This is a genomic window from Bacillus sp. AFS002410 (genome assembly GCF_002556365.1).
Taxonomy (GTDB): Bacteria; Bacillota; Bacilli; order Bacillales; family Bacillaceae_G; genus Gottfriedia.
The window spans coordinates 1-57,671 of sequence record NZ_NUEU01000083.1; the positions used below are offsets into that span (position 1 = coordinate 1).

A 57,671-nucleotide genomic window follows, 5' to 3' on the forward strand; every position below is an offset into this window, starting at 1 on the left:
ACTCGACTAGTTGAATAAAACAAGAAAGAAATTTTAAAAATTATTGCATTCCATTTCCAAATTTAAAACAGATTCTCTTTGACTTAAAAAGAAGTAACTACAAGTTGGGGATGATCACAAATGGAAGAGGTCAATTTCAAGTGAAAAACATAAAGGCCCTAGGAGTTTCAGCTTTTTTTGAGCTTATTTTAATTTCGGAAATTAAAGGGATTAGTAAACCGAATCCAAAGATATTTCAAAAAGCATTAGATTACTTTCATGTCTCAGCGAACGAAGCAGTTTATATTGGAGTTCATCCAGATAATGATTATAAAACTGCAAGAAATTTAGGAATGTATGCAATTTGGAAATTTTGAAGCAGAGAATTTTGTTGAGGATCTTTCCGAGATACCAAAGATAATTGAAAAACTGAGTAGAAGACAATTGTAGAGATTAATGTTTATTTAGTGCTGTTTGAGAAGTGCAAATAAAAGTGGCAAAACTGCAATTAAATTTTAGAAAACTGCAATTAAAAAATGTAAAATTGCAAATAAATTTTGTATAGTGCAAAAAAAAAACTAAAACTGCAAATAAAAAAGTCAAAACCGCAATTAAAATCTTTGAAACTGCAATAAAGACCAAGAATCATGAATTTTTTAAATGAAATCATTAAATATTATAAGAAAAACAATAATATAGTCTAAGTGTTTCGATTAAATAAGGCTAAAATCAATTAAATTATAAATAAATTACTAAAAGAAGAAGAATCTGAGCCATTCTTCTTTTTTTTGATGTTTTTCCAAAAATGATAATCGAGATAAAAACTCTTTTTTACTCCAAAGAGTAATTATTTTACTTTTCAGAGTAAAATTCACTTGCATAATTCTGTAAATTCGAATAAATTATACTTAAAGGAGGAGAAAAATGGAAAATTTACGTTTGAACGTTTCGTTGTTACGCCGTAGAGTACCAAATTTAACTAGTTCAGCAAAATCTGTTGGACTTAGACCAGCAACAGTATCAAATTTATGTACTGGAAAAATTCCAATTGGCCGGTCAGAAGTAAGAACATTAGTTGCTTTAGCAACATTAGCAGAATGTACTTTGGATGAACTTATTATTAGAGGGGAGAAGATTGAGATGATTGAAACTGGGATTAAAACGCTTGATTTGTTTGCTCCATTAGTAAAAGGCGGTACAGTAGGATTGGTTGCAAGACCAGGCATGGGCCAACTAGTCGTTTTAGCGGAAATGTTTTATAAATTAAAAAAAGATTCATATTTTACGATTTTATTAAAGCCAGAAGGTGAGCATCCAGATTTAGACGCAATTAAAGCTGATATAAACTTGGTGTGTAATACAATTGATGAAGTGTATGACACGATTGCCAAAACAGGAAAAAATGTAGATATTGCTTTTGCAGCAGACCGTTCTAATGTCATTTCGGGTGAAATTAACCGTCTTCAACAAAGATTAGCTGATATTGGGATTGAAGATGTAACGACTTTTTTAGTTGACTTAAAGGGAGAAGCTGTAGATGAAGATTTCCCTTATGGACCACTCGAAACATTATGGCAGTTTGATGCGGACTTAGCTTTTAGACATAAATATCCTGCAATTAATCCTATTCAATCAACATCTACAGTATTGGAAGATCATCAACCAGAGCAAGCCCACAACCAAGTACAAAAAGCAGCGCAGAAATTACTCCGAAGATACCGTGAACTAAGATCATTAGTAACAATTCATGGAATCGACTCATTACCTGAACATGAAAAATTAACATATAAACGTGGTGAATTACTTGAAGCCTATTTAACACAACCATTATTTGTAGCCGAAGAATTCACTCGTATAAAAGGTGCATCTGTAAATTTGCAAAATACTCTACAAGATGTACGAAAACTACTAGATGGTGCATACGATGATCTAGAAGTAGAGAAGATGAATTTTATTGGAAGTTTGTAGTAAATTATAATCATTTATTAGTGTGGCGCAAATTGTATGCGTCACACTTTTTTGTACTTAAGCTTCGATTTATAATGTAAATGGTATATAATTTAAGAATTATTTAAGAATTTAATAATAAGTAATTAATTTCTCTGAAATATACTAATGTCATAATAAATATAGTGTGTAGTTTAATTACTCGTTCATCATTCTTTGAAAGTTGGAGTTTATTTTGTCGATTCGAAAAAGGTTAATCTTATCTAATATTGCAATGATTGTTATACCGATTATTTCTTTTATCTTGATCGAGATCTTGCTAGGTATATTTTATTATAGGGTGTTGGATCCAAAATTTAATGATCATCCTCCACATTCATTTTATTTCTTTCGTTTTGGTATCATTGTCCCTATTTTTGCACTTACAAATGGATTGCTTTCATATTTTGTTTCAAGAAGCATTTTGAGACCGGTAAAAAATCTAACAATTGCAGCGAAACATATTAGTGAAGGGAATTTAGAGGTTGAAGTGAAGCCATTAAACAAAGATGAACTTGGTCAATTAGCGGTTAGCTTTGAATTAATGAGACGAAATCTAAAGGAGTCAGCTGAAATTCAGAAGAAATATGAAGAGAATCGAAAAGAACTAATTGCAAATATATCACATGATCTGAAAACACCAATTACTTCAATAAAAGGGTATATTGAGGGGATTAAAGATGGCGTAGCGAATACACCAGAAAAAATGGAGCGATATATCGAAACAATCTATTTGAAAACTTTGGATATGGACCATTTGATTAATGAATTATTCCTTTATTCAAAGTTAGATTTAAAAAGAGTTCCATTTCATTTTGAAGAAGTAAATATATATGATTATTTAGTAGATAGTATTGAGGAGCTAAAATTTGATTTAGAACCGATCAATGTAAAAATTAGCTTCATTAGTAATGTGGATAGCAAAGAATGTATTATTCTTATGGACCGAGAGCAATTTAAACGTGTTATGACAAATATTATTCAAAATAGTTTGAAGTACATGGATAAAGATGAGAAACTAATTTCGATAAATTTAACAGAAAATCAAGAAATAATCACGATACAATTTCATGATAATGGTAAAGGAATTTCAAAAGAAGCCCTTCCGTTTATTTTTGATCGCTTTTACCGCGCTGATCCTTCAAGAAATTTAACAACAGGTGGTACTGGATTAGGGCTAGCCATTGCAAAAAGAATAATAGAAGAGCACGGTGGAGAAGTATGGGCAGAGAGTGAAATTGGTGAATATACAAATATATTCCTATCATTAAATAAGAAATCAATAGCAAAGGTGACAGAATGAAAAAGGTTTTAATCATTGAAGATGATCAAAGTATCGCATTATTACAAAGAGATTATTTAGAGATTAATGAATTTGAAGTTGAAATTGAATCTAATGGAAGAAGTGGGCTTCAAAAAGCTTTAACGAATGAATTTGATTTAGTTATTCTAGATTTAATGCTACCTGATATTAATGGCTTTGAAATATGCAAAAAAATACGAGAAAACAAAGATATTCCAATTCTAATTGTATCAGCCAAAACAGAGGATATCGATAAAATTAGGGGGTTTGGTTTAGGAGCGGATGATTTTATCGTGAAACCATTTAGCCCTAGTGAATTAATAGCTAGAGTCAAAGCTCACTTATCTAGGTATCAGCGATTAGCAAGTAAAGGCCAAATAAATGAAGATGAACTTCAAATCAGAGGACTTACGATTCAAAAGGATTCAAGAAAAGTTCTCGTAAATGGAGATGAAAAAATTTTCACGACGAAAGAGTTTAACTTACTTACTTTTCTTGCTTCAAATCCAAATAAAGTATTTAGCAAAGAATTATTATTTGATCGAATCTGGGGATTTGAAACAGTAGGAGATATATCGACAGTAACTGTTCATATTCGCAAAATACGTGAAAAAATAGAAGTGGACCCGTCTAATCCAAATTTTATTGAGACCATATGGGGGGCTGGGTATCGTTTTAAAGATTAGATTCAAAACTGTATTTTAAAGGGTTATCTCAATGTGTGGGATGACTCTTTTTTTGATTGGAATTGTTGTTCATAGAACTAGCCATTACAAATTTTCAAATGAAATTAAAGAATAGTAGAAGTAGAACAAATTTAAGTGGGCCAATCATTTTAAGTCCAAATGAAACAAAAAAAGAAGAAATTCCTATTGATCCATTTTTTGAAAATAAAGATTATGCAGTTAAAGTATTAAGACCAATTATTTATTTTGAAATCGAAAATACGACAAAGAAATTCATTCCCCAAAACATGGTATGGATTAGTAAGTGTGAATAAAGAACAAATAAATAAAGCGATAAGGTTTAGTAAAAATGCAGAAAAATAAAATTAAGAAACTCACAGATAACGAAAGATTTCTGTGAGTTTCTTTTACATAAGACATCAAATTCGTTTCAGCTATTATTTAAGAATTATTTAAGAAATCGATAATAGTAGTTTTATATCTTGCCACTATCATTAAAAGTATAAATCGATTAAAAACGGAGGTAAAAAATAGTGGCGAAAAAGAAAATGAATTTAACGAAAAAGAACATTCTAGTCAGCATACATGTTTTAGCAGTTTGTGCTTGGTTTGGTGGGACATTATGTCTAATCATCTTAGGTCTTTATTTGAAAAATGCTCAAAATTCAGAGCAACTTATTTATACATTATCAAGCATGCATATTATTGATGAAAATTTACTAAAATATCCGGCTTTAGCAACATTAATTACTGGTATTTTATTATCTAATTGGACGCAATGGGGTTTAGTAAAATATTATTGGGTGGTTATTAAACTAGCTTTAACTATTTTAGTTATTTTTCTTGGTATATTCTTTTTAAATGACTGGTTTTCTTACTTAGTTAAGGCTGCAGAACATATCGGGATTGCAGCTCTTAAAGAAAGTAAATTCGAATCAACGTGGCTTTCAATCATTATAACGGGATTATTTAACTTAAGTTGTTTAGCATTTATGACATTCATTACTTATTTTAAACCTTTTGGCAAAATTAAAAAAAATAAAATTGTCGCAGAAAGGTAAAAAAACATATATTTTGGGACTTTGTACGAGCGTGAAGTAATACTATTCGAGTATTACTTTTTTTTTATAAAAAAAATGTAATATAAAATGAAAAATTAACCATTCTAACTATTATGTTTTGGTAGAAATTTTATTGAAAGTAAACGGTTTATTCAATATGACATTTGTCATTAATTCTACATGACGCCTGCTACTACCACCCGGAAGATTAACTTATATAATTAGGATAATATAGTAAAGTTATTCACCAACATATGGAAGGAACTTCTAAATGTCACAAGAAAATCAAAAGAGTTTACGTAAACAAATTATGCCTTATGAAAAATCAAATTTAAAAGCTAGTATTTGGCAAATGATCAATACATTTATCCCATTTTTATTTTTATGGTTTATTGCTTTTAAAAGTATCTCTGTTTCAGTAGTATTAACGATCGTTATTGATGTTTTTGCAGCATTATTCTTAGTAAGGATTTTTATAATCTTTCATGATTGTTGTCATCAATCGTTCTTTAAGAATAAAACCGCAAATAAAGTTCTTGGGACGATTACAGGTGTTGTAACGCTATTTCCATTTAGTCAGTGGAAGCATAGTCATTCAATTCACCATGCAACAAGTGGTAATTTAGATAAGCGCGGGATTGGTGATATGTGGGTTTTAACAGTAGATGAATATGTTGCTGCTCCGTTCTGGACAAAATTGCAATACCGTTTATATCGTAATCCATTAATCATGTTTGGTTTAGGGCCGATTTATATCGTACTAATTTCAAATCGCTTTAATGCAAAAAATGCAAAATTAAAAGAAAGATTAAATACGTATTTAACGAATATTTTAATTGTTGGTATTTCTGCATTGTTTTGCTGGCAAATTGGTTGGGAAAATTATTTGTTAGTGGAAGGGCCGATCTTTTTCGTATCAGCAGTATTAGGAATTTGGCTTTTCTATGTGCAGCATCAATTTGAAGACTCTTATTTTGAAGAAGACGATAATTGGGAATATGTAAAAGCTGCAGTTGAAGGAAGCTCTTTTTATAAACTTCCAAAAATATTGCAGTGGCTAACTGGTAATATTGGATACCACCATGTTCATCATTTGAGCCCTAGAGTACCGAATTACAATTTAGAGGAAGTACACAATAATACACTTCCATTACACAATGTACCAACAATTACACTAAAAACAAGTTTAACTTCTTTAAAATTCCGACTTTGGGATGAAAATACAAAGCAGTTTGTAAGATATAAAGATCTTAAATCAATTTATAAAGTAAACCGCGAAAGTTCAGACACTGTCTGAACTTTCGATGTATTCAATTTGCATTTTAAAGATTAACTTTGTCCAATTGTGATAAGATTGTTAAAGAATCACATAATACGTCTGAATAAAGAGGTTAATCTATGTTTAAAAGATATTTAGGTTTCTTAAAAAGTACTGGAATTTCGCCATATATTTGGACAGTTCTAGGAATATCTCCATTTTATTTTATTTTTCTTTCGGCACATTCTACCTTAAGAATCGTAGTAGGAATTTTACTAACGATCTCATTTTTAATTATTTATCGATTGGCATACATATCAGAAGGTTGGTCAATCTATCTTTGGTCATCCATATTAATTGTCATTTCCTTCTCAATGAATATACTTTTTAGTTATGTATATTTTGCTTTTTTTATAGCCTACATGATTGGAAAAAAGAAAAGTCGAGTTACTTTTTTAACTTTATATATTCTTCATTTAGTCATAACAACTATTTCGATTAACATTACAATCATTCTTCAAGAAGAATTAATAATTAAGCAGTTACCATTTATCATCGTTACTTGGATCAGTGTAATATTGTTACCTTTTAGTCTATACAGCCGGAATGAACGAGGGCAATTAGAAGAAAAGCTAGTAGATGCTAATAAACGGATATCAGATCTTGTGAAATTAGAAGAGAGACAAAGAATCGCACGAGATTTACATGATACTCTAGGTCAAAAACTTTCCCTAATAGGCTTAAAAAGTGACTTAGCAAGAAAGTTAGTTACGAAAGATCCAGAACTGGCTCAAAATGAATTAAAAGATGTACAACAAACAGCTAGAACAGCCTTAAATGAAGTTCGAAAAATCGTTTCCCAAATGCGTGGAATTCGAATTAAGGATGAGCTAATAAGAATTAAACAATTTTTACTCGCAGCGGAAATTACTTTCGAGTGTAATGATACACTTCAACTAACAAATGTATCTTTACTGACAGAGAATATAGTCAGTATGTGCTTAAAGGAAGCTGTAACAAATGTTGTAAAGCATAGTAGTGCTACACTATGTAGAATTTCGATTAAACAAATGAAAAATGAAATTATCTTCTCTGTTATGGATAATGGGGTTGGATGCACTTCTATTGAAAAATTTACGACAGGCTATGGATTAATCGGTATGAAAGAACGACTCGAATTTGTGAATGGAACACTAGATGTTAACTGTGAAAATGGGATGACATTAATAATGAGAGTTCCAATAGATGTAAAACAAATTGAAGTGGAGGACTAGAATGATTAGGATTGTTATCGCCGAAGACCAACGAATGCTTTTAGGAGCGCTTGGTTCTTTACTTAACTTAGAAGATGATATGGAAGTAATAGGTCAAGCTTCAAACGGAGAAGAAGCAGTAAAACTTGTTAAGCAATTACAACCGGATATTTGCATTATGGATATCGAAATGCCAAGTAAAACGGGCCTTGAAGCAGCAGAAGAATTAAAATCATTCGATTGTAAAGTCATGATCCTCACAACTTTCGCAAGATCTGGTTATTTCCAAAGAGCATTAAAAGCAGGGGTAAAAGGATATTTACTAAAGGATAGCCCAAGTGAAGAGTTAGCAAGCTCAATTAGAAGCATCATTTCAGGTAAGAGAATTTATGCTCCTGAATTAATGGATGATGTTTATGCAGAAGAGAATCCGTTGACTGATCGTGAAAAAGAAGTTTTAGAACTTGTAGCTGATGGTAAAAATACACAAGAAATTGCTGATGAATTAAGCTTGAAAACTGGTACCGTAAGAAATTATATTTCTATGATTTTAGACAAATTAGAAGTGAAAAATAGAATTGAAGCTATTAAACAATCGAAAGAAAAAGGCTGGTTTAAATGAGGATAGAAGAGCAGGTATAGTAGGGAATTTTTATAACCTACTAAATCCTGCCCTCCTTGAACTGATTTAGTTTCCAGCTTTTTTTGTTGCTTTTTTTCTAGAATTTGTTTTCCTTTTTCCTGTTTTTCGTAGCTCTTTAAAGAATTCGTCTAGTTCTTGGTTGAACTTATCTGTTTCTTCTAAAAATAAGAGATGACTACTATTATAAAATGGAACGAATTTAGAACTTTTAATTCTTGATTGGATAAATTCACCAGCTTCTAAAGGGAAAAATCCATGACTGCCGAAGCAAATTAACGTTGGTATATCTACGTTACAAAGTGAATCACGATAATCTACTGCCGTTTGATTAAAGACTATTGTGCTTGCAATTGCTGCAGGTAACTTATTCATTTCCTTTAAAATCCATTTATGTTCCTTTGGATTAGGCTGATCCATAAACATACCATATATAAAATCGCTATTAAATTGGTTTTGATCTTCTTGAATCGATTGCATGACATTTTTTAAAATTGTAAAATCAAATGCTCCAAACTCCCAATCCGGCCAAATATAATCAGATGCAGATTGATCGACTACTGTTAAGGCTTTAATATTTTTAGTCCCAAATTGATTCACATAATCCCACAACACAAAAGCACCCATTGACCAACCTACTAATATTACATCCTTTAAATCTAATTTTTCGATAAAGCATTTTAAATCTTTAGCATACTGTGCTACTGTATGACCATATTGTACTTTTGAAGATTTTCCATGTGCTCTTAAATCTAATGTAATAACTCGATAATTTTTACTAAAATACGGTACTTGTTTATGAAAGAACTTACTACTCATCATAACTCCGTGAACAAATAGGACAGTTTGACCCTCTCCATGATCTTCATAATATAGCTTTGTATGTGAATCGAGTTCGACATATGCCAATTAAATCGCCCCCATTGGCTAATAGATTTGTTTCTTTCTTATATTATTTCTTTCAAGAAAAATTCATGACAAAGCTGACTTCTTTATATAAAGCTGTTTTGATAAAATATACAAACTCATTAAAAAAAGAGTAGTAGATATTTTAAAAATCTATTGCAAAGTTTGACGAATTAAATTTGGAAAAAATAGAAAATATGATAAAATTCAGATAAATAATAAATCGAAATACATAAAACTGTCTAGGATGCGAAAATATAGATCATGTATATTTTATTCTGTTGATCTGATCTTTTCGTTTCATGATAGATAGGCGTCTATGAAAAAACATCGAAATCTATTATTAATACTTAAAAAGGGGAGAAATAGATGACTGTAAAAGAAGGATTTATTGAAGTAACTGGTGGGAAAGTATGGTATCAGATTCATAACATGGATTCTAAAAATACACCTGTAATTGTTTTACATGGTGGGCCTGGCTCATCGCATTATTCAATGCAAGGTCTAGATATATTAGCAGAAGATCGCCCAATTATTTTTTATGACCAGTTAGGTTGTGGAAAATCTGAGCGTCCAACAGACACTTCATTATGGAATATAGATAGATTTGTGGAAGAATTAGGGCAAATCCGTGAAGGACTTTCGCTTGATGAGTTTCATATTCTCGGCCATTCATGGGGAACGACTTTAGCTGCAGCTTATTATTTATCGAGACCAGAGGGAGTCAAGAGCATAATCTTTTCAAGTCCATGTTTAAGTGCGCCATTATGGGCGGAGGATCAGGATCGTAATCGAAAGCTACTTCCACTTGAGGTACAAGAAACTTTAAAAAGCTGTGAAGAGAATGGAACAACAGAATCAGAAGAATACAAGGAAGCTACTTCCATTTTCAATAAGCATTTTGTTTGCAGATTAGACCCATATCCGGAATTTCTAAAAGAGGGAAGACAATACAGAAATTCAGAAGTTTACAATATAATGTGGGGGCCATCAGAGTTTCATGTAACTGGAAACTTAAAGAGTTTTGACTGTACTTCACAATTACAAAACATACATGTACCAACAATGTATACTTGTGGACGATTTGATGAAGCAACTCCTGAATCTACAAAATACTTCAGCACACTAACTCCAAATGCTAAGTTTCACGTATTTGAGAAAAGTGCACATATGCCATATGTTGAAGAGCAGGATGAATATGTTCAAGTAGTTAGTAGTTTTTTCAATAGAGTAGACTTAGAAAACTAATGAAATATAGATAAAACGCATGGATATTTCACCATGCGTTTTTATTATGGGTTCATATTTTTAAAATCGTTAAGTAATCTTGAAAATTGTGTATTATCGTAATTGTCAGAAATATCCAGTCGTAATTTGCCATATATTCATCATAGATTAAGAATGATAGTGAATTAACGAACGCGTTGTCGTCGGATCCATTGAGTAGCAACCCATTTTTCTCCGCTAATAACAGGGTTACCCGCATGTAGTGTTAGTTCATTAATCGTTTCATCCTGATAAAAATATTCAAAGTATAAAGCTGTGCCTTTTTTTGCTGTAACCGAATGGTTAAGAGAAGGAAAAATTGTTTCGCCACCTTCTTCTACATCATTTAAATAGAGAATGAGCGTACTAATCCTATTATTCTTCGTTCGTTGATTGGAAAAGTAATCGAAATGCGGCTTATACTGTTGTCCAGGTTCGTAATGAAGAATTTGTAAAGGTTCTGCATGTTCGATTGGAATATTCATAATCGTTTCGATTCGTTTTTCAACTCGTTTGATCAGTTCAGTTTCACTTTCATCGAAAAACATGCCACTGCTCGTTCGCATGTCATTTTCTTCGTGCGATAATCCAATTTTTGACCGTTTCATGCGAAATTTCGCATGGCTAATTAGCTCATCACATTCATCATCACTTAAAACATTCCCAAGTAAAACGATGAGCGGTTCTTCAAGTCGACTAACAATCTCGATATTTCGATCAATCGTTTGGATGAATGGACCTGAATGAGTAAAAATGGTTTGTTCGGTTTCCTTTAAATTTCCTACCTCTGACATTTGTCACATCTCCCTGATTTTCATTTGATACAAATACGATTCATAATTAAAGTGCATCATTGCCTAGAGCGAACTCTTCATAATTGGAAGAAAATGATATCCCCATAGCAGTCTTTCGTTAAGTAACTGGAATCAATGTTTTTGTAGAAAAAATATAATATTTCGACAAAATAATTGTTTTTAAAATAAATTCCCTACTGTACTACGTTTTTCCTGCTAACTATTGAGTCATTTTAAATAAGATTTTGATTAATGGGTTTAATTGATTTTTAATTATTGAAATCTTTATTTGCGGAAAATAACAGATTTTACTAATTATGAAAGATTATAGTTTAATGAATAAACTCAGAGTATGTGTATGTAGAAATTTGAAAGGCACAATAAAAAAGGTCAGATAAGAAAAATCTATCTTATCTAACCTGATTCAGTACTATTTCATGGGTTGTAAGGTTTTATAGCGATCTGCTGCTTTTTCATCTTCTGTTTTTGACGGTTTGTATTGATAAATTGCATCTTCCCAATCACCATACATTGGATTTGGAAGTTGTATATATTTAATTCCTAAATCTTTAGCGATTTTATCAACATTTTCTTTTCTAGTTTTTAAATCCGCTTTATAAAAAATATCAGATAAATCATTTGAATTATCTCCGATTAACATCACAATATCATGGGTTTTTGAAATTTCTGCCTGCCTTGGACCTTTTTGGGCAGTATCAGTTTTAAAGTACAAATGTTTATTATCGACGTTAGGTAAGTCATGTAATTTCATATTTCTAATTGTGTCATTGCGTGTTTTTTCAGGCCGATTTGTAAGATAAAAAATATCAACATTCATTTTTTGGGCAGATAATAAAAAGTCTTTTGCACCTGGTATTAACTCAGCTTTTGCTAGGCGGATCCACTCATCCCATCCTTGGGGATAAGAAGTATTATTTTTAATTGACCAGGCAGTATCAGGGGAGTTATCGAGTACAGTCTCATCAATGTCTAAAACGACAGCAGCCGGTTTAGCATTATTATTTAGTTTATCATTTGCTTTCTTTTTAACCATTGTCTCGGCAAGTTCTTCTTTTGCTTGATTATAAATTTGAATTTGCAATGCCTTATTTTCAGCAGAGGTCTGAAACCAATTAGTAGACATAACATTATGCTCTTGTGTGCTTCGTTCAAATTCAGCTTTACTAAAACTAATACCTGCCAAAGAGCCAATTACAAATGCAGATAGGATCGAAATGGTAATTAAACTTTTTTTCATTTTATATTATCCTTTCATATTTACTTAATAAATAAGGGTGACTTATTAAATTAGAAAAAGTACTTATCAAGGTTGGTATTACCAAAAGAAAGAATAATATGCGTTCTTCTTTTGGAAATTTCAATTACCGTAATAATTTATTTTTCTGAATATAATGAAAAAAATGATATGATATAAGGTGATGAGTTTTTACTAAAGAATTGAATTATTGTAGATATTCAAGGAGGCAAATAATGAATATACGTTTAGAAATCGTAACAAGAGAAAATTGGGAAAAAGCAATTAAACTTGGGGTTTCCAGAAACCAATTAAATTATGTCCCTTCAGTTGCTGTATCACTCGCAAAGATTTATATAAAACCTGATGGTGAAGATGTAGAATATATCCCATTTGCAATTTATGATGATGAAAAAATGGTTGGATTTATTATGCATGCCTTTGAAGAGAATACGACGAATAGTTTTTGGATCAATGGTTTTTTAATAGATAAAAAACATCAACGTAAAGGCTATGGAAAATTATCGTTTGCTGAAATGGTAAACTGGATTGAAAATAAACATCCTCAATGCAATGAAATTCGATTAACAGTTCATAAAGATAATAAATCAGCGATGAATTTATACAAACAGTACGGATTTAATCCTAACGGAGTCTTTTTTGGAGAAGAAGAAGTGTGGTATTACACCGTTAAAAGATAAGTGGATACTACGAAATTAAATTATTAGAACAGTAGAGGTAGTTTATATGGAGAAATGGGAACGAAAGCTTCTTAACACTAAAAGAGGGGTTTTTGAAGTATTTTGCAAAGGTGAAGGCGAACCATTATGTGTAACTCACCATTATTCTGAGTTTAATGATTCAGGAGATTATTTTGCAAATTCTTTTACGAAATTATTTAAAGTATATTTAATAAATTTACGAGAAACAGGTAATTCAGAAAAAGCACATTTTCCACATGAATTAAGTATGTTGGAAACAATTTTTGATTTAGAAGAAATTAGGGAATCACTAGGCTATACTTCCTGGAGTTTTGCTGGACATTCTACTGGTGGGATGCTTGGAATTATTTATGGAATTTATTTCTCAAACTCATTAACAACTAATATGATTGTTGGTGCTGCAGCAAGAGATTATGCAACGTTTTCAAAAGATTGTATTTATAACAAAGCTCATCCTAAGTATAGTAAAATGCAAGAGCTCATTGAAAAACTAAAAGGCAGTGACATATCTAATGAAGAAAGAGTAAATCTTTCGATTGAGCGGACAAAATTATCTTTACATAAACCAGAACGATACAATGAATATTTCAATATACCAATCTCTAAAAAAATGTCTTCAATTCGCCTAAATTACTTTAATAGGGAATATCAAATATATGATGTCACAAAAAAACTTTCACTAATCAGCTGTCCGACTCTAATCATTTGTGGAAAGTACGATGTACAATGTCCAATTGAATATTCGGAAGAAATGGCTGAAGGAATTAAAAATTCTAGATTCGTTCTATTTAATGAAAGTAATCATTATCCATTTTTAGAAGAGAAGGAAAAGTTTTTAAATGAGATTAAAGACTTTACTAAAAAAGTCTCCTCTTTAAATTAATGTGTAGAGCTGAAAATAGAAATGACAGATCAATGATAATTATCTTACATAGTTGATCTACTAAATAGATTGATTTTATTAACTAAATGACAGGATCGTATAAAAAGGAATTCATTTAACTTGAATTCCTTTTAAATTAGAGAGATCTTCAGGGGGATAAAGGATGGAGTATTTATTCATCGGATTGTTATTCATAATTTTTATGCTTAGTATTACCAATAGGTTAAACGCACTAGAAAAGCGATTGAAGTATATAAGCACAAAGTTAGACCTGGTCGCTGCTCAAGTTAAAGTACCTGAACACCCAATTAATGATGAATTGCGTAAACTTAAACAAGATGGTGAAATAATTAAAGCAGTTAGAGAAGCTAGAAATGTATTTGGACTGTCATTATTAGAAGCTAAACAGTATGTTGACAATTTATAAAAAAATTTTTTCCAATAATTTTTGCTTATGCAGCTAACTCATTGTATTAGTAGATTAATTTGAATTTATGGAAGAAGGTTATAAATTGCTTATGCCAATAATTACTAATGGTTTACATAATTTAATTGCAAGTATATTTTAGTGAATGAAGAGAAGAAAAACATACAAATAAATAAATTACTAAAATGAAGTTAGGAGTTTTAATTTGCTAACAATCTATTTAACAAGACATGGTGAAACAGAGTGGAATATTGAAAATCGACTCCAAGGCTCAAGGGACTCTAATCTTACTTCTAATGGGATTAGAGATGCAAAATTATTAGGTAAAGAGCTAACAGAAGTAAAGTTTAGTAAAATTTACACAAGTTCGAGCAAACGTGCAGTAACAACAGCAAATATTTTAACAAATGACCGATCCATCCAACTTATTCAAGAGGATGATTTGAAAGAAATTAATTTCGGTGATTGGGAAGGGAAAACGAAAATAGAAATAAATGAACAATTTAAAAATGAGTTTGAATCACTTTGGAGTTCTCCTCATTTGTACGACCATACTCCACATCGAGGTGAAAGTTTAGAAGACTTAAGAAACAGAGTGGGAGATGTTATTCAAAAGATAGTCAATTCAAATGAGGAAGGAAACATTTTAATCGTTACTCACGCTGTTGTATTAGCGACGATTGTAGCTTATTTAAAACAAACATCAACTGAAAAATTATGGGATATACCTTATGTACATGGAACAAGTTTAACAGTTATACATGTTAATAAAGATAATAATATAGAGTTCAAACTACTGTGTGACACAAGCCATTTAGAGAAAAATTAATATGAAAAATGTGAAGCCTACCTTTTTATTAAAGGTAGGCTTTGTTGTTTAAATAGATTGAACAGATTTTTCGTCTTCATTAACTTTACTTATTTCTTGATCAATCACTTTAATAAGTAAAATCGTGACTAAAACAAAAACAACATCTATAAAATAGATTAATATATTTAAATATGTTTCCTGAAGCATAATTCCAAGCATTGCTCCCATCATTCCACCCATTATACCTGCTGTTATACCTTCTAATACAGCCATTAAAGATAGTGGTTTTCCCGTTAAATATCCTATTAAAATTCCAACACATATTGAAATAATTGTAGGAATTGTTAAATCTGTATCACGGTATAAAATCCCACAAATCGTTCCAATTGTTACACTTGTCATCATTGAATTAGTCATACTAATCATCTTCCCAGCAGTACAAGAAAGTCTATTCTTTTTTCTATTTGCAATTATGATTACATATGATGAAAGTAGAGCAGTTAAAGCAATACTAGACCATTCTAACAACATGCAGTTTACTCCTCTCTAGGATGGTTTCTAAGATGATTTAGCTTAAACGTTCAATTATATGTTGAAAAAGGCTATTTGTATGAGTGAGTTTAATAGAAAATTATTTTTTAAAGTTTCATCAAATCATTTAGTAAGGGAAGCTAATAGAAATTTTTAAATAATAAGGAGTGCTTTTAATGAAGAGAATTTATTACATATTTATATTATTAATTTGTAGTGGATTAATTTTTTCTAGTTGTAGTAAAAACACAGAATTAAATTCAAATCCCTTTTTAGATAAAATTCAATTAACAATGAATGAAAAAAAATCAAATAACAACAAACAAATCCATGTTTATCAAGTAAATTTAGTGAATTCAGAAGGGAAAGAAATAGATGTGGATTCAGTTCATTTTAAAATGGAAATGAAAAGTATGAATCACCACGTTGAGGCTAGTATGAAGAAAATAACTAATGGTGTTTATGAGGTCAGTATAGAGCTACCAATGGAGGGGACTTGGAGTAAAGAAGTAACATTAATTAAAGGTAAAAATCAACGTGAAATAACGATTAAATAAAGTAAAAAGATAGTAAATTAGTTAAATAATTTACTATCTTTTTTTTTCCTAAAATTTGTCTTTAATTTAATCTACAACAATATAGCCAATCATTGGAGCTTCATCTTGAGAATGTGTATCACAAACTAAACGATAAGTACCTTCTTTTTTAAATAATAGCGGAATTTCAGTCGTTTTGCCTTTTGTTACTACGCCAGTAAGTTCTGTTCCTTCGATGTGAAAACTGTGTTCTTTTCCATTAATGCCATGAATTTTAAGATTTACCTTTTCATCTTTTTGAATCACAATTGTGCCAGGATCCCATCTATATGCTTCAATTTCTGTACCATCTTCTAGCTTAGTACTAAATTCGGCTGTAACCATATCTACGTTAATTGTTTTTACTTGCTTTGGCACTGCAGTAGTTTGAATTGCCTTTGGAGCTAGGTAATACCATCCACTTAATCCGATAACGACTAATAGAAAACATAGCAATAACCATTTTTTCTTGATAAATATAATATGCATAAGGTACCTCCTAAAATAGTTTCTTACTTTAAAATATGCTTATCCTATTCATAACTTGTCTAATTATTCTTTATTCTTTAGTTACATAATTTGTTCTTTTGCTCATACTGTTATAAAGGAGAACAAATCATATTTTAGAATTATTCAAGATTAGTTATCTACTATATAATGGAAATGTATTGATTTTTCTTTGGAGGGGATACGATGTTTAAAAAGGTACTAGCTAGACTTGGAATTGGAGCAGCTACAGTTAATACAATCATACATACAAGAGATTTATATCCGGGAAAAAATGTTGAAGGTATAATCGAAATTAATGGTGGTTCAGTTGCACAAGTGATTAATCATATAGCGCTTAAACTAAAAGCTTATGCAAATAAGAAAAGTGGAGACGATGAAGTATCGGTTAAACTTCAATTACATGAAGAGCGCATAATAGGTAATATGAAAATTGAAGCAAACGAAAGGAAAATATTACCCTTTTCATTTCAACTACCATATTACACACCAATAACAATTAGACACGGTCAAGTTTGGATTGAAACTGATTTAGACATAGACTTAAGTATAGATCCAACAGATACTGATTACTTGAAAGTACATGCACATGCTGAATTAGCTAATTTTATAGAAGCGTTTTCACTTATAGGATTCCGATTACGTCAAGTTGAAGTTGAAGCTCAACACGGTCATTTCTATCAAGAGTGGGAGTTTGTTCCAAATTCAAAAAGAGAATGGCGTTTTGACGAAATTGAATGCATGATTGAACCGAATCAAGATGGTCTATTTATGAGGGTTGCTGTTGATAAAGCTGGATCACACCGTGGACTAAAAGGTTTCCTACAAGAATCACTTGGATTTGATGAAAAGAATTCTGTACTAAGCTTTAAAAATGACCAGCTTAAGGATCCGCATGAAATTGCAAAAACGGTAAGGTCATTTTTACAACAATATAATTAATTAAAAGTAAGAGACAGTTTTTTTGTCTCTTACTTTTTTAATTTGAGCAATTTTTATCAGTTGTTAATTCATTATTTAGTCTCATTTTGTTGGGAATTTAAAATAATAGCTATTCGTACAAAAAAATTTAGAATACAATAAATTGGTAAATAGAAAAAATTAATATTTTAATGTTGAAGAGGAGTCGTTTATGAAATCTAACGTTAAAAATATGAAATGGATTTCAGGTGGTTTTGAAGCATTACTAGGAATTCCAGCAATAGGTGGTTCGATTGTGATCGGCTTTGGGTATACACCGTTGTTTATTGCTTTAATTCTCCATATCATTACACTTGTGTTAGCGTATAATCAAAATTAAAGTTCGTCTTCATTATTTTTATGAAAGTGTGGTTAAGTTGGTCTTTTTCTTATTAAGTGGTTTTTTTATTCTTCTTATTCTTGGAATTGTTTTTATAGTAAAGGGATTTTTAGTAAAAGGATTAATTAGTATTAGTGCAAGTATCGTTATTTTTATCATGACGATTATTTATTATGAGCGGAGAAGAAAGAAAAGTAGGGGAATCGACTGGTGTGATTGCGGTGATCTGATCTATTTACCAGACTGTGACCTTCCTGATTGTCACCATCATACGCCTGATTGTACACCGGATTGTGATTGCAGCCCAGATTGTCCAAGTTAATAGGGGGATTACTTTTGATTTTAAAATGGATTCCGTGTCATAGAAAACAAGAAAGGTCATTTCGCATAGGCTCATATACTTTTCCACTTTGTGCAAGATGTACTGCAATTTTAGTTGGTTATTTGCTTCTACCAATCCTATTTATGTTCTCACCCTTTCTATATTGGTGGTACATTCCGATCTTAATGATTCCATTACTAGTTGATGGGTATACACAGAAATGGAAGTGGAGGGAAAGTAATAACGTTTTACGTTTCATTACGGGATTGTTATTTGGAATTGCTCATACAATATTAATTGTATTGTCTGTTCAATTTTTGACAAAGATTCTTATATAAAGTTCCCACTTCAATCTATAAAGAAATTTTCAAATGAATTTTTTCTTGCTGGATTGGTTAAAGTACACTTAGATTCTTATCTAAGGAGGAATTAAAATGGAAGATACACATGAGTTTGTCGAAAATTTACATGAAAAGCAAAGAAAAGACCAAAAAAATAAAGAGCATCAAGGTAACGGTACACCAAATGAAAAGTTACCAACTAAACAACATGGTACTAATAAATAATAAATGTACTAACAGCCGTGGCATTTGTCATGGCTGTTTTATTTATGATTAAAAGAAAGGAAGACAACTTAATGTCTTCCCGCACCTTAATTATCTTACTTTACCATTTGTGTGCCTTAGCGTTGCTTTTTAAAATAATCGTGTTCTGTGACTCCATTGTATGTCCATTAACTTGCGATTTAGCACGTTTAGGTCTAGTCCAATTATGGTAAAACTTCTGAGAATGTGGATCTAAATGATTTTTGATTGTCATGTTGGATTCACCTCTAAGATAATTTGGGATTTCTTTGATATTCAAGTTGAATATCATAATTAGTATTTGAAAATTAGTTGAAATAATACAAGTTAAAACGATAAATTAATATTGGATTTATTTTTATCATGTGATTAATTTATTGAGGATAATAAAATTCTAATGAATGTAAATTTATTGAGCGTTTTAATTGATAAACAAATAGTTCGTTTATTATTATTTAAATAATACATAAAAATTTTTAAACTTCGAGAGTGACTCGAACTTTGCAATAAATTTAGAATGAATTAATTAGAAAGCAATTTTTAATCGAGGACAAAAATATATATTAATTAGAGAGATAGTAAACACTTTATTAAAAGGGGAAACCGAGATGGATATTCAAAATGAAGTATTACAATTTAAAATGGATATTGGTATAAAAAAGCCTGACAGCATAAAAAATAAAGAAGTAAAATGTCCATTTTGTGATCGTGAAAATTTAACTAATATTATTGATACTTATGGATCAATCATTTATTTAGATAATAAATTCCCGACTTTAGATGATACATATCAAACTGTCATTATTGAAAGTGATGACTGCAGTGGAGATCCATCGAAGTATTCTTTAACTCATTTAACTGACTTGTTAACATTTGCAATTGATAAATGGGATGAAATGGAAGCGACAGGCCAATACAAGTCAGTTATCCTATATAAAAATCATGGCCCATTATCAGGGGGAACATTAAGTCATCCACATATGCAAATCGTAGGACTAAAAAATATCGATTACAATAAAAAGATAACAGATGTATATTTTGAAGGAATAGTCATTTCAGCAGATAAAGGATTTGAATTAAATATTTCGACACATCCAATTATGGGTTTTAGAGAATTTAATATTCTAATTGATGATAAAAAGTTTATTCCTCAAATGGCTCTTTATTTACAAATAGTCACACATTACTTGCTTAACCATTTTTATAAAGGACTAGAAAGCTATAATTTATTCTTTTATAAATGGAATGGTAAAATAATTTGTAAAATTCTTCCTAGGTTTGTTGTTTCTCCATTATTTATTGGCTATTCAATTTCACAAGTATCAAGTCAATTAGAAGTGCATAAAGATCAAATACTTAGTATTTATAAAAAAGAACTGGAATCAATTTCTTCATAAGAAAAGAGCTTATCGTATTGATAAGCTTTTTTCATGTTTTAAAAAAGAACTGTCATTCAATCAACATTTCTCCAATATAAAGGAAGCAGTATGATATTGATTTCCACTACAGGATTCTAGCTTTCCGTGGGGCGAGATTCTTGAGCCTCCTCGGCAAGCCTGCGGGATCTCAGCCTTCCTGCATTTCCCAGAGGAGTCGAGAACCCCTCCTTTCCAATCAACTCATTCAAAAAAAATGCATTCAATAAAGAACCTTATTAATCGCTATAATTAAAGAAGAATAGAAATAAATACTCGGTTATTTTGCTAATATCGATAAATTGTCTACATATAAACAAATAATTGAATTTGTTCTTCAAACAATTAGCATTTCAATAATTTATATTCTTAAAAAGGAACCACTACTAAAAGTTTGTTGGTATTCTAAATAACATCACTAAAAGAAAAAAGAAATATACTTTTAAATATTTCGCATAGTGTACTATTTACTATTTTAAATTTCAACAATTGAAAGAGCTTATCGTATTGATAAGCTCTTTTTTAATTTTTCTAGGAAGTTGTTCCTGAATAAATTGAACTAATACAGAATCGTCCAAAACAAAAAATAAATGATAATCACAAAATTGATCAAACAAATATCACAGAAAAGATTTAATTAAAGTTCTTCTATTATTTCCCTTATTTGTGCAATATGACGCTTTTCATGTACACCAATAAAAGGAATCCATTGTTTTAGATTGATTTGTCCAAAAATCGGATGAGGCATTGCTTTATCTTCTAGATTATGGCCTTTAGTTAGTTCAACAAAGTCCAATAAGGATTTTCTTGATTGTTTCAATTTCTCCTTCATTTCATCCATCGTTATGTATTGATCTGTTGGTTCAAAATGCGGTGGAGCGGTTACTTGTTTAGCGCGATTAGTTGCAAGATGAATTGGTTTATCTGGTATGACTTCGCTTGGAGCCTCGTTAAATGTTCTAGTCATTAATTTAACTAATTTTGATTCCATTAAGTATAAATGCTCAAGAACTTGCATGATGGACCATTTTTCATTATTTACTCTTTTATTTAATTGATCATCAGTTAAATGATCAACACTTTCCAATAGTTCATTTCTAATTAGGATATTTTCGTTCAAAAGATATTCCCCATTTCTGATGATAATTGAGATTTACTACTAATTTTTAACATAGTTAAAGGCTGGATTCTATGAAACTTAAATTTGAGTAATGCAAATTTACATAAATATTATGAGCAAATTAATGAAATACTATCACTTAATTAATAGTTTAAAGTAGCTTGTAAGTTTTTACAAATAGGATGAATTTGATTGGTATTGGAAGTTTTCGATTGTTATTGAATGCTTTTGAAAGAAAATGATTGATTTTTTGTTTTTTGTGACATATACTTGGTTTTATGAAAGGATGAAAACTATGTTAACTCCCGAAAGACAACAATTGATATTAGATATGATAAAAAGAATGGGTATTGTGAAATTAAGGGATATCGTAGAAGCGACGAATACTTCTGAATCCACTATACGTAGGGATTTAGTTGAGCTTGAGTCTCTTAATCTCCTAAAACGCGTTCATGGTGGAGCAGCTTCAATTAATAGCAAAGCCACTGAATTAAGTATGACTGAAAAAACGTCCAAAAACGTTCATAATAAAAAATTAATCGCAGGTCTTGCAGTTACACAAATAAATGAAGGCGATTGTATTTATCTAGATGCTGGTAGTACAACATTTGAAATGATTCCTTTATTAAAGGGTTTAGATGTAACGGTTGTCACGAATGGCTTAATGCATGTCGAAGCTCTTTTCGAGAATGAAGTGTCTGCATACCTTATAGGTGGAAAAATGAAAGGGCATACAAAAGCGCTAATCGGTAATATGGCTTCAGAGAGCTTAAAGAATTTCCGATTTGATAAATGTTTTATTGGAGCGAATGGAATTCATTCTAAATTTGGCTATACTACGCCGGACCCTGAAGAGGCATTTGTTAAGAAAACAGCGATTTCAATTTCAGAGAAAGTATATATAGTAGCAGATTTTAGTAAATTTGGTGAAACAAGCTTTGCTAAGATTGGTGAGATAGAAGAAGCGATCATAATAACAGACGATATAGATGACGTACTAGCTAAACAATTTGAGCAAAAAACATCAGTGATAAAGGTAGTGAAATCATGATTTATACAGTAACACTTAATCCATCAATTGATTACATCGTTGAAGTTGACGATATTCAATTAGGAAAAATTAATCGAATGAAAAGGGAAAATAAATTTCCCGGTGGAAAAGGAATCAATGTTTCTAGAGTTTTAAATAGATTAGATGTCAAGAGTGTAGCTCTTGGATTCGTCGGAGGATTTACAGGTGATTTTATTAAATCTGTTTTAGAAAAAGAAAATGTATCATCTGACTTTGTTCAAGTGGAAGGCGATTCTAGAATTAACATAAAATTGAAATCTCAATTGGAAACAGAGATCAATGGTCAAGGACCTTCAATTTCCGAGGAAAAGCTTACTCAATTTTTTGATAAATTAAATCAAGTTGAAAAAGGTGATTATGTAGTATTAGCCGGAAATATTCCTAATACTTTACCGCTTGATTTATACGAAAGATTGACTAAATGGGGAAAAGAAAATGGCATTCATATCGTTGTAGATGCAAGTGGAAAAGCACTTTTAGATGTAGCTAAACACCAACCGTTTTTCATTAAACCAAATCATCATGAATTAGGTGAATTGTTTGATGTCAAAATTACTTCAATTGAGCAAGCCATCCCTTATGGTAAAAAGTTAGTGGAGATGGGTGCGCAAAATGTAGGAATATCGTTTGCTGGAGACGGGGCAGTGTTGATCACTCAAACATCTGTTTATGTTTCAAATGTTCCAAAAGGAGTAGTCATTAACTCGGTAGGTGCAGGTGATTCACTTGTAGCTGGTTTTATAGGAACTTATGTATTGACAAACTCCATAGAAACGGCATTTAAAGTTGGTGTAGCATCAGGTAGTGCTACTGCATTTTCAGAGGATTTAACAAAAAAAGAGAAGATTGAAGAGCTACTTGAACAAGTAAAAATAGAAAAGAGCTAGGGGGGACGAGTTATGAGAATAACAGAATTACTTAAAATAGATACGGTTCTCATTGATTTATATGCATCATCAAAAATGAATGTAATTGATGAATTAGTAGAAGTATTAAATCAATCAGGGAAATTAAATGATAAACAACAGTTTAAAGAAGCAATTTTAACACGTGAAGGTCAAAGTACAACAGGAATTGGTGAAGGGATTGCAATTCCACATGCAAAAACTGCGGCTGTTAAAACTCCTGCAATTGCATTTGGGCGTTCAAAAGAAGGAATTGACTATGAATCTCTTGATGGTCAACCAGCTCACTTATTTTTTATGATTGCTGCAAGTGAGGGAGCGAACAATGCACATTTAGAAACATTATCGCGACTTTCATCATTATTAATGGATGAGGAATTCCGAAAATCATTATTAAATGCATCAAATGCAAATGAAATAATCGAACTAATCGATCAAAAAGAAAAATCATTAAATGCTGAAAATGAAGAACCAGAAACTGTTGCAAAAGATTCTACACGACCTTTAGTACTTGCAGTAACAGCGTGTCCAACAGGAATTGCTCACACGTATATGGCAGCGGATGCTTTAAAAGCAAAAGCAAGAGAATTAAATATAGATATTAAAGTTGAAACAAATGGTTCAACAGGAATTAAAAATCAACTAACAAGGGATGAAATTAGTAGAGCATCAGCTATTATAGTAGCTGCTGATAAACAAGTTGAAGTAAACCGTTTTGATGGGAAACATGTTATACAAGTACCCGTTGCAGATGGGATTCGTAAATCAAAAGAATTATTAGAGAGAGCTGTTAAGCAAGATGCGCCAATTTTTCATGCGACTAATAATGGTTCTGGCGCATCTTCAACTAAACAAGGTTCTGGCATCTATAAACACTTAATGAACGGTGTTAGTAATATGCTACCTTTTGTAGTTGGAGGAGGAATTCTAATTGCGTTAGCTTTTGCATTTGGAGGAATTCATACAAAAGGTCCAATTGCTGAATTATTAATGAAAATTGGTGGAACTGGGGCATTTAGTTATTTAGTTCCTATATTAGCAGGTTTCATTGCTAGTTCGATTGCAGATCGACCTGGATTCGTACCTGGTGTAGTTGGAGGATTTTTAGCTTCAAGCGCTGGTGCAGGTTTCTTAGGTGGTTTAATTGCAGGTTTCTTAGCTGGTTATGTTGTACTTGGTCTAAAGAAAGTCTTTTCAAAATTACCGAATTCATTAGAAGGTATTAAACCAGTTCTTTTATATCCAGTATTTGGATTATTAATTACTGGAATTTTAATGGAATTAGTAGTGAATCCTCCAGTAACATTTTTAAATACAGCATTAACGCATTGGTTAAATAGTTTAAATGGAGGAAATGCAATTCTTCTAGGATTACTTTTAGGTGGTATGATGGCTGTTGATATGGGTGGACCGATTAACAAAGCGGCATTCACATTTGGTATCGCAGCAATAGCTGCAAATAATTTTGGACCACACGCTGCTGTAATGGCAGGTGGTATGGTACCTCCGTTAGGTATCGCATTTGCAACGACGATTTTTAAATCTAAGTTTACTGAAATGGAACGTAAATCAGGTATTACAAACTATATTATGGGTATTTCATTCATTACTGAAGGAGCAATACCATTTGCTGCAGCTGACCCAGTACGTGTAATTGTAAGTTCAGTTGTAGGTTCTTCAATTGCGGGTGGACTTGCTATGGCATTTGGGATTACACTGCCGGCACCACACGGAGGAGCTTTCGTTATTCCATTAGTAAATAAACCATTATTGTATATACTAGCCATTCTGATTGGCTCAATTATCACTGCCATTATGCTAGGAATTTGGAAGAAAAAAGTGAATGAATAAGTAAATAAATTAAGAGTGATCTTAAAAGTCAACTTCGACTTAAAGGATCGCTCTTTTTTTTATACAAACTAATAAGATAGACAGATAAAGGAATTCACAAATGAATAATAAGCATTATTTAACGCAAAATAAAGCTAATTTATTGTATGAGTTTGGAAATTGGGTGAATTGCTATATGCGTTCGAATAAATATAAACAAAATTATCAAAATTCCAATATTGTAATAAGTGGGAATCTGGATCTAAATATTGAAAATGTAAAAAAATCATTATTGAATTCAAGTGATTTAACTACACGTAATTTAATGTTTCAAGATAAGAAGATTGTAGTTGTCTATATTAATACAATTGTAGGTAGGGAAACGTTAGAAACACAAGTTATTCAACAAATCATTAATAATTCAAAGGATACGATTCCAAATACGGTGGCAATTAAAGATGTTAAAAGTTCGGATTCGTTTGATGAATGTATTCTAAGTATAGTAAAAGGCAAAACGGTCATTTTCATAGAAGATGAAAAAAGTGTATTTATTTTAGAAACTACTTCATTTGAAAATAGATCCATTGAACAGCCTAGTAGTGAACAAACGATTAGAGGCTCTCATGATGGTTTAGTAGAGTGTATCATTACAAACATTAATCAAATTAGACGAAGAATTAGTAACCCTAATCTTGTTGTGAAAACTTTATCGTTAGGTGTAGAATCTGATACATGCTTAGCAGTCTTATATATTGATACGATTGCAAATGAGGACCTTGTTAAGGAAGTACATAGAAGACTTTCATATGTAGATGTTGATTATGTACATTCCCCAGGTAATCTTGAGGAATTCATAGAAGACAATCCGTATTCACCGTTTCCACAGTTACTGACAACAGAGCGATCTGATCGAATAGCAGGCAATTTAATGGAAGGGAAAATTGCTATTTTAACAGATGGTAGTCCTTCTGCACTTGTTTTACCAATAACGTTTTTTTCATTTTATCAATCACCAGATGACTATAATAGCCGATGGATGGTCGCATCATTTGCACGTATATTAAGATTGGTTAGTTTTTTAATTGCTATTTCATTACCTGCATTATATATCGCACTAGTCTCTTTTCATTTTGAAATTATTCCAATAGATCTTGTATTTAATGTAAAAAGTTCACTAGAGAACGTACCATATCCACCATTAGTTGAAGCTCTAGGAATGCAAATAACGTTAGAATTACTTAGAGAATCAGCAATACGCCTTCCAAATCCTATCGCACAAACATTAGGCGTTGTTGGTGGTTTAGTAATTGGAACTGCGGTCGTACAGGCGAATTTAGTTTCAAATACGATGATTGTCGTCATTTCACTGACAGCAATAGCATCATTTGTTGTTCCAGACAATGAGATCGGAACTTCAGTCAGGTTACTTGGTTTTCCATTAATGTTTGCAGCATCGTTAATAGGGCTAATTGGGATTGTATTTGGTCTTAGTATTATATTAATTCATCTATGCAAACTAGAATCGTTCGGATCACCCTATTTTGCGCCATTTGCTCCGTTTAGAAAAGCAGATCTTAAAGATACAGTAGTTCGTGCTCCGTTATGGAAAATGAAAAAGAGACCGTTTGCACCTTTACCAAAGAAATTTAATCGAGAAAATAATTCTAGAGGATGGGAAAATGATGAAAAATGAAAAGATGATTTCCATTTCACAATTTACATTTGTCATCATTCAAGCTCAAATTGGAGTAGCTTTACTTTCGCTACCATATGTAGTCCATAAACATGCAGGACATGATGGTTGGATTTCTGTATTAGTTGCTGGAATCGGGGTGTATTTACTATTACTTATCATGTGGTTACTTGGTAAACGATTTCCGAAGGATACGATATATGAATATTCATCGAAAATTGTTGGGAAATATATTGGAGTTTTTATATCCTATCTTTACATATTATTTTTCTTCATGGTATCGATTTTTATCGTAGTGGTAACTATTTCAACCCTTAAAAAATGGATTTTAACATTTACACCACCTTTTGTCTTAATTCTTTTTATTGTTGGTACAGGAGTATACTTAGCGAAAGAAAATATGAAAATAATTGCACGATTTTTTACTTTCGTATGTATTTTAATATTTTTTTTAATTTTCTTAGAGATTTGTTCTTACAATAATGTAAATTATCGATATATATTTCCAATCGGACAAGCGGGTGTTAAAAACATCTTTCTTGGTGCTCATGATGCGCTAAATTCAATGATGGGTTTTGAGTTTATTTTAGTATTATTTCCACATATAAAAGCAAATCCTAGCAAAATTTTGAAAGCTGGAACGATTTCCATTAGTTTTGTAACTCTATTGTATACATTTTTTTTAATTACAAGTTATATGAGTTTTAGCAAAGCGGAAATTTCAATTGTCCCTGAGCCAATTTTATATTTGTTAAAATCATTATCTTATGAAGTGATTGAAAGATTAGATCTAGTTTTTCTTTCTATATGGGTTGTACCAATTTTGACTTCCGTAGTGACTTATTTATATTTAACTAGTTTCGGAATCAGTAAACTTTTAAAATTTAAAAACCATAGTAAAACAACTTTTTTTACGGGACTTTCATTAGCAATCTTCTGCCTTTTTATACCACAAAGTGAAGAATTTATTATGAAATTTGGGACATTTCTTTCTTATTCAAGCTATTTTTTCATCTTTTTTATTCCTTTAATCTTATTAATTATTTCGTATATTAGAAAAAAGAAAGAGCTTGGTAATTTATATGAAGTATAAATTAGTAGTTATCTCTTTACTATGTATTTTGCCTTTAACAAGTTGTTGGGATCAAAGACTTCTTAAAGAATCTAAATTAGTTTATAGTATGGGATATGATTTAGAAGAGGATGATAATATTCTTGTAACATCTGTCATTAAAACAAATAGTCAAGGAAGTAGTGATCCATCACAAGTTAAGACAACAAATGTTATTGTTGACGCTACTGGAAAAACAACAAGTGATTCAAGATTAAAAGTTACTCGAAAAGTATCAGGTGATTATGCCACGAATAAAACAAGAGTACTACTACTAGGAAATGATTTGGCAAAACAGGATATTTATCCAATATTCGATGTTGTTTATAGGGATCCTAGAAGTTCTTTAGGAGCTAAAGTTATTGTAGCTATGGGGAGAGCAGAAGAGATTTTAAAGCTAAATAAAGTAGAGGAATCGCTTGTAAGCGAAGAACTTTTAGATCTCATAACAACCGCAGAAAGCCACACTATAGTGCCAATTGAGAATGTTCAAACGATCTGTACCATTATGTTCGACCCAGGTGAGGATATTGTTTTGCCACTTATTGAAAAAGTTGATCAAAATTTAATCGATATATCCGGCTTAGCTTTATTTAACGGCCAAAAATATACAGGGTATAATCTTTTAGATGATGAGCCTACCTTGCTGCTATTATTTAAAAATCAATTGAAGAAGTACGCAAGGTTTAATCTTGAAGTGAATCCGAAAGAAAAAGACATTAGAGAAAGATATATTTCGATTCAAGTGAAAAAAAATCAGCCAAAAATGAATATTGAAGTTTCAAAAGAAAATAAAATAACCGTAAAATTAAATTTAAAACTAGAGGTTAATACTCTTGAGTACGCACATGATGAATTAGATTCAAAAAAGGAAATTAATAAGTTAAACAAAGAATTATCAAAGCAATTAACAAAAAAAGCAGAGAAAGTCATTAAGACCCTTCAGGAATCAAATTGCGATGTATTAGGAATTGGTAGACAGTTAATTTCATTTCATCCGGAAGTGTGGAAAAAACTGGATTGGAACAAAGACTATGCTAAAATTACAATTAAACCAAAAGTGGAAGTAAGTATAGTTGGAACAGGCATTTTAAAATAAGCAAAAACCATCCATTTTGTCCGAATGGATGGTTTTTTATCATGATTAAATGACAAAGTAGTAAACACAGAAGAAGTGACTTAGTGTTCCTAGCATAATAAAAATATGAAAGATTTCATGGAATCCCCAGTTTTTAAAAGATAAAAATTTGGGTTTAACTCCATAAATGACTCCACCAACAGTATAGAAAATTCCGCCTAAAATTAATGCGAACATTCCTTTTATACTGATTGCATCAGTTAAAGGTGCTGAAGCAATAATAATTACCCAACCTAAAGCGATATATAGAGTAGTAGATAACCATCTTGGACAACTAAACCAAATTAATTTAAATAAAACGCCACAAAAAGCGATAAAAGTTACGATTGAAAACATAATCCATCCAATTTTCCCATTTAGACTAATGATACAAAAAGGAGTATATGTACCAGCGATTAAGATGAAAATCATTGAATGATCCATTCTTCTTAAAAAAGCGATTAGTTTATCGCTGGCTTTTGCCATATGATATGTAGTTGATGCCGAATAGAGAAGGATCATACTTATACCAAATGCGACGACAGCAGATGTTTGTAAAATACTCCCACCAGATAAAGTAGATTTAAAAATCATCGCTATTAAACCGAATAGTGATAAAACAGCCCCGACTAAATGAGTTAAAGAATTAATAGGTTCACGCATGTAGTTCTCCAAGTTTATCTCCTCCAACTATGTTATGTAGTTTTAATAACTACATATAAAGTTATCATTAACAAGGTTATGTAGTCAAGTGTTTAAAGTGTGAATATTTTGTGATAAAATAACGTTAATAATGACAAAAGTTAGAGGATTAAAAATGAAAAATATAACTGATATAATTCAAGAATTGGATTTAGACAAAAAAATATTATTAGATGATGTCCCAAATTTAGATCTATATATGGATCAAGTAATCCAGTTATTTGATAATAAGTTTGCAAAAACGGATGCTAATGAAAAAGTACTAACTAAAACAATGATCAATAATTACGCGAAAGCGAAACTGCTTTTCCCGATTAAAAATAAGAAATATACGAAGAACCATATTATATTAATTAGTCTAATTTATCACTTAAAAGGTGCACTTTCGATCAATGATATAAAAGAAACGTTAAATGGCTTAAATCAGAGAATTTTAGATAATAATCAATTGAATATTGATGATGTTTATACTAGTTTTTTACATTTAAATGAAATAAATTTGGATAAGTTTAAAATCGATCTACAAACTTCTGTTGAAAACGTAAATATAGAGTTAGAACAAATCGATGATGAAATAAAGGAATATATTGAGCAATTACTTCTCATTACTTCTTTCGTCAATATGAGTAATTTATATAGAAGTGCTGCAGAGAAATTAGTACAAGATTTAATTGATAAGAAAGAGTAAAAATAGAATATCACTTTTTAAATGCTTTGAAATAAATTTTCAAATTCTTGCTCTTTCATTCGATAAACCGTCCATCAGAATTTTTTATGTTTATAATAAACAGTAGATTAGCTGGCGAACAAATGAGTGGTAAGGGGAGATTGAAAATGAATGTAAACTCAAATGATAATTTATATTGGACAATCGTAAATCATAAAGAATGGAACATTTATATAGCAGCAACAAATAAAGGACTATGTTTTGTAGGTTCTCAAAATGGAGCGAAGCAAGAATTACTATTATTTAAAGAGAAATACTTTCCAAAAATAGAAATGGTAAATGATGAAGTGCAACTGGAAGTTTATAAGAAAGAGATTATTGAATTTTTAAATGGCGAGCGAATTGATTTTAATCTAAACGTGGATTTTCGGGGGACAGCCTTTCAAAATGATGTCTGGAATGCGCTTCGCTCGATCAATTATGGAGAAACAAAAACATATTCAGACATTGCTGCAACGATCAATAAGCCGAAATCTGTTCGAGCAGTCGGGACAGCGATCGGTGCCAATCCATTATTAATCATTATTCCTTGCCATCGTGTGATCGGAAAAAATGGTGCTTTATCAGGTTATCGAGGTGGCTTAGATATGAAAAAGAGTCTTTTAAAAATTGAATCCATCTATTAATCGAGATGCCTTTAAGGAGTTGGACGGATGAATAGTGAACTATTCTATAAAAATCCTAAAACAATACTGAATAAAGGAACCGGTTTCCTTGCAGGATATACGCACTCCTTAAATCCATACACCGGTTGCTCATTTGCTTGTTCATACTGCTATGTAAGGCAGATGCCAGTATCACTTTTTCGAAAAAAAGAATGGGGTAGTTGGGTTGATATTAAGCAAAATGCAGCTATAGTATTGGAAAAAGAACTGAAAAGGGCTAAAAGTAAAGGTGAAGTGACTATTTTCATGTCTTCAAGTACTGACCCTTATCAACCAGTTGAGAATAAAGAAAGATTGACCAGAAGCTTATTAGAAACTATGCTTCAACATCAGCCTGATTTCTTATTTGTACAAACAAGAAGTCCGCTTGTAAAAAGAGATATTGATCTTTTAAAGCTATTCAAAAATAAAGTACGCGTAAGTATGACGATTGAAACGGATTTAGATGAAATAAGAAAGATTTTTTCACCTTTCGCTCCTCCTATTAATGCACGATTAAAAACTTTAGAAGAGCTTGCGAAAGAGGGGATTCCAACACAAGCTACAATTGCTCCAGTTTTACCTAGTAGTGAGGATTTCCCAATAAAGTTGTCGAAAATTGTTAATAGAGTTTGTATAGATGATTTTTTTATGGGTGATGGGAGTGGAGGAAAACGGACAACACGCCTTGGTATAGAGACGAAATATAAAGAGCATAAATTAGAAGAATGGTATGATTCAGAAGCTTATCTGCTAGTTTATGAACGCTTTAAAAAATACTTTTCGGAAAATCAGCTTTTTATAAGTCAAAAAGGATTTGAACCTTAAACCTAAAATATATAACAAATCATTTCATAAAAATGATAAAATATATAACAATATTTGGTATTTTTATGGAAGATTATATATGTGAATAGGAGAGGGAAAAGATGGCAGAAATAAAATTAATGAAAAGTAATTCAGATATTTTGAAAACGTTTCAAACAGTCAATCAATTACGTCCACATTTAAGAGAAGATAAATATGTTGAGACGATTAACAGATTAATAAATTCAAATCATTATCATCTTGTAGCTGTAGTTGAAAATGAAGAAGTAACAGCGGTTGCTGGCTATCGTATGACTGAATCATTAGCATGGGGTAAATATTTTTATGTGGATGATTTAATAACTAATGAAAGCCATCGTAAAAACGGCTATGCACAGCTTTTATGGAATTGGTTAATTAAAGAAGCGAAAGAGAATAATTGCGAACAATTCCACTTAGATTCTGGGGTTCAGCGATATGACGCACATAGATTTTATCTTAAAAATAGGCTGGATATAACTTGTCATCATTTTCAATTGAATTTTTAAGCAGATTATTACAAGACAGAAACTACAAGATGATTGTAACTCTATGAAACTCCCTCTTTTGTTCAGAGGTTTTTAATGATGAAAATGTTGAATAAATTTATAGGGGACATTTCCATGAATATTCCAATCTTAAGTAAGATTGATTTGAAACAACTACTGGATGAGTTTCAAATTCAAGATGTAGAATATGCACCCATATCCATTGGTAATAACCATGCTATTTATATTCTGTTTGCTGAGGAAATTCCTGAAGCAGTTCGTGAAGCATCATCAACAAGTAAAAAAAATTACAAAGCAATGGAACTATTTGTCGATTGGACAAACGGTGACCTGCTACATGCTAATTGTATTAACTTTGGTCAAATAAAACCCAATATCCATTTCATTGAACCTATAGGTGAGTACATTCTATTGCTAGGCTCTAGGACTAGCCTTTATAAAAATGGTACTTTCGATAATAATGCTGTTATTATGAGCCGTGATGGTAACTTGATTAATGAATTCTGTTTAGGGGATGGAATTGAACAATGTCTTGTTGATTCACAACAAAATATTATTACGAGCTATTTTGATGAAGGTGTATTTGGAAATAACAGATGGAACAACCCGATTGGTGCTAGCGGTTTAATAAAATGGACAAAAGACGGAAAAAAATTATGGGAAAACTCGAAATATGATATTTGCGATTGCTATGCGATAAACATAGACACAAAAGATAACTTATGGTTTTACTATTATACAGATTTCAAATTGGTAAAAACGAATGATAAAAAAGACATTGTCTTTACGCCAAATATTTCTGGGGCAGCATCTTTTCTGTTTAATCAGCGTCAAAATGGAATTCTTATTGATGGTGGATATAAAAAACATGGTCAATTTACATACATGGATTTAGGCGATGACAAACTTCGCAACAGCAAACCTTGCCAATTTGAATTTGAGGGAAAACCAATTCAATATTCGCAATATACCTTCCGTAATTCTAAGGCAATCTTCCTTACACAAGATCGGGCGTTATATATCACAAATTGGATTTGATTTATGGATAAGGGTAGACATTAAACATGCTTTAAACTGTCATTTAACAAGGTTTATAGCATGTTTATTTAGTGTTTGCAATTAGATATTTAATTCCTATTTTTAGCTAAATAAAAATACATAAAACTTTCACAAAAAACATACATACCACATTGTGGAAAAGTACACAATGTGGTAAATTTTAGGTGTGATTCCTATACATAAAATGACTATATTATGTGACGACTTTTTTCCCGCAGTAATTATGACTTTGGAAAAAGTTGATAACTAGACAAGAAATTGAGAGTAGTAAAATGGCTGCGAATATATTATTAAAAACGATAAAATTATCACCGCTAATCATTTAATAATAATTAGATAATAAATTGATTTTAAAAATTAAAAGAGGTACGAGTTATTAAGTGTCGAATGTAATTTTAATTACAAATAGTAGTTTGATGAGTAAGTGGACTGTATGTACCTACAATTTGTTGTGCAATACAAAAAAATAATCATATTCTTGGAGAACCTATTCATATATTTGTAGCAAAGATGTTTGGGAGGTTTATCCGATGAATAAGAAAGAAGATGAAAATATGTCAAACAAAGTACAAGAACCTATCAAACCAGCTGAAACAACTAAAACTATTAAATCTATATACGACAAAATCAAAGCTCGTAATGGCGAAGCTTTAGAGAGACTGAGCAAAAACTAATTGAGCGTTGCTATATACAAATACCTTGATGTAGCAGAAGTTGAAGAGCTTCATGATTACGCATTAAGGGATTACGGTGGTATTCCTGGGCGTGATATCGGGCGACTTGAATCTGTACTAGCATTACCTTCATCTGGCTTTGACGGATATGAACGCTTTCCCACGTTACATGAAAAAGCGGCAGTTTATATGTTTTATATCGCAACTGGTCATTGTTTTAAAGATGGTAATAAACGAACGGCATTTTTAGCAGCGAGTGTATTCATAATGATAAATGGTTACGATTTAATTGTAGATAATAATACAGTGGTTAACTTTATGATTATCCGACAGAAGACTCCTTCCTCAATTATGTGAAGGTGTGATAACACAAGTAATAGGTGGGAGATGAATGACGGTTGGTGTTAGCCAAAATGCTTTCTTCTTTGGCTACTATTCTGTACAATAGAGAATGTAAATACTGTAGAAAAAGAATGAATTCAAGTGTAGTGCTTGTTGCGTAAATAGAACTCGTCTGGTGGTTGTCATTCGCCTACACCATTCAAGAGTCGCAAATAGAACAACTGTAATACTCCTCAGTAAAAAACAGGCTGAGTACGTTTCACCTAGCGTTAGGTGAAGCCAAACCGTAGGAACTACGGGGTTAGCTTGGTAAATAAAAGTAACCTCTGCTGGTAAAAAATACACTAGTAAGTATGCTTTGTTCCCAAGAATCTCCCACTTCAAACAACTTGTAAGGATGTTAAGTGGTGAGCAGTTCAAGATTAGGGTTACTGATCAAAATAAAAGACCAACATTTGAAGAGGTAGTAAAATGGATAGAAACATATACTGTTTATTGACAGTCTGTGTCTCAATCCATTTTTGTAATTAATAAAATATTTAGAAGACCGGCTTATAATAGGTGGTCTATTTTGTTTGTTTTTTATAGATTCATATTTCATGTTGATCGTATCAATACTATTAAGACTGCTCGTGTTCCAGTCTATTTTTGCTAAACAGAAAATATTTTTTCCCTTTCCATTTGTAATCTTTCAAATCACTACCTCAAACAATAATAAATAAATTTTAGTAAATAAGATTTTAGAAATAGATAAAAGGAATGATATACTATTTTCAAATAGATCTAGGAGGATTTTTATTAATGAAAGAGAAAAATTCAAAACGGCTAGCTAATATTTCACTATTCGTTGCAACATGTGGTTTTGCTGCAACAATGCCGTTCCAATCGAAGCTATTACAGATCCTTTCTGGTGGATTTGAGGCAGCTTTAGTAGGTGGTCTTGCGGATTGGTTTGCTGTAACGGCAATGTTTCGTCATCCACTTGGTATACCTATTCCACATACAGCCTTATTGCCTAAAAATAGAGCGAAAATTACAGAGGGAATAATAAGTACGCTTAATAATCAATGGCTTAGTAAAGAAAGTTTAATTGAAAAAGTAGAAGAGCGTGAATGGATTAATCAAGGTTTAAGTGCATTTGAACGTCTGCTTGAAAATGATGAATCTAGAACAAAAATGATTGAGTCGATCCAACAATTTGGTGCTTCAATAAAGGATGAAACAATCGAAAATTATCTGTTAACGACATTTAAACCGACAATCAATTCAATATCCTCACAGAAATTGCTTAGCAATGCTGTTGATACTGTAATTGAAAAAGAATGGGATGCAAAAACTTATGAATTTCTAATTAATAAAATTGAAGAAACAGTCAGCACACCACATATAAAAGAATTAATCGGAAAAGAGATTATTCAGTTTATCGAACGTAAGTTTTTCATGATAAAAGCTTTTCTACCAATGATTGGTGAAGAAAAGATAACTGAATTTGTACATAGTGGATTAATAGACTTACTAACAGAATTAAAGGACCCTAAAAGTGATCGAAGGAATTTTATCCTATCCTTTATTCGACTGGAAGCAGAGAAAACTAAATCGAATGAAAATATCATTCATCAATTAGATGAATGGAAAAATAAAGGCTATGAATATGTTGTAAAACAAGCAATTAATTTGTTTAGAAATAAGTTAAATGATAAGGATTTTATCTTAAATTCAATCGAAAAAATTCTCGCTTTCATAAAAAATTCTAATTGGATTGAAAATGTTGAACAAAGCTTTAAGAAATTATTGATCAACACAATTGAAAAATATCATCATAAAATTGCAGACTTGGTAAAATTCAATATTGAAAAATTATCAACAGAAGAAATAACCGATTTACTAGAAAATAAAATCGGTAAAGATATAACTTGGATTCGTGTTAACGGAGCTGTTTGTGGGTTTATTATCGGTTTAATTTTAACAACTTTACGCATTGTTTTAACATAATAATCAAAGCCTTAATTAACCTAAAAAGTTAATTAAGGCTTTTTTAATGAAATTAAAAAAAACCAATAAATAGAAACATAAGCATTTTATTGGAAAGAAAAATTTTTTTCATGTATTATATGTTTGTGTAAAAAATATTTTCCGAATAGATAGTTGGAATGAATTATTTGAACTAACATTAGCTAGCTCTAAATAAAAATTAAAGATCGTTTGAAAATATATTTTTTATAAATCATTTAAAAGTTCGACTAAAAGGGGGTTTAATTAATGGATTCTATGTCATTTGTATTGTTCGGAGCCACTGGTGATTTAGCAAAACGAAAAATCTTCCCTGCTTTATATAATTTATATATTGACGACAAGATGCCGGATGCTTTTTCAATCATCGGAATTGGAAGAAAAGATTTTTCACATGACGAATTTCAGAATCAAGTAAAAGAATCACTAATTACTTTTTCAAGACGTTCTATAGAAGACCAAAAGATGGTCCAAGAATTTCTAGATTCAATTCGTTATCAAAAATTGGATATCACGAACAAAGAAGGATTCGTTGAATTATTAGATTTAGTCAAAGAAAGAGAAATGGAATTAAACATTCCTGAAAACAGATTATTTTATTTATCGGTAGCACCTGAATTTTTTGATGTAATTGCATCAAATGTTAAAGAAAGCGGACTTGGCACAACGAATGGATGGAAACGTCTAATCATTGAAAAGCCATTCGGACGTGATTTAAAAACAGCTAGAGAATTAAATGAAAAATTAAGTAAATCTTTTAAAGAAGAAGAAGTTTATAGAATTGATCATTACCTTGGAAAGCCAATGGTTCAAAATCTAGAAGCACTAGAATTTGCTAATCCGGTTTTACAAGCATTATGGAATAATCAATATATCGCAAATGTTCAAATTACTGCTAGTGAAACTGTCGGAGTAGAAGAACGAGCGGGTTATTATGATAAATCCGGAGCGATCCGAGATATGTTCCAAAATCATATGTTACAAATGTTAATGATGTCAGCTATGCATCTTTCAAATCAAAATACTGCAAGTGATGTGAGAGCTGAGAAGAAAAAAGTACTTGAATCACTTCGTCCTTTATTAAAAGAAGAAGTAGCTTCTCATGTAGTCCGTGGGCAGTATGGTTCTGGTGAACTAAATGGTAAGAAAGTAGTAGCTTATAAACAGGAACCAGGTATTGAGTTCTCTTCACAAAATGATACTTTTGTAGCAGCAAGAGTATTAATTGAAAATGATTTTTGGAAGGGAATACCATTCTATATCCGTACTGGTAAAAGAATGAAAGAAAAATCTACACGAATCGTTTTTGAATTTAAAAGTCCGATTCAAAACCTTTCTAACAAGAACAGTTCAAACAATGGGCCAAATTTATTAGTAATTGAAATTAACCCTAATGAAAGAGTTTCATTCTACTTAAATAGTAAAAACGTAGAAGGTAAAATTGAACCTGTACAAGCTCAGTATTTTGCTAATAAGGAAGCTCATCCTGAAGCTTATGAATTATTAGTAAATGATGCGTTACGAGGAGATTCAAAATTCTTTGCTCATTGGAATGAAGTAGAATTATCATGGCAATGGGTTCAACCAATTTTAGAAGCATTTGAAGAGAATTTAGTTCCACTTCAAACTTATAAAGCTGGTTCATTTGGTCCAAAAGCTGCAGATGAATTATTAGCAGAAGATGGATTTAAATGGTGGTTAGATACAGATTTTATTGAAAAACAAGACAAAGATTCAGACCTAAAAAGGAGCATATAAACGATGAATTCGATTTCTACATTATCAATTAATACAATCCGTACCCTTTCTATTGATGCGATCAATCAAGCTAATTCTGGTCACCCTGGTTTACCAATGGGTGCCGCACCAATGGCATATGCATTATGGGCTGAGCATTTAAAGCATAACCCAAAAAGTTCAAAATGGTTTGACCGTGACCGCTTTGTTTTATCAGCTGGCCATGGCTCAAGCATGTTATATAGCTTACTACATCTTGCAGGTTACGATGTTTCAATCGAAGACCTTAAAGATTTCCGTAAACTAAATAGTAAAACACCTGGTCATCCTGAATTTGGCCACACTGATGGCGTTGAAGCTACAACTGGTCCACTTGGGCAAGGGATTGCTACTGCAGTTGGTATGGCAATGGCTGAAGCACATTTAGCAGGTAAATTTAACAAAACTGACCTTTCTATTATTGATCATTTTACTTATGCATTAGTTGGTGATGGCGATTTAATGGAAGGTGTTGCATACGAAGCTATGTCTCTTGCAGGTCATATGAAACTTGGAAAGTTAGTAGTTCTATATGATTCAAACGATATTTCATTAGATGGTACATTAAACCTTTCTTATTCAGAAGATATGAAAAAGAGAGCTGAATCATTTAACTGGCAATATTTAAGAGTAGAAGATGGTAATGATCATGTTGAAATTTCAAAGGCAATCGAACTTGCTAAACAAAACACAGATCAACCTACTATTATTGAAGTTAGAACGATTATCGGATACGGAAGTCCTAAAGTGGCTGGTACAAATAAAGCCCACGGTAATCCATTAGGTCTTGAAGAAGCGAAAGAAACGAAGAAAGCCTACGCTTGGAACTACGAAGAAGATTTCTTTGTACCAGAAGAAGTTAAGTTACATTTCAAAGAAATCCAAGAAAAAGGTAGCGAAAAAGAAGCAGAGTGGAAGCAATTATTTAATGCATATCGCGAAGCTTACCCAGAATTAGCAGCTCAGCTTGAAAAAGCAATTAAAGGTGATGTTTTAATCGAAGCAGAAGATTTATTAACTTTTGATGAAAATAAAACAATTTCTACTCGTGTTGCAAGTGGTGAAGCGATTAATCATTACATTAAATCAGTTCCAGAAATTTTCGGTGGAAGCGCAGATTTATCACATTCAACAATGACAGATATTAAAGATGAAAGTAAATTTGCAGTAGAATCTTATGCTGGACGTAATGTTTATTTCGGAGTACGTGAGCATGCGATGGGTGCAGCAGCAAATGGTATGGCATTACATGGTGGAGTAAAACCTTTCGTAAGTACATTCTTTGTATTTAATGATTATTTACGTCCTTCTATTCGTTTAGCATCACTACAAAAATTACCAGTAACTTATGTGTTTACACATGACTCAATCGCTGTTGGCGAAGATGGACCTACACATGAACCAGTTGAACATTTAGCAGCTTTACGTGCAATTCCTGGTTTAACAGTAATTCGTCCTTCTGATGCAAATGAAACAGCTAATGCTTGGGCTTATGCATTACAAAACACAGAAGGTCCGATTGCTTTAGTATTAAGCCGTCAAAACTTACCTGTATATGAAGAAACAGCTCGTAAATTAGATCTTCTTACTAAAGGTGGTTACGTTTTAACTGAAACAAATGACCAACCTGATTTAATTTTAATCGCTACTGGTTCAGAAGTATCATTAGCAGTAAATAGTAAAAATGAACTAGAAAAAGAAAACGTCTCAGTACGTGTAGTAGCAATGCCAAGTTGGGAATTATTTGATAAACAATCAGATGATTATAAAGAATCAGTTTTACCATCAACTATGTTAAACCGTGTATCTATTGAAATGGGTATTTCACTTGGATGGGAACGTTATGTTGGTTTCAAAGGTAAAAAAATCTCAATTGAGACTTTTGGAGCATCTGGAACAGGTAATGAAGTAATGGCATTATTTGGATTTAGCACAGAGAATGTAGTTAATGTAAGTAAATCTTTGTTAAATTCTTAATCAATAAATGAATAATTGATTTTGTTAACATAAAAAAGTGTAACTAGAGAAAAACAATAATATTACTGTAGATATTTTGGGAGGATAAAGTAATGAAAGTTGGTTTAATTGGATTAGGTAAAATGGGCTTAAATTTAGGTCAAAATTTAATGGATCATAATCACGAAGTAGTTGCATTTGATTTAAATGCAGCTGCAGTAGAAGAAATGAAAGGTTTAGGTGCAATTGGTACTACAAACCTAGAAGAATTAGTTAAAAATCTTGATACTCCACGTGTACTTTGGATTATGGTACCACATGGTGTTGTTGATTCTGTTATTAATGACGTTAGACCATTCTTATCAGAGGGCGATATTGTTATTGAAGCAGGAAATTCTCACTATAAAGAATCAATTAGACGTTATGATGAATTAAAAGAACATGGCATTCGTTTCATGGATGCTGGTACTTCTGGCGGTATGGAAGGCGCACGTAATGGTGCTTGTTATATGGTTGGTGGAGACCAAGAAGCTTGGGATATTGTAGAACCAATTTTTAAAGATACTTCAGTAGAAAATGGCTACTTATATGCTGGTAAAATTGGTAGTGGACATTTCTTGAAAATGGTTCATAATGGTATCGAATACGGTATGATGGCTGCTATTGGTGAAGGGTTTGAAGTTTTAGAGAAAAGTGACTTTGATTTCGATTATGAAAAAGTTGCAAAAGTATGGAATAATGGTTCAGTTATTCGTTCTTGGTTAATGGAATTAACTGAAAATGCATTCTCTAAAGATGCAAAACTTGATGAAATTAGAGGCGTTATGCATTCTTCTGGTGAAGGAAAATGGACGATTGAAACTGCTCTTGACCTTCAAGCTGCTACACCAGTAATCGCAATGTCATTATTAATGCGTTACCGTTCTTTAGATAACGATACGTTCACTGGTAAAGTAGTTGCGGCTCTTCGTAATGAATTTGGTGGACATGCAGTTGAAAAGAAATAAATAAAGTATAAAATAAGAAATATCCCTAAACAAATGGAGGAAATTGAAAATGAAATTTTTTATTGACACAGCTAACGTAGCAGACATTCAAAAAGCTTACAAAATGGGCGTATTATCAGGTGTAACAACAAACCCATCTTTAGTAGCAAAAGAAGGAGTTAAATTCGAAGATCGTATCGAAGAAATCTTAAAATTAGTTCCTGAAGTAGAATCTGTTTCTGCAGAAGTAACACCAAACGCAGTAACTGCTGAAGAAATGATGGCTGAAGCTGATGAGCTTATTAAAATCAATGGTGGAGATAAAAATATCACAATTAAATTACCAATGACACTTGCTGGTTTAGAAGCTTGTCGTTACTTAACTAAAAAAGGTATTAAAACAAACGTAACATTAATCTTCACTGTTAACCAAGCATTATTAGCAGCTAGAGCAGGTGCTACTTATGTTTCTCCTTTCTTAGGACGTTTAGATGATATTTCTGAAGACGGTGTATTATTAGTTGCTAAAATTGCAGAATTATTCCGTGTTCATAACTTAGATGCACAAATCATTGCTGCATCAGTTCGTCACCCTGACCATGTTACTCGTGTAGCATTAGCTGGTGCACATATTGCTACTATTCCTTACAGTGTAATCGAGCAATTATCAAAACACCCATTAACAGATCAAGGTATCGAAAAATTTGCTGCTGACTGGGCAAAAACAACATTATAATTTGTCATAAACTTATGATTCTTAAATAAGTATTAAGCCCCCATTTTCATTGAAGCAATGAAATGGGGGTATTTACATAAAAACAAGGAATAGAGGAGGAAAATAGAATGAATTCGAATCAGAAATTTGTTGGTTATGTAGGTACATATACAAAAAGTGAAAGTAAAGGTGTTTATCAATTTACACTTGATACTGAAAAAGAACGAATTACAGACGTAAAACCAGTGGCTGAACTAGGAAATCCAACTTATTTAGCGATTAGTGAAGACAATAAGAATTTATATGCTGTTGTAAAAGAAGGAAATTTAGGTGGTATTTCTGTTTTTTCAATTAATGAAAACGGGGAACTACAAAAATTAAATGATCAGTTAATTGAAGGCGCTTCACCTTGTCATATTAGCGTGGATTCAAAAAAACAAAATATCGTTACAGCAAATTATCATAAAGGTACAATTGAACTATATAAAATAGATGAAGAAACTGGTTTTGCAAGTGTTGCGAAATCGATTATGCAACACGAAGGCACAGGACCAAATAAAGAAAGACAAGAAAAACCACATGCTCACTATTCTGGTTATACATTAAATGAAAAATACGTAGCTGCAATTGACCTAGGAATTGATCAATTAGTTACTTATAAAATCGAAGACAATTCTTTAGTTGAAGTAAGTAGTCTCTCTGTTAAACCTGGAAGCGGTCCACGTCACATCACATTCCATCCGAATGGCAAATTTGCGTATATTATGACTGAACTTAGCTCAGAAGTAATCGCTCTTCAATTTAATGAAGAAAACGGAAACTTTACTGAACTACAGTATATTTCTACGATTCCAAGTGATTTTACTGAAAACAATCAAGGAAGTGCTATCCATATTTCAAAAGATGGTCAATTCGTTTACGCTGGTAATCGTGGTCATAATAGCATCGCAGTATTTAGTGTAAATCAAGATACTGGTAAGCTTGAATTAGTTGAAATTACTTCAAGTGAAGGGAACTGGCCAAGAGATTTCGTTTTAGACCCTTCTGAAAATTATTTAGTTGGTTCAAATGAAATTTCAGGAACTCTAGTTTTATATTCTAGAAATAATACAACTGGTAAACTAACAGCGATTCAAACAGACGTACAAGTTCCAGAAGCTGTATGTGTGAAGTTCTTAAACGCTTAATATAAATGGGAGACTATAAAATGGATTTTAAAATAACTGAAGAGGCAAAAGAAATACTTGCAGGAGTAGATCAAAACAAAATACTTCAATTAGAATTTGATCGTGGAAGTTGTGACGTTGTCAACAATATATATGAAATAAAAGTTATTAATAAAAGAGAATGCGGCCCTAATGAAAAAATGATTATTGGAGACGGATTTGAATTTATGGTTAATAAAAATTTTGAAGATGTATATGAAGACCAACTAGTTATTGATTATAAGGATGGTTCTTTTATTTTCAAAAATAGAAACCAGATTTTTAATAATCGTATTGGATTGACTTATATTAAATAGGATTATTAAGGTGAATTAAATAGTGCAATATTTTAAGATGTGATTCTACTACGAATCGCATCTTTTTTTAGTTAACAATTATAGGAATAGAATATTGTGAAAAATGAAGAGAAAAAATGAGAATTAACCCAATTGACGGTAAATATTGTTTAATAGATAATTAATATAGAATATCAAAAATTATAAATTGTTAATGGAGCAAGCTAGACAGATTCCTTTAAATTATTTTGATTAAGAAATCTTTTTGAAGGGCTTACAACAGTTGATGTAAATCGTTCAAAATTTATAAAAATATCATAAAATTATACATACCTAATTGCTAATTTGGTTTGATAATTTTCAAAGAAGGTGGTTGGTTTTTTTGTTAAAAAATAAAAAGTTCTTAACTATTTCAATTATTCTATTTCTAATATGTATAGGTTTAAGCATTAATTTTCCAAACGATTATACTTTAGGTGCAAAAGCTTCAGTCAATAATATACCGATTACGAAGGACAGCGGTATAAATTATAAAGGAGTTATATGGTTATTCTTCTTTGTAATAAGCCTTTATTTTCTTGCAAAAGCATTAAAAAAATACAAAGCTCGAATTATAATACTTGCTATAATAATTTCTGCAGTTAGTCCTCCTTACCTTACTTATGCATATCAAAATACGATTGCAACTGGCATTTACGCGATTTCATATGAATCCCAAAATAGTGAATGTAATTTTGATAAAGTTAATGAAAGAACACTGCATGGAGTATGTGAGCTTAATTTTAAAAACTACAGTAGCAAAGCTGTACATTTTAATGTTGATTTTTATGATAAATATCCGTTTGAAGAAGAGGTGCAAATGTTATCACTCATGAAAATAGGTGCTCCTTATAGTGTGAATTTAGCTGGAAATGAGACAAAAAGAGTAAAAATTGAAACGGATATTGATCTGTCAAAGATGAAACATCATATTGATGGTGGTGGCTCTAATGATGTACATATAATGATCAGCTCGGGAGATAAAACTAGAAAATTATAAGTCCTTTTTATTCATAAATCTACTAAAATAGCAAATAATTGAATAGTATAAATAGTATAGAGTCACTATGGTGGCTCTTATTTTTTATATAAGGAGGTAAATTTTCGAAGTTGATTTCAGGATTAATTGCATTGAATGTGATATGATATAGTCTAAAAACATACACTTTTCTTAGCGATGTATATTTTTTACACTTTAGGGGATGGAGAAATGAAGATCGAAATGCTAAAAGCGAATATGCTGGCTGAGGATATTAATGACTTTATTCAATTAGTACATAATAGTTATGAAAATAGTAAGTTTACATCAATAAATAATAAAGATAAAATCTTTCAAATAAAACTACTAATTGAAGAGTACAGGTTTCAAGTATTAGTAGATGAACTCTTTAGAATTAATCGTTTTTCATGGGATGAAAAATACACATACTTATTGGTTAATAATTTTTTAAAAGGAATCAGTATTATTGATGAATACGTAGAAAATAACTACAATGAACTATATCTTTTTACTGCTAAATTATACTCTCTAAAAAGAGGTATAGATTTATTTAGTCCAAGAGAAGTATGATCGCGGTGTCAATTTAAAAAAGCTAGTTCCTTTTAGATGAGGACTAGCTTTTTTAAGGTTTATATGAAAGTTGTTATAGCTTTTTAAATCTGAATGGACTAACCATTAAAAAAGCGAGTATTAATGTAATCCAGGCATTACTATATAAAAACATACTCATTCCAGCTAAAGGTAATCCCGCAGCAGGTATAGGTAAACCTCTAAAATATCCAATAGTTGGTTTCGCACTAAATTTAGCTAATCTTAATGCGCCCATTGTAGGGAATAGGATAAAGGCCAAGGAAGTTAAAATTGATGGGGCCGAAATAGAATGAAATAAAAGTGCAGGAGCAACTCCAAAACTAACTATGTCCGCTAGGGAATCCAGCTCAACACCAAACTCACTATTTACTTTTAATTTCCGTGCAACTCTACCGTCAAGTAAGTCGAAAATAGCGGAGATGAAAATAAAAATAGAGGCGAGCAATATTAACCCACTCATATTAAAAGTAATTGATAGCACTCCACAGAGTAAATTTCCGATTGTAAGTAAATTAGGTATGGCCTTAATGATTTGAGTGTACATAGTGATCCCACCTGACTATTGAAAATCTTTAAATAGTATTTTCTATCTATGTACACATTATTCCTAAACTGATTTTTGAATAGTTGAAAGGAAAAACATTAGTTGATTTCAAGGGGATGTGCGAAAATATTGATTTTTATCCTTTAATAAAAATGACTAAAAAGACGTTTAAAAACGCCCTCTTAGAATGAGTTGTTCATTATATTTCAATTAGCTAATTTGCAACGGAGATTTCTTCAAACGGCATAGGACGATCGAAATAGTAACCTTGTCCGATATCACAATTTAATTTTTTAAACACGTTCATTTGGGCTTTCAATGGACTTTCTTACCATCTATTTTAAAAGTTTTTTTAAGAATTTGTGTTATATTTTTGAAAAAGCTTCAAAATAAAAAGGAAAAAATTATCAAATAATGAATATTATTTACATAGGAATTTATTTGAAAGTAATTTTGGAGGTATTAAATGAAGGCATTATCAGCGTCATTTGGATTAATTCTAGAAGTAACTAGAATACTATTGATCTTCGGTTTACTAGGTGCTATTTTTTCAGCGGTTGTATCAAAAGCATATGGGATTATAGGTGTGGAACTTACTAAGACTGGATGGTGGAGTTCTGTAGGGATCCTTGTTTTAATTTTTGTCTTGTATCGAAACTACATACAATTTAGTGGATGGTACAATGGAAAAGGGAAGGGAAAATTACCTACTAAAGTTACAAGACTATTCGTTTCATCCAGTGTAGTATTGATATTACTTCCTGGTTTAATTGAACTTGTACAAAAGTTTATCTAAATAAAAATAGTTGGTTAGTATAATAAAGAGATCGACGTTTCGTCGATTTTTTTATTTCAAAATCCGGAATTTGAGCTCATAAAGCAATCAAAAGTAGCAAGAAGGTAATAGATTACTAATAGAGTGTTCATAAGTTAAGAAGCAAATATTTTAGGAGGGATTGTTTGACACTATTTGGCTAATTATTTTGGGGAATTATTGTTTTTGCAATTGCATTTGCTTTCTTCATGCAAAAAAAGTTTGGTACAGCAGCACCAGATAAATCGGATAGTCAAAAATTACAGCCCTTCCCGAACGGGAAAGCCCATTGCCTTAGGCATGGGATGAAAGTGAGGTTGGATACGGAGTGCTACTAATAACCGCAAGGTTTGTGGCGCTTTAGTATCCAAAATGTTAGTATCTTATATTTTTTATCTTTTATGTTGTAGTTGTCCTCGATACAGAAGGAAAATTTTCCTTAACACAAAAGTGGAAGAGCGATTCAAAGAGTTGGTTCAAGAGATTTGTGAAGAGCTGAATATTGTTATTGTCGCAAAGGAATGTGACAAAGACCATGTTCACTTGTTCTTAAACACACTACCAACACTTAGTCCTGCTGATATAATGGCAAAAATCAAAGGAGTGACATCAAAGAGTTTGAGGGAAGAGATTCCTCATCTCATGCACTTGCCAAGTCTATAGACACGTTCTTATTTTGTTTCTACTGCTGTAAATATATCAAGTGAGACAATAAAACATTATGTCGAAAATGAAAAAACAAGGGGGTGAAACTTGTGTCACAAACCATAACAGTCAAAGTTAAATTGCTTCCAACAAAAGAACAAATCCGACTATTGGAACAAAGTAGTCACGAGTATATCAAAGTCATTAACACACTTGTATCTAAAATGGCTGAAGAAAAGAAAAGCACTAAACAAAGCACAAAAGATATTGCAGCCAATATCCCAAGTGCGGTGAAGAACCAAGCGATTAAAGACGCTATAAGTGTGTTTTCTACAAAAGTGAAGAAAAGCAAATATAAAATTGTGCCGATTCTAAAGAAACCTGTTTGTGTATGGAATAACCAAAATTATTCATTTGACTTAACGCACATTTCAATTCCATTTATGGTAAATGGAAAGTCGACTCGTTTAAATGTTCGAGCTTTGTTAATAGATAAACATAACCGTAATTTTGACTTGTTAAAGTACAAGTTAGGTACTCTTCGTATCACGAAAAAATCCAATAAGTGGATTGCCCAAATATCTGTCACGATTCCTACAAATAAAAAAACAGGAACAAAGATTTTAGGTGTAGACTTAGGTCTCAAAGTACCTGCGGTAGCCATCACAGACGATGACAAAGTTCTTTTCTTCGGAAACGGCAGACAAAACAAATATATGAAACGTAAGTTTCGTAGTACTCGCAAAAAGCTAGGCAAAAACAAGAAATTGAATGTCATACAAAAACTTGATAATAAAGAACAACGATGGATGCAAGACGGAGACCACAAAGTAAGTCGTGAGATCATTAATTTTTCAACTGCGAATAACATCTCTGTCATTCGGTTAGAGCAACTAACGAATATTAGACAGACGGCACGAACAAGCCGTAAAAACGAAAAAAATCTGCATACTTGGTCATTCTATCGTTTAGCACAATTTATCGAGTACAAAGCAACATTAGTTGGTATCAAGGTCGAATACGTGAACCCTGCTTATACAAGTCAAACTTGTCCTAAATGTTCTGAAAAAAACAAGGCGCAAGACAGAAAATACAAGTGCAGATGTGGATTTGAGAAACACCGTGATATCGTTGGGGCGATGAATATTCGCTATGCAACTGTGATTGATGGTAATAGTCAATCAGCCTAAACACCTATATGGTCTGGTTTAGGAGGGGCAATGAGATGCCCTCATCTTGAAGGCTGTTCAAAACAGAAATGGACTGCGAACGTTTAGTCATTCAAGAATCCCATCCGTTAATCCGTAAGGATTAGGGCTTGCGACTTTAGTCGTGGGAGTCTCAATAGACAGACACATAATAATGATCGTCCAATATTTTAAAGTTTATTTCTAACAAGAATGTGTGCGTGTAATTCCACAAATATTTAAAAATTGGTTTAATATAAAAGTGTGGGGTAGTTCCTTTATTTTGCTGAGCTACCAAGAAAGGATAACAAATGAAAAAGATTGATGAATACTTCGAAACAGCAATGGAAGCATGGGATATGATGCAAAAAACAACAGATGATGAGGGAGCAGAATGGGCAGAAAGATTTGAACGCTACTTCTATGAATTTATCGATGAATTAAAAAATTGGTGGTCGAATCTTGACCAAAAACCAAAGAGTATTGAGGAAGCTGAAGAGTTGCCAGAAATAAAAAAATGGATGGAGCAAATTCCAGCACCTGTACAGATAAATTTTCAAACTGAGTTAGAAGATATTATAGACGGTTTTGATACAGTACGTTTTGATTAATAATGATTGTGAAGGCTACTATATCTTGGTCAAAATTTGAAAAGTCAGGGAGGGAATCTACTTGTTTAGTAAAGATGATGAAAATAGATTTAATATAGTTTATAAAGAAGGAAAATTGTCTGGCATTAAAATATTAGAAGATCGAGAAACAGGTGTTCATTACTTATTTAGTTGGGATGGCTATGCAGGTGGAATTACACCATTGTTAGATAAGGACGGGAAACCAGTCATAAAATTAAGTAATGAATAGTTCGCATTAATAAATTTGCGAAAATTGTAATGTCTAGGTGAAGCAAGGTCAAATAGAATGGCATTAGAATTGAAAATTAAGAAAGATGTAACAATCCGATCATATAATGAAATTGACTTTACTCAAATACATAATTTAAATAGAAGAGAAGAATGGAATAATCTCGTTGAAAAACAAGATGATACAAAGAAGGCATGGGAAAATTCAAACGTTAAATTTGTCGCGTGTTTGAATGATCAAATCATTGGATATATTAGAGGTTTAACAGATGGAAATATAACATTATATGTTTCAGAACTATTAATCGATAAACAGTATAGGGGATTAGGGATTGGGACAAAGTTATTAAAATATGTACATGAACTATATCCTAAAACGCGCATTGATTTGTTAGCATCAAGTTCATCTCAACAATACTACGAAACGATTAAATTTAGACGGTTTAACGGATACAGAAAAACTGTTTTGGAGTGGGATTGAGATATTTTGAGGTTTAGTAATACATATAAGGTTTAAATTTCATAAATAAGAAAAAAGTCACATCTAACTTCCAAAGTAAGATGTGACTTTTTTCTTATTCAGTAAGTAAACCAGCAAATAGTACCCTTAATCCATATAGAAATTGTTCTTCGAAATCAAAACCAAAATGATACTGCTCACCTAAAAATGAAGTAAAAGCAGTAATTTCTTCAAATGAGAAAGTGAATTGCTTAGCACGATATTCATCTGCTACAAAGGATAGGACATAATTGTTATATAGATTGCCAGCAACTATACAGTTTTTATCAGAAACACCGTATTTACTTAAAGTTGATAAAGTGAATTTTACTGCCTTTAATCTACTTGGTGTCATCGGCATTGACTGTGCAAAAACTTCAACTGCATCTCTTGTGTTTAGTAATACTCTACGGACTTCTAAGGCGAGGGCAGTTAACGCTTCTTTTGCATCATCAATTTCTACAGGAAGGACGATTTCATTATTAAGGTTCTCAGCAATTAAATCAATTAGAGCCTGTTTATCTTTAATATGCCAATATAAGGATGCAGCCTTAATGTCAAGTTCTTTTGCTAATGTGCGCATTGATAGATTACTTATTCCATCACGATTTAATATTTCAAGTGATGCGCTTACAATTGCTTCTTTAGTAATAGCCATAAAATCTCTCCAAAAAAATATAATAATATCCATTGACTCTAACGGTGTTAGATGATAATCTAACGTTGTTAGGGAGCTAACAATGTTAGAGGTGTTTACAACCTCATTGTACAAGAAATGGAAACTACTTTAAAGTTGGAGTATTTATTTATACAAAAAAGTATGGTTATTTATATAAAAGAGATGGGTGGATCTTACTATGAAAAATATGCGGAAGAAAAAAGACGTTGGTATATATGGATTAACTGCAAAATGGTATGATAAAAATTCACGAAAAAGCCGAATGACTCAAATGCAAGAATATGCAAATGAAATTAAAACATTAGTCAAAGAAAAAGCAAAGATTTTAGAAATTGCACCTGGTCCAGGGTATTTATCAATTGAACTTGCGAAGATGGGCTTTGAAGTTACAGGTGTAGAAATAAGCCCTGATTTTGTTACGATTGAAAAGAATAATGCAAAAGAAGCAAATGTTTCAGTTGATTTTAAAGAAGGAAATGCATCAAATCTACCTTGTGAAGAAAATACATTTGATTTTATTGTTTGCAGTGCTGCCTTTAAGAATTTTAAAGAGCCTGTAAAGGCAATTTCTGAGATGTATAGGGTATTAAAACCGGGCGGAACAGCTCTTATTATTGATATGAATTTTAATGTAACGGCTGATGATATAGAAAATGAAATTATTAAAACTGAAATGAAAGGCTTTGATAAGCATTTTGTAAAATTTGCATTCAAAACATTCTTGAAAAAAGGTGCTTATACAAAAGAAGATTTTGAAATTTTTATAAATGAAACGGAATTTATGGACTATAAAATTAAGCAAGAAGATATTAGTTTATATGTTTATCTAACTAAGTAATCCTTTAATAATGATTATAAAAAAAGTAAAAAGTCGAACTCCATCAATTGGAATTCGACTTTTTTAACAGAAACTTATTTGTTGTTCATAAAATTTTGTTTTTCTAAGTAATTTAGAACTGTTTGAGAATATTCGTGATGAGATTCTTGCGTATATTTTGCAATCGTGTAAATTTGCGCAAGGTTTTTTAATCCAAGTTGTTCTGTCATTTCTTTCAGTTTTGGAACGTCCATATAACGTTGCCATCCTTTTTCATTTCTTTCATTGTAAATTTCAAGAATTTCTTCATCCGAATAATCATTATATTGTTCATAATGAACAAGACCATGCCTTGGTAGACGGTCACGTAGGGCAGGATTTTCTTTTGGATAGCCTAATGAATAACCTACGATCGGTACAACATTTGGTGGTAAGTTAAGAATTTCTCCAATTTGATTACAATTTGCTAGCGTAGAGCCCATATAACAAAGTCCAAGACCTGCATTTTCAGCTGCTAGAGCACAGTTTTGAGATGCCAAAGTAGCATCAATTGCCCCAATCATAAAGCTCATGAAATTGTCAAAATGAACTGGTGCATCATTAAGTGTAAGCCATTTTCTCATTCGATTAAAATCTACACAGAACGTTAAAAGGATTGGTGCATCAATAACCATTGATTGTTCCATATGTGCAGAATATAATTTCTTCCTAATTTCTTTGTCTTTCGTGACAATTATGGAATAAGACTGCATATTACCACTTGATGAAGCGCGAATACCTGCATCTAATATTTGATCTAATAGTTCTTGACTAACTTCCTTATCCTCATATTCTCGTATCGATCTGTGTCCATGTAAAACATCGTTGAATTCCAAAATAATCACTCCTAGTATTATAAGATAGTAGTAGAAATAAATATAATCAATAAATCTGTTTAGAAATTCTTAATACATAATTATTTCTGAATAATCTAATTATAAAGTAAACATATCATAATTTGTCGAAATCGTATAGTTTTTTGCACTTTTATGAAGAAAAATATTTTCGTGAAATAGAGTGATGTTTTAATCTTACTTTGTCTTGAAGACAAACATAAAGAGCCCAGTCTAGAAATCTAGACTGAGCTTCTGTTTATTACTTCATTCTAACTTTAAATTTTTGAATTCAATTCGATACAAGTCGCGTCGTCGATCGCGTAATTGTCGGACAGAACCTGTGTTACGAGAACGTCTTAATTTTTCAAGATCGACATCTCCAACAACGACAGTATCAACATTCGCATCACATTCACCAACAATTCCATCTCTTGCAAAACCGAAGTCTGAAGGGGAGAAGATACCGGATTGTGCATATTGAATGTCCATGTTTTCAACGTGAGTTAAATTTCCTACCGTTCCTGCTATACAAGTATATACTTGGTTTTCAATTGCTCTTGCTTGAGCACAATAACGAACTCGGAGATACCCCTGGCGATCGTCTGTACAAAATGGAACAAAAATGATATTTGCTCCTTGATCTACGGCTATACGAGCAAGTTCAGGAAACTCAATATCATAACAAATTTGTATTGCGATTTTACCACAGTCTGTGTCAAATACATGTATTTCGTTTCCTTCTGAGATTCCCCACCATTTTCTTTCATTAGGAGTAGCGTGTATCTTCAATTGCTTTTCAATCGTGCCATCTCTTCTAAATAGATACGCCACATTATAAATATTTCCATCTTCTTCAACGAAATGCGATCCCCCGACAATGTTGACATTGTATCGTACGGCAAGTTCTGTAAAAAGTTCGATGTATTGTTCAGTGTATGTAGCTAGTCTACGAACAGCTTGATCAGGTCGTTTTTCTTCAAGGAAAGACATCAATTGAGTTGTAAACAGTTCTGGGAAAACGGCAAAATCCGAACCGAAATCAGCCGCGACGTCAACATAATATTCAATTTGCTTCGTAAAATCTGCGAACGAATCAATTTTTTTCATCATGTATTGTATAGCACATATTCTAACTGGGAATGACGCACGATAAACACGCTTGGATTTAGGAAGATAGTCAATATTACTCCACTCCATCAAAGTGGCGAAAGAATCCGATGCCTTATCATCTGGGAGATAGCGTGTGTTAATACGTTTAATTGTAAAACCTTCCATTAATTGAAATGATAAAACAGGGTCATATATACTATGTTTCTCTACTGCAGCTACATACTCACGAGGTGACATTTCCTCTCTATGTTTATGGTAATTTGGAATTCGGCCACCTATAATGATGCTTTGAAGATTTAATTGCCGAGCTAGCTCTTTTCGTGCTTCGTAAAGACGATGACCTATTTTCATCCGACGGTATTCCGGGTCGACCATTACTTCAATTCCATATAAATTAAACCCATTAGGGTCATGATTCGTAATATAACCATTGTCTGTAATGACGTTCCACGTATGTTGATCATCATATTCATCAAAATCAACCATCAAGCTTGAACAGGAGCCGATAATTTTATCTTCATACTCAACACAAAACTGACCTTCAGGAAAAATTCGAATATGACTCTCTAATTGCTCCCGCTTCCAGCCCTCCATACCTGGAAAACAACGGCTTGATAATTTCATAATCTCAGCAATATCATCCATACGTATATTTCGCACTTCAATTTTCTTCTCGTATTTTGACATATCTGTTTCTGACATATTCTCACGTCCTATATTTAAATATCTTATTTATAATGATCAATAAATTAAAAATACACTGTTAGGTTACCCATAATTTACCTTTTCAACATAGGAGAAATAGAAAGAAACAGTTTATCAATAATAATCATAGTTATATCAACAAATTTCGGTATTTTATCAACAAAAATAATAACTATATCAATAAATTTCACCACTTTATCAACAAATGACATACATTGTTCGTATTACTGCTAATCCACTCATATCAAAATAAAAAAGAGCTGTCTCAATATTTATGAGACAGCTCTTTATTCTGGACGATTATTCCGAAAAGCATTCGGCGGAACACCTACGATTTCTTTAAAAACTTTACCGAAATGATTTTGGTAATTAAATCCGACAGCAATAGCTACTTCTAAAATAGACTTATCGGTTTGAAGTAACAGTTTTTTACTTTCATTCACTCTGATTTTATTTAAATTATCATTAAATGACATGCCAGTTTCATTTTTTAATTTTTTTGAAAGGTGAGAAGTACTAGTATTAAATTTTCTAGCTACTTCCTGCAAAGTAATACTTTCATAAAAGTTTGTATTCAAGTAAAGAATGATTTTTTTTATTAAATTAGAGTAATTTGGATTCGAAAAATAGATTATGCATTCTGAGAACTTTATAATCATTTCTTTCATTAATTTAAAAATAGTAAGTTTTGAAGTTAATCCTTCCACTAACGTAATATATTTGTCTGCTAATGTCCTTGCATATTCATGATCACTACCAGAATCAATAGCGTATTGTGAAATAATGCCACAGGCTGCTATAAAATGATTTTTCATGGATCTTAATGAATCACCTTTTGCAAGGTCGATTTGATCAAATGTATGGAGGAGTTTATTGAAATCAAATTTTTGGTCTAATTCAGTAAATTTCCCTTCTAGTATGATTGATTTAAATTCTTCATATTCCTCAGAGGTTGCATGTCTTGTGTCATTCTCATAATAAAGTTCAATTAAGGAAACATCGGGAACATAAGGAGTTAGATGGTCATTACTTTCATGATGATAAATTTTAGGTTGAGAGATTGCGTTATTAGAAAATGGTCTGATTAACCATTGAAATAATTTTAAAAAATGCTCCTGTTTTTTATAATTATCAGTTTTTGCCGAACCGTTTGAAGAATCCAAGTTTAAAGGAGTACTTAATATAATAATTAAACTTTCACTTTCGTTTTTTATAAAAAAAACATCGTATAAGTTAGATTCAGACCAATATAGCTTAAAATGATTAGTTTGAGATTCTAAAATAGAATGATAGTTCGACTTTATTAATTCAATCATATTCGGTGTGATTCTATTAGATGAAACAAAAGAAAATAGGATTTCGAACTCCAAATCAATTCCTAAAATATCAATTTCAGATACAATATGAAAGCTTTTTAACTTCATTTCTAATCCAGATAAATTAATGTGATGATAGTTTTTCAAAATAGAACCCCACAATTTAGTCAATATTTTATCAAAATGAACAAAATTATATCAAAAGTATTGTTTCTTTTATTATATATTTTAAATACAGCAAAATGAAAGGGTTTACACTAGAATAAAAAATCAGAATTTTTAGGTAAATATTAATGTGAATCCAGAAAAATTTACAAAGTTTAATATAAATAATGAAAGAAGGAGATTTTATGAATTTAATACCAAAAATCAACGGAAATATTGAAATAAAAGAAAATATTTGTTTTTTAATAAAGGAATCTCTAACAATTAGAAACGCAGATTTCAGTGAATTGGGAATTGAAGTATTTTCAGAGCGACTAAATTCTAAATGTGGCATTTTAGTTTCACATTCAGATTTAAGTTCAGATCCAAGCATTGATCTTATAAAAGACTCCTCAATTCAAAAAGATGGCTATAAGATTGATATTTCCGATGAGCAAATAAAAATATATTCAAAAAATGACGCTGGGGTAACGAATGCACTTACGTCACTATATGTATTAATTGTCGATGCAATTAAAAATTCGAATCGAAACTTAAAGGGAGTTAGTATTACTGATTATCCTAAGTTTGAGCATAGAGGATTATTAGTTGATGTTAGCCGTAACTTCTTCGGGGTTAGTGTAATGAAAAAAATCATCGAAGAAATGGCATTAAATAAATTAAATGTATTACATTGGCATTTATCTGATGACCAAGGATGGAGAATTGAGTCAAAAGTATTTCCAAAATTGACTGAAAATCAAGCTCATTATTCACAAGATGAAATAAGAGATGTAATTAAGTATGCCGAAGCAAGAGGCGTTGAAATCATACCAGAAATCGATATGCCAGGCCATGTTACCGCCTTGTTAACTGCCTATCCAAATTTAAGCTGCTTTGATGAAAAAGTGGAGTTAGTAAATTGTGCTGGTGTTTTTAAAACAGTTTTATGTCCGGGAAAAGAATCAACATATACTTGGGTATTTAAGCTATTAGACGAAATGGTTCAGCTATTCCCTTCTAAAAAATTTCATATAGGTGGAGATGAAGTTCCTAAAACGAATTGGAAATCATGTCCTCATTGTTTGGCATTAATGAAGAAGGATAACATTTCTAATTTTGATGACCTTCAATATGCTTTTACCAAAAGAATAACAGAGCATTTAATTCAGCATGGAAAAGAAGTAATTTGTTGGAATGAAACATTAAGATCAAAAGAGGTTGAAAAAAATATTACGACACAGTATTGGGTTGAATTTACGGAGGAAAGCTACTGCTTACCATATTTTAATGAAGGATACGAAGTAATATTTTCAGATATGTTTAATAACTATTTTGATTATCCATATTCCATCGTAACTTTACAAAAGACATATGATTATACACCTTCTTTAAAAGCTTCGAATGTACTTGGAATCGAAGGAGCAACTTGGACTGAAAGAGTTGGTACGCCTGAAATTTTAGAATATATGATTTCTCCTAGAATTAATGCACTTGCTGAATCAGCTTGGACAATTAATCGAAATTATGAAGATTTCTTAATTCGACTGAAAGTATATATGGAAGATTTAAAGTTAATTACTCTAAATTGTGCTCCGTTTGAAGCTGCAACAATTAGTGGAGAGGCTGCTAAAGAAGAATCAAAACAATTTTTAATGATGATGTTTGAACTACTTCAAACTAGCGATATTGACATGGGATTAGATGAAAGTGAAAAACAAGTGATGTTATCTAAGTTCTTAAATAATATATTTGATGAAAAAACAGCTGCAGAATTTATAAACCAATTAATGTAATGATAATTGAAAGTAAGGGTGATTAAGGATGGGGAAAAATTCGATTGTCAATGAAAGAGTTATCATAGAAAATAATGCGAATCCAAAAAGTTTGTTTGCTACATCTAGATTAGAGAGGTTTATGTACAACATTTATTTCTTTGGTCAAAATATTATTTTCTTTATTGTCTCATCATTTTTAGCAGTATATTATACAAATGTTTTAGGGATTAGTGCCACAACAGTAGGAAGTATTCTTCTACTTGCAAGAATTTGGGATGCATTTGTAGATCCAACTCTTGCAACTGTTAT

General features: G+C 31.5%; 64 protein-coding genes and 1 pseudogene (1 of these 65 running past the window's edge). 52 read left to right on the forward strand and 13 right to left on the reverse strand.

Annotated elements, in window-relative coordinates:
• Positions 1–14 precede the first annotated feature (14 nt).
• From CN692_RS21235 to CN692_RS21275, 9 genes are all read left to right on the forward strand, one after another.
• Entirely contained in the window at positions 15–356 is a 342-nt protein-coding gene (locus CN692_RS21235; RefSeq protein ID WP_098121121.1) for an HAD family hydrolase, read from the forward strand.
• 547 nt (positions 357–903) lie between these two features.
• Entirely contained in the window at positions 904–1,947 is a 1,044-nt protein-coding gene (locus CN692_RS21240) for an ATP synthase beta subunit C-terminal domain-containing protein (RefSeq protein ID WP_098121122.1), read from the forward strand.
• Positions 1,948–2,161: 214 nt separating this feature from the next.
• Complete coding sequence (locus CN692_RS21245; protein ID WP_098121123.1) at positions 2,162–3,268, forward strand: sensor histidine kinase; 1,107 nt, start codon at positions 2,162–2,164, stop codon at positions 3,266–3,268.
• Positions 3,265–3,954: a response regulator transcription factor gene (locus CN692_RS21250; RefSeq protein WP_098121124.1), complete on the forward strand. Its 690-nt coding sequence runs from the start codon at positions 3,265–3,267 to the stop codon at positions 3,952–3,954. The genes CN692_RS21245 and CN692_RS21250 overlap by 4 nt, the downstream gene beginning before the upstream one ends.
• Before the next feature lie 56 nt (positions 3,955–4,010).
• Positions 4,011–4,268: a hypothetical protein gene (locus tag CN692_RS21255; RefSeq protein WP_098121125.1), complete on the forward strand. Its 258-nt coding sequence runs from the start codon at positions 4,011–4,013 to the stop codon at positions 4,266–4,268.
• Positions 4,269–4,487: 219 nt separating this feature from the next.
• Positions 4,488–5,015 carry a hypothetical protein gene (locus CN692_RS21260; protein WP_098121126.1) on the forward strand — a complete coding sequence of 176 codons (528 nt, stop codon included), beginning with the start codon at positions 4,488–4,490 and terminating at the stop codon, positions 5,013–5,015.
• Positions 5,016–5,286: 271 nt separating this feature from the next.
• On the forward strand, positions 5,287–6,312 hold the full coding sequence (locus CN692_RS21265) for a fatty acid desaturase (protein ID WP_098121127.1): 1,026 nt from the start codon (positions 5,287–5,289) through the stop codon (positions 6,310–6,312).
• Positions 6,313–6,413: 101 nt separating this feature from the next.
• A complete protein-coding gene (locus CN692_RS21270) occupies positions 6,414–7,547 on the forward strand; it encodes a sensor histidine kinase (protein ID WP_098121128.1) in 1,134 nt (377 codons plus the stop codon).
• Position 7,548: 1 nt separating this feature from the next.
• Positions 7,549–8,148, forward strand: coding sequence for a response regulator transcription factor (locus CN692_RS21275; RefSeq protein ID WP_098121129.1), 600 nt, complete (start codon positions 7,549–7,551; stop codon positions 8,146–8,148).
• Between the two features lie 66 nt (positions 8,149–8,214).
• On the opposite strand, the gene CN692_RS21280 is transcribed toward CN692_RS21275, so the two are convergent.
• A complete protein-coding gene (locus CN692_RS21280; RefSeq protein WP_098121130.1) occupies positions 8,215–9,075 on the reverse strand; it encodes an alpha/beta fold hydrolase in 861 nt (286 codons plus the stop codon).
• A gap of 366 nt (positions 9,076–9,441) precedes the next feature.
• On the opposite strand from CN692_RS21280, the gene CN692_RS21285 reads away from it, so the two are divergent.
• Positions 9,442–10,320, forward strand: a complete 879-nt coding sequence (locus CN692_RS21285) for a proline iminopeptidase-family hydrolase (RefSeq protein WP_098121131.1) — start codon at positions 9,442–9,444, stop codon at positions 10,318–10,320.
• 164 nt (positions 10,321–10,484) lie between these two features.
• Here CN692_RS21285 and CN692_RS21290 read toward each other — a convergent pair whose 3' ends face one another.
• On the reverse strand, positions 10,485–11,132 hold the full coding sequence (locus CN692_RS21290) for a 2OG-Fe(II) oxygenase (RefSeq protein ID WP_098121132.1): 648 nt from the start codon (positions 11,130–11,132) through the stop codon (positions 10,485–10,487).
• Between the two features lie 430 nt (positions 11,133–11,562).
• Positions 11,563–12,390, reverse strand: a complete 828-nt coding sequence (locus tag CN692_RS21295) for a 5'-nucleotidase, lipoprotein e(P4) family (protein WP_098121133.1) — start codon at positions 12,388–12,390, stop codon at positions 11,563–11,565.
• Between the two features lie 233 nt (positions 12,391–12,623).
• Between CN692_RS21295 and CN692_RS21300 the strand changes: the two genes are divergently transcribed.
• From CN692_RS21300 to CN692_RS21315, 4 genes are all read left to right on the forward strand, one after another.
• Positions 12,624–13,088, forward strand: a complete 465-nt coding sequence (locus CN692_RS21300; protein ID WP_098121134.1) for a GNAT family N-acetyltransferase — start codon at positions 12,624–12,626, stop codon at positions 13,086–13,088.
• A gap of 46 nt (positions 13,089–13,134) precedes the next feature.
• On the forward strand, positions 13,135–13,992 hold the full coding sequence (locus CN692_RS21305) for an alpha/beta fold hydrolase (protein WP_098121135.1): 858 nt from the start codon (positions 13,135–13,137) through the stop codon (positions 13,990–13,992).
• Between the two features lie 163 nt (positions 13,993–14,155).
• A complete protein-coding gene (locus CN692_RS21310) occupies positions 14,156–14,419 on the forward strand; it encodes a hypothetical protein (RefSeq protein WP_098121136.1) in 264 nt (87 codons plus the stop codon).
• A 205-nt stretch (positions 14,420–14,624) separates the two neighbouring features.
• Positions 14,625–15,248: a histidine phosphatase family protein gene (locus CN692_RS21315; RefSeq protein WP_098121137.1), complete on the forward strand. Its 624-nt coding sequence runs from the start codon at positions 14,625–14,627 to the stop codon at positions 15,246–15,248.
• A 48-nt stretch (positions 15,249–15,296) separates the two neighbouring features.
• On the opposite strand, the gene CN692_RS21320 is transcribed toward CN692_RS21315, so the two are convergent.
• Positions 15,297–15,761 (reverse strand): hypothetical protein, encoded by a 465-nt coding sequence (locus tag CN692_RS21320; RefSeq protein WP_098121138.1) that lies wholly within the window; start codon positions 15,759–15,761, stop codon positions 15,297–15,299.
• A gap of 176 nt (positions 15,762–15,937) precedes the next feature.
• Between CN692_RS21320 and CN692_RS21325 the strand changes: the two genes are divergently transcribed.
• Positions 15,938–16,318: a FixH family protein gene (locus CN692_RS21325; protein ID WP_098121139.1), complete on the forward strand. Its 381-nt coding sequence runs from the start codon at positions 15,938–15,940 to the stop codon at positions 16,316–16,318.
• Positions 16,319–16,384: 66 nt separating this feature from the next.
• Here the strand turns inward: CN692_RS21325 and CN692_RS21330 are convergent, their stop codons facing one another.
• On the reverse strand, positions 16,385–16,825 hold the full coding sequence (locus tag CN692_RS21330; protein ID WP_098121140.1) for a cupredoxin domain-containing protein: 441 nt from the start codon (positions 16,823–16,825) through the stop codon (positions 16,385–16,387).
• Positions 16,826–17,029: 204 nt separating this feature from the next.
• Here CN692_RS21330 and CN692_RS21335 point away from each other — a divergent pair, with 204 nt between their 5' ends.
• From CN692_RS21335 to CN692_RS21350, 5 genes are all read left to right on the forward strand, one after another.
• On the forward strand, positions 17,030–17,785 hold the full coding sequence (locus tag CN692_RS21335) for a sporulation protein (protein ID WP_098121141.1): 756 nt from the start codon (positions 17,030–17,032) through the stop codon (positions 17,783–17,785).
• A 190-nt stretch (positions 17,786–17,975) separates the two neighbouring features.
• Complete coding sequence (locus CN692_RS26290; RefSeq protein ID WP_179874505.1) at positions 17,976–18,143, forward strand: hypothetical protein; 168 nt, start codon at positions 17,976–17,978, stop codon at positions 18,141–18,143.
• A gap of 37 nt (positions 18,144–18,180) precedes the next feature.
• A complete protein-coding gene (locus CN692_RS21340) occupies positions 18,181–18,465 on the forward strand; it encodes a hypothetical protein (protein ID WP_098121142.1) in 285 nt (94 codons plus the stop codon).
• A 14-nt stretch (positions 18,466–18,479) separates the two neighbouring features.
• Positions 18,480–18,803: a DUF2085 domain-containing protein gene (locus CN692_RS21345; protein ID WP_098121143.1), complete on the forward strand. Its 324-nt coding sequence runs from the start codon at positions 18,480–18,482 to the stop codon at positions 18,801–18,803.
• Positions 18,804–18,899: 96 nt separating this feature from the next.
• Positions 18,900–19,031, forward strand: coding sequence for a DUF4023 domain-containing protein (locus CN692_RS21350; RefSeq protein ID WP_098121144.1), 132 nt, complete (start codon positions 18,900–18,902; stop codon positions 19,029–19,031).
• A 100-nt stretch (positions 19,032–19,131) separates the two neighbouring features.
• Here the strand turns inward: CN692_RS21350 and CN692_RS21355 are convergent, their stop codons facing one another.
• Positions 19,132–19,284, reverse strand: a complete 153-nt coding sequence (locus CN692_RS21355; protein ID WP_098121145.1) for a YpzG family protein — start codon at positions 19,282–19,284, stop codon at positions 19,132–19,134.
• Positions 19,285–19,663: 379 nt separating this feature from the next.
• Between CN692_RS21355 and CN692_RS21360 the strand changes: the two genes are divergently transcribed.
• Positions 19,664–20,446 (forward strand): DUF4931 domain-containing protein, encoded by a 783-nt coding sequence (locus CN692_RS21360; protein ID WP_441296713.1) that lies wholly within the window; start codon positions 19,664–19,666, stop codon positions 20,444–20,446.
• 655 nt (positions 20,447–21,101) lie between these two features.
• Here CN692_RS21360 and CN692_RS21365 read toward each other — a convergent pair.
• Positions 21,102–21,584 carry a DinB family protein gene (locus CN692_RS21365; protein ID WP_179874506.1) on the reverse strand — a complete coding sequence of 161 codons (483 nt, stop codon included), beginning with the start codon at positions 21,582–21,584 and terminating at the stop codon, positions 21,102–21,104.
• Between the two features lie 295 nt (positions 21,585–21,879).
• Here CN692_RS21365 and CN692_RS21370 point away from each other — a divergent pair, with 295 nt between their 5' ends.
• From CN692_RS21370 to CN692_RS21395, 6 genes are all read left to right on the forward strand, one after another.
• Positions 21,880–22,635, forward strand: a complete 756-nt coding sequence (locus CN692_RS21370) for a DeoR/GlpR family DNA-binding transcription regulator (protein ID WP_257131629.1) — start codon at positions 21,880–21,882, stop codon at positions 22,633–22,635.
• The gene (gene pfkB, locus CN692_RS21375) at positions 22,632–23,543 is read left to right on the forward strand and encodes a 1-phosphofructokinase (protein WP_098121149.1); all 912 of its coding nucleotides are present in this window, start codon (positions 22,632–22,634) and stop codon (positions 23,541–23,543) included. Before CN692_RS21370 ends, pfkB begins: the two co-directional genes overlap by 4 nt.
• Before the next feature lie 12 nt (positions 23,544–23,555).
• On the forward strand, positions 23,556–25,412 hold the full coding sequence (locus CN692_RS21380) for a PTS fructose transporter subunit IIABC (RefSeq protein ID WP_098121150.1): 1,857 nt from the start codon (positions 23,556–23,558) through the stop codon (positions 25,410–25,412).
• A gap of 100 nt (positions 25,413–25,512) precedes the next feature.
• Positions 25,513–27,084: a spore germination protein gene (locus tag CN692_RS21385; protein ID WP_257131628.1), complete on the forward strand. Its 1,572-nt coding sequence runs from the start codon at positions 25,513–25,515 to the stop codon at positions 27,082–27,084.
• Entirely contained in the window at positions 27,074–28,177 is a 1,104-nt protein-coding gene (locus CN692_RS21390; protein WP_179874507.1) for a GerAB/ArcD/ProY family transporter, read from the forward strand. The genes CN692_RS21385 and CN692_RS21390 overlap by 11 nt, the downstream gene beginning before the upstream one ends.
• The gene (locus CN692_RS21395) at positions 28,167–29,294 is read left to right on the forward strand and encodes a Ger(x)C family spore germination protein (protein ID WP_098121152.1); all 1,128 of its coding nucleotides are present in this window, start codon (positions 28,167–28,169) and stop codon (positions 29,292–29,294) included. Before CN692_RS21390 ends, CN692_RS21395 begins: the two co-directional genes overlap by 11 nt.
• A 45-nt stretch (positions 29,295–29,339) precedes the next feature.
• On the opposite strand, the gene trhA is transcribed toward CN692_RS21395, so the two are convergent.
• A complete protein-coding gene (gene trhA, locus CN692_RS21400) occupies positions 29,340–29,987 on the reverse strand; it encodes a PAQR family membrane homeostasis protein TrhA (protein ID WP_098121153.1) in 648 nt (215 codons plus the stop codon).
• A gap of 142 nt (positions 29,988–30,129) precedes the next feature.
• Here trhA and CN692_RS21405 point away from each other — a divergent pair, with 142 nt between their 5' ends.
• The 16 genes from CN692_RS21405 (at position 30,130) to CN692_RS21475 (ending at position 45,368) form a co-directional block, all read left to right on the forward strand.
• Positions 30,130–30,702: a DUF1836 domain-containing protein gene (locus CN692_RS21405; RefSeq protein WP_098121154.1), complete on the forward strand. Its 573-nt coding sequence runs from the start codon at positions 30,130–30,132 to the stop codon at positions 30,700–30,702.
• A 146-nt stretch (positions 30,703–30,848) separates the two neighbouring features.
• Entirely contained in the window at positions 30,849–31,367 is a 519-nt protein-coding gene (locus CN692_RS21410) for a methylated-DNA--[protein]-cysteine S-methyltransferase (RefSeq protein ID WP_098121155.1), read from the forward strand.
• 27 nt (positions 31,368–31,394) lie between these two features.
• Positions 31,395–32,213 carry an SPL family radical SAM protein gene (locus CN692_RS21415; protein ID WP_098121156.1) on the forward strand — a complete coding sequence of 273 codons (819 nt, stop codon included), beginning with the start codon at positions 31,395–31,397 and terminating at the stop codon, positions 32,211–32,213.
• A 101-nt stretch (positions 32,214–32,314) separates the two neighbouring features.
• Positions 32,315–32,740: a GNAT family N-acetyltransferase gene (locus CN692_RS21420; protein WP_098121157.1), complete on the forward strand. Its 426-nt coding sequence runs from the start codon at positions 32,315–32,317 to the stop codon at positions 32,738–32,740.
• Between the two features lie 114 nt (positions 32,741–32,854).
• A complete protein-coding gene (locus tag CN692_RS21425; protein ID WP_098121158.1) occupies positions 32,855–33,778 on the forward strand; it encodes a hypothetical protein in 924 nt (307 codons plus the stop codon).
• 551 nt (positions 33,779–34,329) lie between these two features.
• Positions 34,330–34,473 (forward strand): hypothetical protein, encoded by a 144-nt coding sequence (locus CN692_RS26295; RefSeq protein ID WP_179874508.1) that lies wholly within the window; start codon positions 34,330–34,332, stop codon positions 34,471–34,473.
• Positions 34,474–34,830 carry a type II toxin-antitoxin system death-on-curing family toxin gene (locus tag CN692_RS21430; RefSeq protein ID WP_098121159.1) on the forward strand — a complete coding sequence of 119 codons (357 nt, stop codon included), beginning with the start codon at positions 34,474–34,476 and terminating at the stop codon, positions 34,828–34,830.
• A gap of 786 nt (positions 34,831–35,616) precedes the next feature.
• On the forward strand, positions 35,617–36,807 hold the full coding sequence (locus tag CN692_RS21435) for a DUF445 domain-containing protein (protein WP_179874509.1): 1,191 nt from the start codon (positions 35,617–35,619) through the stop codon (positions 36,805–36,807).
• 267 nt (positions 36,808–37,074) lie between these two features.
• The gene (gene zwf, locus CN692_RS21440; protein ID WP_098121161.1) at positions 37,075–38,583 is read left to right on the forward strand and encodes a glucose-6-phosphate dehydrogenase; all 1,509 of its coding nucleotides are present in this window, start codon (positions 37,075–37,077) and stop codon (positions 38,581–38,583) included.
• A gap of 3 nt (positions 38,584–38,586) precedes the next feature.
• Positions 38,587–40,578, forward strand: a complete 1,992-nt coding sequence (gene tkt, locus CN692_RS21445) for a transketolase (protein WP_098121162.1) — start codon at positions 38,587–38,589, stop codon at positions 40,576–40,578.
• A 92-nt stretch (positions 40,579–40,670) separates the two neighbouring features.
• A complete protein-coding gene (gnd, locus tag CN692_RS21450) occupies positions 40,671–41,564 on the forward strand; it encodes a phosphogluconate dehydrogenase (NAD(+)-dependent, decarboxylating) (RefSeq protein WP_098121163.1) in 894 nt (297 codons plus the stop codon).
• A gap of 49 nt (positions 41,565–41,613) precedes the next feature.
• A complete protein-coding gene (gene fsa / locus CN692_RS21455; protein ID WP_098121164.1) occupies positions 41,614–42,279 on the forward strand; it encodes a fructose-6-phosphate aldolase in 666 nt (221 codons plus the stop codon).
• A gap of 107 nt (positions 42,280–42,386) precedes the next feature.
• The gene (locus CN692_RS21460; RefSeq protein ID WP_098121165.1) at positions 42,387–43,445 is read left to right on the forward strand and encodes a lactonase family protein; all 1,059 of its coding nucleotides are present in this window, start codon (positions 42,387–42,389) and stop codon (positions 43,443–43,445) included.
• 20 nt (positions 43,446–43,465) lie between these two features.
• The gene (locus CN692_RS21465) at positions 43,466–43,780 is read left to right on the forward strand and encodes an iron-sulfur cluster biosynthesis family protein (RefSeq protein WP_098121166.1); all 315 of its coding nucleotides are present in this window, start codon (positions 43,466–43,468) and stop codon (positions 43,778–43,780) included.
• A 361-nt stretch (positions 43,781–44,141) separates the two neighbouring features.
• Positions 44,142–44,798 (forward strand): hypothetical protein, encoded by a 657-nt coding sequence (locus CN692_RS21470; protein ID WP_098121167.1) that lies wholly within the window; start codon positions 44,142–44,144, stop codon positions 44,796–44,798.
• Between the two features lie 210 nt (positions 44,799–45,008).
• A complete protein-coding gene (locus tag CN692_RS21475) occupies positions 45,009–45,368 on the forward strand; it encodes a hypothetical protein (RefSeq protein ID WP_098121168.1) in 360 nt (119 codons plus the stop codon).
• Between the two features lie 73 nt (positions 45,369–45,441).
• On the opposite strand, the gene pssA is transcribed toward CN692_RS21475, so the two are convergent.
• Positions 45,442–45,933: a CDP-diacylglycerol--serine O-phosphatidyltransferase gene (gene pssA, locus CN692_RS21480; protein ID WP_098121169.1), complete on the reverse strand. Its 492-nt coding sequence runs from the start codon at positions 45,931–45,933 to the stop codon at positions 45,442–45,444.
• A 466-nt stretch (positions 45,934–46,399) separates the two neighbouring features.
• Here pssA and CN692_RS21485 point away from each other — a divergent pair, with 466 nt between their 5' ends.
• The 6 genes and pseudogenes from CN692_RS21485 to CN692_RS21510 all read left to right on the forward strand — a co-directional run bounded on the left by CN692_RS21485 (position 46,400) and on the right by CN692_RS21510 (position 49,920).
• Complete coding sequence (locus CN692_RS21485) at positions 46,400–46,729, forward strand: hypothetical protein (protein ID WP_179874510.1); 330 nt, start codon at positions 46,400–46,402, stop codon at positions 46,727–46,729.
• 390 nt (positions 46,730–47,119) lie between these two features.
• Positions 47,120–47,497 (forward strand): annotated as a pseudogene (gene tnpA, locus CN692_RS21490) (IS200/IS605 family transposase).
• Positions 47,498–47,502: 5 nt separating this feature from the next.
• A complete protein-coding gene (locus CN692_RS21495; RefSeq protein WP_098121170.1) occupies positions 47,503–48,582 on the forward strand; it encodes an RNA-guided endonuclease TnpB family protein in 1,080 nt (359 codons plus the stop codon).
• 308 nt (positions 48,583–48,890) lie between these two features.
• Positions 48,891–49,190 (forward strand): hypothetical protein, encoded by a 300-nt coding sequence (locus tag CN692_RS21500; protein ID WP_098121171.1) that lies wholly within the window; start codon positions 48,891–48,893, stop codon positions 49,188–49,190.
• A 61-nt stretch (positions 49,191–49,251) separates the two neighbouring features.
• Complete coding sequence (locus tag CN692_RS21505) at positions 49,252–49,440, forward strand: DUF6440 family protein (RefSeq protein WP_098121172.1); 189 nt, start codon at positions 49,252–49,254, stop codon at positions 49,438–49,440.
• A gap of 57 nt (positions 49,441–49,497) precedes the next feature.
• The gene (locus CN692_RS21510; protein WP_098121173.1) at positions 49,498–49,920 is read left to right on the forward strand and encodes a GNAT family N-acetyltransferase; all 423 of its coding nucleotides are present in this window, start codon (positions 49,498–49,500) and stop codon (positions 49,918–49,920) included.
• Positions 49,921–50,014: 94 nt separating this feature from the next.
• On the opposite strand, the gene CN692_RS21515 is transcribed toward CN692_RS21510, so the two are convergent.
• On the reverse strand, positions 50,015–50,596 hold the full coding sequence (locus tag CN692_RS21515; RefSeq protein ID WP_179865453.1) for a TetR/AcrR family transcriptional regulator C-terminal domain-containing protein: 582 nt from the start codon (positions 50,594–50,596) through the stop codon (positions 50,015–50,017).
• A 199-nt stretch (positions 50,597–50,795) separates the two neighbouring features.
• Between CN692_RS21515 and CN692_RS21520 the strand changes: the two genes are divergently transcribed.
• Entirely contained in the window at positions 50,796–51,455 is a 660-nt protein-coding gene (locus CN692_RS21520) for a class I SAM-dependent methyltransferase (RefSeq protein WP_098121175.1), read from the forward strand.
• Positions 51,456–51,529: 74 nt separating this feature from the next.
• On the opposite strand, the gene CN692_RS21525 is transcribed toward CN692_RS21520, so the two are convergent.
• The 3 genes from CN692_RS21525 to CN692_RS21535 form a co-directional block, all read right to left on the reverse strand.
• Positions 51,530–52,309 carry a nitroreductase family protein gene (locus CN692_RS21525; RefSeq protein ID WP_098121176.1) on the reverse strand — a complete coding sequence of 260 codons (780 nt, stop codon included), beginning with the start codon at positions 52,307–52,309 and terminating at the stop codon, positions 51,530–51,532.
• A gap of 264 nt (positions 52,310–52,573) precedes the next feature.
• Entirely contained in the window at positions 52,574–54,121 is a 1,548-nt protein-coding gene (locus tag CN692_RS21530; protein ID WP_098121177.1) for a bifunctional GNAT family N-acetyltransferase/carbon-nitrogen hydrolase family protein, read from the reverse strand.
• A 290-nt stretch (positions 54,122–54,411) separates the two neighbouring features.
• A complete protein-coding gene (locus CN692_RS21535; protein ID WP_098121178.1) occupies positions 54,412–55,587 on the reverse strand; it encodes a helix-turn-helix domain-containing protein in 1,176 nt (391 codons plus the stop codon).
• A gap of 203 nt (positions 55,588–55,790) precedes the next feature.
• Between CN692_RS21535 and CN692_RS21540 the strand changes: the two genes are divergently transcribed.
• Together CN692_RS21540 and CN692_RS21545 are read left to right on the forward strand one after the other, a co-directional pair.
• Positions 55,791–57,380, forward strand: coding sequence for a beta-N-acetylhexosaminidase (locus CN692_RS21540; protein WP_179874511.1), 1,590 nt, complete (start codon positions 55,791–55,793; stop codon positions 57,378–57,380).
• Positions 57,381–57,408: 28 nt separating this feature from the next.
• Positions 57,409–57,671, forward strand: the 5' end (the start) of a protein-coding gene (locus CN692_RS21545) for an MFS transporter (protein WP_098121180.1). 1,138 nt of this gene lie beyond the right edge of the window; the window shows 263 of its 1,401 coding nt (coding positions 1–263); it begins with the start codon at positions 57,409–57,411; its stop codon lies off the right edge, out of view.

Bases quoted from the DNA above. Each gene is read 5' to 3' on its own strand.
- CN692_RS21240 (WP_098121122.1), top strand. From the start codon at position 904: ATGGAAAATTTACGTTTGAACGTTTCGTTGTTACGCCGTAGAGTACCA.
- CN692_RS21250 (WP_098121124.1), top strand. From the start codon at position 3,265: ATGAAAAAGGTTTTAATCATTGAAGATGATCAAAGTATCGCATTATTA.
- CN692_RS21265 (WP_098121127.1), top strand. From the start codon at position 5,287: ATGTCACAAGAAAATCAAAAGAGTTTACGTAAACAAATTATGCCTTAT.
- CN692_RS21270 (WP_098121128.1), top strand. From the start codon at position 6,414: ATGTTTAAAAGATATTTAGGTTTCTTAAAAAGTACTGGAATTTCGCCA.
- CN692_RS21275 (WP_098121129.1), top strand. From the start codon at position 7,549: ATGATTAGGATTGTTATCGCCGAAGACCAACGAATGCTTTTAGGAGCG.
- CN692_RS21285 (WP_098121131.1), top strand. From the start codon at position 9,442: ATGACTGTAAAAGAAGGATTTATTGAAGTAACTGGTGGGAAAGTATGG.
- CN692_RS21290 (WP_098121132.1), bottom strand. From the start codon at position 11,132: ATGTCAGAGGTAGGAAATTTAAAGGAAACCGAACAAACCATTTTTACT.
- CN692_RS21295 (WP_098121133.1), bottom strand. From the start codon at position 12,390: ATGAAAAAAAGTTTAATTACCATTTCGATCCTATCTGCATTTGTAATT.
- CN692_RS21300 (WP_098121134.1), top strand. From the start codon at position 12,624: ATGAATATACGTTTAGAAATCGTAACAAGAGAAAATTGGGAAAAAGCA.
- CN692_RS21305 (WP_098121135.1), top strand. From the start codon at position 13,135: ATGGAGAAATGGGAACGAAAGCTTCTTAACACTAAAAGAGGGGTTTTT.
- CN692_RS21310 (WP_098121136.1), top strand. From the start codon at position 14,156: ATGGAGTATTTATTCATCGGATTGTTATTCATAATTTTTATGCTTAGT.
- CN692_RS21320 (WP_098121138.1), bottom strand. From the start codon at position 15,761: ATGTTGTTAGAATGGTCTAGTATTGCTTTAACTGCTCTACTTTCATCA.
- CN692_RS21325 (WP_098121139.1), top strand. From the start codon at position 15,938: ATGAAGAGAATTTATTACATATTTATATTATTAATTTGTAGTGGATTA.
- CN692_RS21330 (WP_098121140.1), bottom strand. From the start codon at position 16,825: ATGCATATTATATTTATCAAGAAAAAATGGTTATTGCTATGTTTTCTA.
- CN692_RS21335 (WP_098121141.1), top strand. From the start codon at position 17,030: ATGTTTAAAAAGGTACTAGCTAGACTTGGAATTGGAGCAGCTACAGTT.
- CN692_RS26290 (WP_179874505.1), top strand. From the start codon at position 17,976: ATGAAATCTAACGTTAAAAATATGAAATGGATTTCAGGTGGTTTTGAA.
- CN692_RS21350 (WP_098121144.1), top strand. From the start codon at position 18,900: ATGGAAGATACACATGAGTTTGTCGAAAATTTACATGAAAAGCAAAGA.
- CN692_RS21355 (WP_098121145.1), bottom strand. From the start codon at position 19,284: ATGACAATCAAAAATCATTTAGATCCACATTCTCAGAAGTTTTACCAT.
- CN692_RS21370 (WP_257131629.1), top strand. From the start codon at position 21,880: ATGTTAACTCCCGAAAGACAACAATTGATATTAGATATGATAAAAAGA.
- pfkB (WP_098121149.1), top strand. From the start codon at position 22,632: ATGATTTATACAGTAACACTTAATCCATCAATTGATTACATCGTTGAA.
- CN692_RS21380 (WP_098121150.1), top strand. From the start codon at position 23,556: ATGAGAATAACAGAATTACTTAAAATAGATACGGTTCTCATTGATTTA.
- CN692_RS21385 (WP_257131628.1), top strand. From the start codon at position 25,513: ATGAATAATAAGCATTATTTAACGCAAAATAAAGCTAATTTATTGTAT.
- CN692_RS21390 (WP_179874507.1), top strand. From the start codon at position 27,074: ATGAAAAATGAAAAGATGATTTCCATTTCACAATTTACATTTGTCATC.
- CN692_RS21395 (WP_098121152.1), top strand. From the start codon at position 28,167: ATGAAGTATAAATTAGTAGTTATCTCTTTACTATGTATTTTGCCTTTA.
- CN692_RS21405 (WP_098121154.1), top strand. From the start codon at position 30,130: ATGAAAAATATAACTGATATAATTCAAGAATTGGATTTAGACAAAAAA.
- CN692_RS21410 (WP_098121155.1), top strand. From the start codon at position 30,849: ATGAATGTAAACTCAAATGATAATTTATATTGGACAATCGTAAATCAT.
- CN692_RS21415 (WP_098121156.1), top strand. From the start codon at position 31,395: ATGAATAGTGAACTATTCTATAAAAATCCTAAAACAATACTGAATAAA.
- CN692_RS21420 (WP_098121157.1), top strand. From the start codon at position 32,315: ATGGCAGAAATAAAATTAATGAAAAGTAATTCAGATATTTTGAAAACG.
- CN692_RS21425 (WP_098121158.1), top strand. From the start codon at position 32,855: ATGAATATTCCAATCTTAAGTAAGATTGATTTGAAACAACTACTGGAT.
- CN692_RS26295 (WP_179874508.1), top strand. From the start codon at position 34,330: ATGAATAAGAAAGAAGATGAAAATATGTCAAACAAAGTACAAGAACCT.
- CN692_RS21435 (WP_179874509.1), top strand. From the start codon at position 35,617: ATGAAAGAGAAAAATTCAAAACGGCTAGCTAATATTTCACTATTCGTT.
- zwf (WP_098121161.1), top strand. From the start codon at position 37,075: ATGGATTCTATGTCATTTGTATTGTTCGGAGCCACTGGTGATTTAGCA.
- tkt (WP_098121162.1), top strand. From the start codon at position 38,587: ATGAATTCGATTTCTACATTATCAATTAATACAATCCGTACCCTTTCT.
- gnd (WP_098121163.1), top strand. From the start codon at position 40,671: ATGAAAGTTGGTTTAATTGGATTAGGTAAAATGGGCTTAAATTTAGGT.
- fsa (WP_098121164.1), top strand. From the start codon at position 41,614: ATGAAATTTTTTATTGACACAGCTAACGTAGCAGACATTCAAAAAGCT.
- CN692_RS21460 (WP_098121165.1), top strand. From the start codon at position 42,387: ATGAATTCGAATCAGAAATTTGTTGGTTATGTAGGTACATATACAAAA.
- CN692_RS21465 (WP_098121166.1), top strand. From the start codon at position 43,466: ATGGATTTTAAAATAACTGAAGAGGCAAAAGAAATACTTGCAGGAGTA.
- CN692_RS21475 (WP_098121168.1), top strand. From the start codon at position 45,009: ATGAAGATCGAAATGCTAAAAGCGAATATGCTGGCTGAGGATATTAAT.
- pssA (WP_098121169.1), bottom strand. From the start codon at position 45,933: ATGTACACTCAAATCATTAAGGCCATACCTAATTTACTTACAATCGGA.
- CN692_RS21485 (WP_179874510.1), top strand. From the start codon at position 46,400: ATGAAGGCATTATCAGCGTCATTTGGATTAATTCTAGAAGTAACTAGA.
- CN692_RS21500 (WP_098121171.1), top strand. From the start codon at position 48,891: ATGAAAAAGATTGATGAATACTTCGAAACAGCAATGGAAGCATGGGAT.
- CN692_RS21510 (WP_098121173.1), top strand. From the start codon at position 49,498: ATGGCATTAGAATTGAAAATTAAGAAAGATGTAACAATCCGATCATAT.
- CN692_RS21515 (WP_179865453.1), bottom strand. From the start codon at position 50,596: ATGGCTATTACTAAAGAAGCAATTGTAAGCGCATCACTTGAAATATTA.
- CN692_RS21520 (WP_098121175.1), top strand. From the start codon at position 50,796: ATGAAAAATATGCGGAAGAAAAAAGACGTTGGTATATATGGATTAACT.
- CN692_RS21530 (WP_098121177.1), bottom strand. From the start codon at position 54,121: ATGTCAGAAACAGATATGTCAAAATACGAGAAGAAAATTGAAGTGCGA.
- CN692_RS21540 (WP_179874511.1), top strand. From the start codon at position 55,791: ATGAATTTAATACCAAAAATCAACGGAAATATTGAAATAAAAGAAAAT.